This window comes from Rheinheimera sp. F8, from assembly GCF_001518915.1.
In genome coordinates this window covers 343,784-399,083 of record NZ_CP013656.1, presented here as the reverse complement: position 1 = coordinate 399,083, position 55,300 = coordinate 343,784, and the positions used below count along the sequence as shown (strand labels likewise).

The window sequence follows — 55,300 nt, the reverse complement described above, 5'->3', positions numbered from 1 at the left end:
CATATGAGCGCCAGGCCGTAGGCTATCAGCTCAGCGTCAGCGAGTTGTTTGACCAGCTGGAACAGCAGAAAGGATTAACGCAGCAGCTGGATGCTGCACAGCTGGCGTTGCCATCAGACTTGGCAGCTCAACTGGCACGTGGTGAAGTGATTGCGTTGTTACAGCAAGATCAGCTGTTTTACTACCGCAACAGCACAACACCAGGCCGGCTGTGGCAGTTAGGTCCGGTCATGCCCGAGTCGCACAGTCAGTTACCTGCGGTACTGATTCTTTTAGCTTTTTATTCGGTGCTGGTGTTGTTATTGGTGTTGTTGATTTGGCCTTTGTTTCGCGATCTGCAGCAGCTGCAGCAGAATGCTGTGGCCTTTAGCGCAAATCCGCAGACTCTGAATCTGTCTACCCGACCTGGCTCTGCGATTTTCCCACTGGCCAGCGCTTTTGTTCAGGCTGCCAATCAAACAGTTTCTCTGATTGAACTGCATAAGAATTTATCCCGGACCATTTCACACGAAGTCCGCACACCACTGAGCAGAATGCGTTTTGCCCTCGAGCTTGTCACACAAGCCTTGAGTCCTGAGGTTGGGGATGTGGCGGACAATGCGGCACCTTACCTTGCCAGATTAGCGTTAGATCTCGATGAAATCGAGCATCTTGCGACTAACTATCTGGCGTTTGCCAGGCTTGAACATCACCGGGGCAGCCAGATATTACATCAGCAATCTTTCAGCAGCTTTGCCGTAAAGATTGAGCAGCAATTCGCACTGTATCGCACCAAGTTTGAATTCGAGATCAGCGCGTCAGCCGGCGAAGCTTGTTTTGATGCTCCTGCATTAATTATTGCGGTGCAGAACCTGCTCATGAATGCACTGCGCTTCGCCCGAAAGCGTGTCAGTCTGCAGTTGGAACTGCAGGAAAACAGCTGGCGCATTCTGGTCGAAGATGATGGTCCCGGTTTTGCGGATCTCAGTAATGATGCCGGAACAGAGATATTTAACCGTAGAACAGATCCCGTAGTCAGTGCCAGCCAGAGTGCGGGATTTGGACTGGGGTTATATATAGTCCGGCAGGTGGCGCAGTGGCATCACGCGACATTGACGCTCGGTCAGTCTGAGCGATTAGGGGGGGCACGCGTACAGATCCAGCTGCCGCTCAGCCCGTTTAATCAAACTGGCGGGATCTGATAGCTGTCACAAATCACTTGCCAGGCCGCTTCCGCACTGTCGACAAAATGGATTAACTGCAGATCCTGCGGACTGATCAGGCCTTCTTCGACCAGCAAATCAAAGTTAATTAACTTACGCCAGAACTGCTCGTCAAACAGCACAACCGGCACTTTGCTGGCTTTGCCGGTCTGCAGCAGCGTCAGCGTTTCAAACAGTTCATCCAGTGTGCCAAAACCGCCCGGAAAGGCCACTAAGGCGCGGGCACGCTGCAGGAAATGCATTTTACGGATGGCAAAATAGTGAAACTGAAAACAAAATTCCGGCGTGATATAGGGGTTTGGTCGCTGCTCGTGTGGTAACACGATATTGAGGCCAATACTTTTGCCGCCAGCCTGGTAAGCGCCGCGATTGGCTGCTTCCATCACGCCGGGACCGCCGCCGCTGATAATCATCAGTGCAGATTTTGGAGACTGTTGACTATGCCGGGTTACCAGCTCAGCAAAACGTTGCGCCTCAACATAATAACGACTGGTGCGAACCTGACGTTTGGCGTGCTGTAGCGCCTGTTGTGCTGACGCATCATCGGGTGACAATTTCAGCTGTTGCTGGGCATGCGCCAGTTGCAGTGCGGCCTGTTCCGGTGATGAAAATCGCGCGCTGCCAAACACCACCACTGTAGCTTTGACCTTGTGTTGCTCCAGGATCAACTGAGGCTTCAGATACTCTAGCTGCAGCCGTACCGGCCTTAGTTCGTCTTCCATCAAAAATTCACTGTCCGCGAAGGCAAGCCGGTAAGACGGGTGGCCCTGCAGTTCCAACGCCTGTGCCAGCGCTTCACTGGCGGAGCTTAAGTGGCGGGCGTCCAGCGGATTATTTGCAGTCATGATTTTATCCTGTAAGTTGGCAGCAGCCATATTTAATTGCTGAGCATTGTTACCAGTCGAAAGTTTGATCTAGCCTAACATGCACTGCCAGTTTTTTACTTATGTTGGTTCTGCCAAAAATAAGGATGATGTCATGCCATTAGATGCCCGATTAACGTTTTTAGGTGCCGCCCGCCAGGTCACTGGATCCTGCTATTTACTGCAGTGGGCGGGGAAAAATGTCCTGCTGGATTGCGGCATGGTGCAGGGGGGTGATCAAGTCACTGACTTACATAAGTTTCGTTTTCAGTTCAGACCCAAAGACATCGATGCGGTGATTTTGTCGCATGCACACATTGATCATAGTGGTTTACTCACCTTGTTAGTGGCCCGTGGTTTTCACGGTAAGATTTTTTGTAGCGAAGGCACGGCCGGACTACTGCCTATTTTGTTAAAAGATGCGTTTCAGCTGTATATCAAAGATTTGGAATGGCAAAACAAACAACGTGCCCGGCAAGGCAAGCCGGAACAAGATCCGATCATGAGTTTAAAAGACGTGATCGCCGTGACTGAAAGTCTGGAACCTCTGCCTTATCAGCAGGATACTGATGTTCTGGCAGGCCTGACACTACGATTCCATGATGCCGGCCATATTCTGGGTTCGACTATTGTTGATCTCTGGATCAAAGGCCACAAAGCGATGCGCCACTTGGTGTTTTCCGGTGACCTCGGCAATCCCGCCACGGTGTTGATGCATGATCCGGCCCTGATCGACAGTGCGGACCTGGTGCTGATGGAAAGTACCTATGGCGATCGCGATCACCAATGTCTGGATAACACACTGGAAGAATTCGCGGCAGCGCTTGATGCCGCTTATAAAGGGGGGGGGAATGTGTTTATCCCGGCCTTTGCACTGGGACGGTCGCAGGAAATTCTGTATTACTTAGGCTTGTTACATCACCAGGGTCGGCTGAAACAGCGCATGGTGGTACTGGATAGCCCGATGGCGATCGAGATCACGCAGATTTACGATAAGCTAATCAAAGAGTTTGACCATAAAGACACTCAAGTCTTTGCCCGCTATGGCGCAAAAGATCTGAAATCCTTTTTACCGATTTTACACCTGACCAAAGATGTTGAAGAGTCGATGGCACTGAACCGGATCAATCAGGGCGCCATTATCATTGCTGGCAGCGGTATGTGTAATGGTGGACGTATCCTGCACCACTTCAAACACAATTTGTGGAAGAACGTCAATCATCTGATTTTTGTCGGCTTTCAGGCCAAAGGCACGCTTGGGCGCCGGCTGATTGATGGCGAAACCCGGGTCAAAATCCTCGGGCAGCCGATAGTCGTGCGGGCTGCTATCCATACCATCGGTGGTTTTTCAGCGCATGCAGGTCAAAGTCAGTTAGTGGCCTGGGCCAAACATATCGGTGGGCAACCGCAGTTTTATCTGGTGCATGGTGAACCGCAGGCGCAGGATGCATTGCAGGCGAAACTGGCAGAACAAGGCATTGAGGCTATCATCGCGGAACCCGGCCAGACCATATTGTTGTGACTTATTCCTGGTAGGCAGGGACTGTGTTCATGTCGCACAGGGTTGTTTGTTCAGCCCTTTTTTTCTCTATTTGTTGATTGACCCTGGTGATGAATTCCGGCGGGATCGCAGCGGAAAAAGCGATCCGCAGCTCGCCAGCGTCAACCGGCAAATGCAAAGCCTGATATTTTGCCTGTTCGGCGGCCGGCAAGCGCCGCAGGTAAAGTTCCGGGCTGATGAGCAAATCGGCACGCTTACCATCCAGCAGCGCAAACGAATGGTCTAGTCCGCGTGGGCTTTCGATAAACCATTTGCTGCAGTTTTTGTCGCTACGTAAACGTTCTACTTCGGTGCCGATATAAAGTCCGGACATAGCGACAATAGTTGCTTGTTGCATGATAGGGTCGCACCAGCTGCGGATTTGATCCCAACGTGGTTCATCCTTGCGGCGATACAATAAACTGCGGTTGACGGCAAAAGGTACACTGAACTGGTAATGCCTTTTCGGCGATTGCACCAGACCTGTAACCAGCTGGATTTCATTCTGGTGCAAAGCGACTTCTTTGCGCGCGACCACCGGATTTCCTTCCACAAAACTCAGCGGGCAGCCAAGCTCCTTAAACAGCTCTCGTTGCCAGTGATCCAGACAACCAAATTGTTTGCCGGTGCGTTCGAAAATATGAAAGGTTTTTAATTCGGCCGGGCATGCGGCGGTCACGGCAGCGGGCAGGAACAATGCAACAAGGAAAAGTCGTTTTGTCATATTGTTGTCCTGCCGGCTGTTTTATTTGATACCGGTATAGAGGCTGAGCCGAAGTACTGTCAAGTATTGACCACAGTTGGCGTCACATCTTCGCTGGGATAACAGCCCAGTACTTTGACAAAGCGGGTGATGCGGTTCAGTTCATCGAGCGCCCGTGTCATCGCGTAGTCATCCAGATTGGCGAAAACGTCGACATAAAACATCTCTTCCCAAGGATTGCCCGGAATAGGCCGCGATTCCAGTTTACCCATGCTGATGCCATGTTGTTTCAGTACTGTCAGCGCGTCGACCAAGGCGCCAGGCTGCTGGCCGGTATACATGATAAAAGTCGTTTTGGCCGGAATGGCTTTGGCCACATTGATCGGCTTACGCGCCACCACAATAAAACGGCTGACATTGTCTTTCTGATTGGCGAGGTCCCGGCCTAACACTTCAAGGCCATAGAGTTTGCCGCCTTCTTCGCCACCGATGGCGACCACGGACAGATCCTGTGCCTGGCGTACGCGGTTAAAGGCGTCGCTGGAGGCGTCGCAATATTCAATTTTAATATTGCTCAGTGTTTGCAGATACTGGCTGCACTGGGCTATGACCTGTGGATGGGCGCAGATCTGTTTGATTTTGCTCAAATCAGTACCCGGCAGACCCAGCAGACAGTGTTTGATTGGGTGGGTCAGCTCGCCGACAATCGACAAACGCGTGTGCTGCAGCAAATCAAAAACTTCGTTGATACTGCCGCTGGAAGTGTTTTCAATCGGTAATACGGCGTAGTCAGCATGGCCGGTTTCCACTGCCTGCACGATTTCGTTGAAACTGTCGCAGCCAATTTCAATCAGTTTTTCTGCGCGGCGGGTGAAGTATTTTTGCGTCGCCCAATAGCTGTATGAACCCTGGCGGCCAAGAAATGCGACGCGGCACACTGGTCCGTTTTCGCCATTAAGCTGGCCCTGAACTTTGGCTTGTTGCTGCAACACTGAATCTTCAATGATCACATGGTATAGCCGCGTGACGTATTGGGCATCGAGGCCTAAGTCTTTGCCTTTGCTAATCAGCGATAACAGCAGTTCTTCTTCGCGTTTTTGGTCGCGGATCGGTTTGTTTTGCGCCAGTTTGGCTTCAGCAACGCTTAAGGCCAGCGCGCGGCGTTTTGCCAGTAATCCCAGCAACTGCTGGTCGGTGTCACTGATGTCATGACGGATCTGATCAAGTTCGATTGGCATTTTTTCCTGTCCCCTGAAACGAAAAAACCTCCCGGTCTGGGAGGTTTTAAACTGGTTTGACACACGCGCAGCCAGTTACCTCCCGGATTGGGTGGTAAAGCTAAAAAAGAAGCGGGTGGTCAGAATTTTTTGCATAAGCGATACCTTATTCCGTCTGGATGGCTAAAGTCAACGCTGTGGCAGCAATTGCAGTGAATATTTTTCCGCCTGCGGTAAAAAGCCCAACGGTTTTTCGCCGAGCCAATAGGCGTGGTCAGCAGCGTAAAACTCGGACAAGGGGTGACCAGACTGGCCGGCCGGGATCACCAGAATACCGTCTGCTTCATGGCCGGGTGACACCACCATACGTTCACTCTGGCCATGCACTTTTAGCTGAACCCGCGGCATATGACGGTCGCCGGCCAGTGGATCAGCCGGCATATTCAGCCAGCGCCCCAAAAATGGCAGCGCTTTGGTCAGTGGATGCTGAATTTCGGCACTGTTGAGCACTCCCCAGCGCGCTTTGCTCAAATCGCCTTCGGTTTGCGCTTTTAACTGTGTGACTGAATCCAGCACCGCTTGTTGCAGCAATGCATCCCAACTTTGGAAGCTACCGGGCAACGTATCGTCACGCCGCGCCTGCAGCATGGCCCAGGCCGGTGTTTCCGGTACCATTTTTAAATCGCGTAAACGCAGTTGCTGCGCTTCCAGCTGACCGGCCAGCGGGGCAAACATCAGCTCCAGCGTTTTATCGCGAAAGGCGCGCAGCAGGCTGTAGCCGATAGCATCTTGGCTTGCCGCTTTACTGTCGGTTTCAATCCATTGGCGGTATTGCGTGAGTTGCTGCGCAGCAACAAATTCCGGGGTTAACACCTCAAGTAACAGTTGTTGCCAGCGTTTGAGAAATAAAGCTTCATGGTCGAGTTGAATCGCGTGCAGCGACTTTTCATCGTGCTGTGATAAGGCAAACAGCCGGTCGCGGATTTGTTTGCCGCGCGCGCCAAGGTCATAACCACCATCTCCCAACAACGCCAGAGCATCGCCGCCGACAGAGCGGGCATTGGCGGTCCAAAGCCGGCCGTCTTTTGGCGCATAGATTTGTGGGTAATCTTTGGCAGTTAAATAACCAGACCAGTAGTTTTTGCCTTCACTCCAATCCTGTGGAGTGTCCCAGTCCTGCAGTTGACGGGCCGGGATGGCGCCGATGATAGTCCAGCCAATCTGGCCTTTTGCATCCGCCACCAGCAGGTTTTGCGCCGGAACACCAATAGTCGGTGCCAGTGCCAGCGCGTCTGCACTGCTTTTCGCCTGTTCCAGCGCCAGCAAATTCAGGTTCAGACTTTCGCGGTCATAACCAACCCAACGCAGCGCAAATTTATCAAAAGGTGCCGGCATCACCGGGCCCCACTGGGTCTCTTTGACCAGCAGCACCACGTCGGCTTCGCCTTTGACCTTAATCACTTCGTTGTTGTAGCTGAATTCCTGCAAACCGGCCGGTGTCTGATATTTCTGGCCACTGTCATCCAGTTTTAACGCGATGACATCATGCCAATCGGCGGTACTGTTGGTAAAACCCCAGGCGATATGGCCATTACTGCCGGCGACCACTGCGGGTGTGCCGGGTAATGTGACGCCGGCAATGCTGTGTTTCGTGTCGCCATCAGTCCAGCTCATTTGCGCTTTGTACCAGGTGCCCGGTACGCGAATGCCTAAGTGCATGTCGTCGGCAAGAATAGCGCGGCCGTCTTTGCTGGCATTGGCTGCGACGGCAAAGTTATTGGAGCCGATGTCGCGGCTGTCGGTCAGACCACAGCCATGACAGGCCTGCGCCGGAATGGCTTTTAACAGAGCGGGTAACGGGCTTTGCGGCAGCGGCAGCGCTTTGGCTTCAGAGCCATCGATGGCGGCCTGCCATTCGCTGCTGTGTTGGGTCAGGAACTGGTACCATTCCAGTGGTACCGCGGCTTTTAGTGCGCCTTGAGCCAGTTCGTCTTTGCCCAATGCACCCTGTAAATCCAGGAACATACTGTAAATGACCAGCAGGGAGTCCGCCGGCTGCCAGGGGCGGGGTTGCTGCGTCAACAACAGATATTCAAAAGGAGGCATCCCCAGTTGCTGTAAGCCGGCATTTGCGCCAGCAGCGTAGCGTTCCAGCACATCACGCTGCAGTTTTGGCAAGTTTTGTAAAATGCTATCTGCGCGATCGCGAAACCGATGCATGCGTTGTTTTTTATCAAAATCGAGCGCGGCAGCGCCAAATAACTCTGCCAGTTCGCCGGCCGAGTTGCGCCGCAGTAAATCCATCTGGAAATAACGTTCTTGCGCGTGGGCAAAGCCGAGCGCAAACGCCGCATCGCCCCGGTTTTGCGCGCGGATACTTAAATAACCCTGTGCATCCCGGCCAGAAACGACCTGTTGCTCCACCGCTGCGGTCAGTTGCCCTTGATATAACGGCAGACTTTGATGCACCATCCAATAGCCTGGTGCGGCGGCAATCGCCAGCAACAGCACCAACACTGCTAACATATTTTTTATAATTTTCATGCAGATGCGCTCATTTTGACTTGAAGAACTCAGATTATCACAGAAGATCAGGTGTTATATGCAACAAATTCAAACCGGCCCTATGCAGGTTTTTGACCTGGCGGTCCGGCTCTTTCACTGGTTCCAGGTTCTGTTACTGGCCGGACTTTGGTACAGCGCCGAGCAGGAATGGTATGGCCTGCATCAGCTGCTGGCTTATACATTGGCGTCGTTACTGGGCGCCCGCTTGATTTGGGGCCTGCTCGGCAGTGAGACCGCCTGCTTTCGCCATTTTGTACCAGCGCCGCGTCAACTGCGGCAGTATCTGGCAGACAAAACGTCGGTGGCCGGACACAACCCGGTTTCTGCGCTGATGATCCTGGCCTTATTGCTGTTAGTCACGTTGCAGTTTGTCTCAGGCCTGATGACTACTGATGAAGTGATGACCGAAGGCCCGCTCTATAGCCTGGTGCCGGACTGGCTCAGCAGTCTGGCCGGTAGCTGGCACGAGCTTGGATTTAATTTGTTGCTGGGGTTGATCGCAATTCACGTGGTCGCGGCGTTGTGGCATCAACTCAGTGGAGACAAAGTGATTAGCGCGATGTGGCATGGCCGGAAGGAACTGCCGGTTGGCACCATTGCACCGCGTCTGCTGAACAGCCTGAAATACTTTCTGTTAGTGTTCATTCTGTTTTGCGGCCTGATGGGGTGGCAGGGCAGTGCAGTGTGGCCGCAGTTTTTGGCTGATCTGCAGACTATGCAAGCGATGTAACTCAAGCGATCTAACTTCCAACAAAAACGGAGCCCAGGCTCCGTTTTTTATGGACAGAAAGTAAGGTTCACCGGAAATGCAGCCGCAATTCCCGCTGAAGACCTTCCGACAGATTAATCGGCTTTATATTTGTCATGACAGGCTTTGCAGTTGCCACGGAAAGTAGCGAAGGCTGCTTTGATTTTGGCCTGATCGCCGCTTTGTGCTGCCGTTTGCAGTGCTTTTACGTCCAGCTGGAACTTGTCCGCTTTGGCGGTGAAGTCTTTAAAGTCGGCCCAAATTTCGGCTTTTGCGTCGCCACCACCGGTTTCAGTACCTGGCGTACTGAATGCAGGCCAAGGCAGTGGTGCTAACGCAGCCAATGCGTCAGCACGTTGCTGAACACGCTTGGCATCAAAAGGAACTTTACCTTGCAGCATTTCACCAATGTCACCGGTATTATGACGGATCATGGTAAATGCTGACTGGCGGTAATCCACCGCGTCTTTCGCGTCGGTAAATGCTGTGGCTGCATGAACTGCGCCTGAGGTCAGGGCAGTCAGGAATAAGCTGGTCAGGAGTTTTTTCATCGTTCGATTCTCATTTGTCGGATTTGCATGCAATAATGCTAATGGTTTTCAGCACTTGGGCACAATTGGTCTCACAGTGTTTTACCATCAGGCTATCGCAACGTCCAGTGATCGGACTTTCAACGAGCAGGCGTAACCCGTGAAGGAATCCATCTACAAGACGACTGGGCTCAATTCTCTCAGCATTAAATTTTCGGCCTTAGTATTTTTACTGACAGTGCTGGCCAGCACTGTGATTGCGTTTGCCATGCTGGCATTGCAACAAGACGTGCTAATCAGCCAGGAACATGCCGAGCTCGAGCAAACGACGACCCGCTATGCCAGGCAGCTGGACAACGAGTTCTGGCAAAAAGAAAAAAAAGCGATCAGCGCCAATCAGGTAGTGACGCGTTTTTTTCAGCAACAACAATTTGCGCCGGAGCATCAGGCTGAAGCATACGCCGATGGCAGTCTGCGCAGTAAAGATGACCTGTCAGCAGCATTTCAGCAGCAACAACAGTTTGCCAAACAGCCACACGGTTATTTCCGCCAGACCGGCCAGCTCTGGCAGCAACTGGCGCCAGTGTTACTGGAAGATTTCTTTAACTTCTATTTTATTTCCAAAGACGGTTTCATCCGCATTGCGCCAGCCGATTGGGCGCTGGAGATCCCGGCCGATCATGATTTTAAAAAGGATGTGTTTTTTAACATTGCCACACCAGCGATGAATCCGGCCCGGTTACCGCGTTGGACGCCGTTGTATTACGATTCGATCTGGCAGAAATGGATGACCAGTCTGGTGATCCCGGTGTACATCAATGATGAGTTTGTCGGGATCACCGGCACGGACCTGGTGCTGGACGATATTTTTGCCAATCTTGGCCAAATTGCGCAATGGGAACCGGGTCGTCAGGCCATGTTGTTTGATGGCAAAGGTAATTTATTACTCGATGCGCAAAATAGCCTGCAGCGCCAAATCGCCAAACCGCAGATGAATCAGCTGGCCGAAGGGGTCAAACCGCAACAGGCTGAATTACATCAGTTCATGCAACAAGTGCTGAAGCGGCCAACCGCGCAGGCACAGATCAGTCGCCAGGTCGAAAATTATGTCACCTCGACGGCCCGCATCGACCGGCTGGATTGGCATGTGATGCTGTATCACGCCAAAGCCGACGTGGTGAAAGGGCTGCAGGATTACCGGAACAAAGTGGTGTTGTTGTTCCTGTTGGTGGCCTTGATTGTGGCGCTGGCGCTGCAGTTTTTTATCTACAAATTTGTGCTCAAACGTCTGACTAATCTGGCCAACGCGGTGCAGCGCCTGTCGCACAGCGACGGTGTGCGCATTGAACTGGACGATCGCTCTGATGAAATCGGCTTGCTGAACCGGGCTTTTGCCCGGATGTCGGATGAAATCACACAGCTGATTGCCGGCCTCAATACGCGTATTCTGGAAAAAGAAGAAGCGGAGCGGGCGACGCGTAAACTGAGTAAAGCGGTGGCCTTCTCCAGCTCCGGCATTGTGCTGACCGACAGCAATTTGGTGGTGGAATACGTCAACCCATTCCTGCTGGAAATGATTGCTGCAGAGCCGGAGTCGGTACTGGGCAAGCCACTGCATCTGCTGTTTGCCCAAGAGATGCGCTTTGTCGGCGAAGATATTCTGCAAAGCCTGCAGGAGCGCCACCACTGGCGTGGTGACATGTTACTGCAGCAAGCCAACAAACAATTCTGGGCCAGTCTGGCCATTGCGCCGATCCGCGATGACAAAGGTGATGTCAGCAATTATGTCTGCGCGATGCAGGACATTTCGTTTATCAAAGAAAGTCAGCGCAAAATGGAGCAGCTGGCTTATTACGATGTGCTGACCGGCCTTGCCAACCGCAGTTATTTCCGCGATCAGCTCAGAAAAGCCATTGCGATGGCAGCGCGTGGCTATTACCACTTTGCGCTGTTGTATTTTGATTTGGACGAATTCAAACGCATCAACGATACGCTGGGTCATGATGCCGGCGATGAACTGCTGAAAGAAGTGGCGCGCCGGCTGATCAGCCGCTTACGTGAAGAAGATACGATAGCGCGGCTTGGTGGTGACGAATTTGCGGTGATTTTAAGTGGGATCTCGGATAAAAAATCGGCGGCATTGATCGCAGAAAACCTGCAACAGGCCTTTGCTCAGCCAGTGCGGCTGGCCGGCCACGATGTGGCGATCAGTGCCAGTATCGGCATCACGATCGCGCCGCAGGATGCTGATGAAGAAGAGATGTTGCTCAAACATGCCGATTTGGCGATGTATGAGGCCAAAGCGCGCGGCAAAAATACCTATCATTTCTTTAGTCAGGAGCTCAATGACGCCGCCAATGACCGGCTGCATATTGAAAACCAGCTGCGTGAAGCGATCCGCGAGCAGCAGTTCCTGTTGTATTACCAGCCAAAAATCGATATCCGTACTAATGAAGTCAAAGGCTATGAAACGCTGCTGCGCTGGTTGCGGCCGGACAATACCATGGTGCCGCCGCTGAAGTTTATTCCGGTGGCGGAATCAACCGGCCTGATCGTGCAAATCGGTGAGTGGATTTTGTGGGAAGCCTGCCGTTTTCTGGCACGCCAGCATGCGCGTGGCCAGCTCATTACGGTGTCGGTGAACCTGTCAGCCCGCCAGTTTACTGATCAGGACCTGCCGGGTCTGGTGGAGCGGGTGCTCAAACGCACAGGCGCGCTGGCCGAATATCTGATCCTGGAAATCACTGAAAGCATGTTAATGGGTGATACCGATGCGGCCATTACCCAGCTCAACGAGTTAAAACGACTCGGATTGGCTTTATCAATTGATGACTTTGGTACAGGCTATTCTTCGCTGAGTTACCTCAAACGCTTCCCGGTGGATGAACTGAAAATCGACCGCTCTTTTGTCAAAGATATCCCGGACGACAAAAACGACATGGATATCACCGCAGCGATCATCGCTATGGCACAAAAGATGGATTTACGGGTGGTAGCCGAAGGGGTGGAGACCATCGAACAGGTCGATTTTCTGCTGAATAACGCCTGTTATCTGGTGCAGGGTTATTACTTCAGTATGCCATTGGCCGAGCAGGAACTATCCCGGCTGAACTTCAGCGTTGTCAGTCAAAAAACTACACAAGATACAGAAAAAACAATAACTTAAATCAGGAACATCAGAATGAAGCCACTTCGTTTATCGCTGCTCAGTGCAGCGATTGTCTGTGCTGTTGCGCCAGCATGGGCCGATCCGACGCAGCCTTTGCAGGGCATTCGTGATAACAGCGCTCAATTACTCGCTTTTACCGGTGCGGTGGTGCATACCGAACCCGGTAAAACGCTGACTAACGCCACAGTGCTGGTGCAAAGCGGCAAAATCACCGCGGTCGGCACCGATTTAAAGATCCCCGCCGGATTCCAGCAAATTAATGTCGCTGGTTACCACTTGTACCCGGGGTTTATTGACCTTTACAGCCAATATGGCGTGGAAAAAGCGTCAGGCGAACGCAGTGGCGGCCGTGACGAAGGCCCGATGTATCAGAACGCACGCAAAGGCGGCAATGCAGTGAATGCGGCGATCCATGCCGAGCAGCGTTGGGCCGATACGTTCAGCCCGAACGCAGATGACGCCAAAGCATTGCAACAACAAGGTTTTACTGTGGTGCAATCGGCGCGGCAGGACGGTATTTTCCGCGGTCAGGCGGTGCTTGCTTCGACTGGCAAAGGGTTACCGGGCGAGCTGATTTTAAAAGCCGACGGTCAGCATTTTTTATCTTTTGATCCAGGCAGTTCAAAACAAAGTTATCCGTCATCATTAATGGGCAGCATCGCGCTGGTCCGCCAAACGCTGGCGGATGCGCAGTGGTATCAGCAGGCTTATGGCAAAGCGGACTGGCGTTTATTCCGTGAACCGGTGCCATTTAATGCCGCATTGGCGGCGCTGGGTCAGCTGAATCAAAGCGGTCTGGTATTTGAAATCAACAACGAACGCAATTTGTTGCGCGCTGACAGCTTATTAAAAGAATTTAATCTGCCAAAAGTCGCGCTGGTCGCATCCGGCTATGAATATGTGCGTGCGGCCGACGTGAAAAAGACTGGCCGCAACCTGATTGTGCCGGTGGCTTACCCGGCAGCGCCGAGTGTCGGCAAGCTCGATGATCAACTGGACGTCAGTCTGGCGGATTTACGCCATTGGGAACGCGCACCAACCAACCCGGCGGCTTTGGAAAAGGCCGGTGTGAACTTTGCACTGACCACTCACAAACTGGATGACAAAGCCAAATTCTGGCCGAACGTGCGTACCGCCATTAAATATGGTCTGAGCACAGAAAAAGCGCTGGCGGCTTTAACCACAGTGCCGGCAGAACTGATTGGCATGCCGGGTCAGCTTGGCCGGATCGCCAGCGGTTATCAGGCCGATCTGGTGGTCAGTAAAGGCGATTTATTTAAAGACGGTGAGATTGTCGCCACCTGGAACCGTGGTGTCGAGACGCAATTCAAACCGCTGCAGAACGCCGATGTTGCCGGTGATTACGCACTGAATATTGGCGGCAAAGCCTTAACCCTGAACTTAAGTGGTGCTTTGGGCAAAGTAGAAGGCAAAGTTGTTCCTGCAGCAAAATCAGCTGACAAAGATGCTGATAAAGAAGCCAAGTTGGAGAACCTCAGTGTCGACAAACAGCAGGTGCAGTTTGGTTTCAGCCTGAAAGATCTGGAAGCCGGCGACGGCGTGGCGCTGTTTAGCGGTGTGATGGCCGGCAATCTGCTGCAGGGTACGCTGCAACTGCCGGATGGCAGTCAGCAGGCGCTGACTTTAAGCCGTCAGGCGGCGGTTACCAAAACCGACGAGAAAAAAGCCGACGACAGCAGCTTGCTGTCGCAACTCAGCCTGCCGAATCAGGCGTATGGCCTGAGCAATGCGCCACAACGGCAAAACGTACATATCAAAAATGCCACCGTCTGGACGTCAGATAAAGCCGGTAAGCTGGAAAACACCGATGTGATCGTGCGCAATGGTGTCTTTACGGACATTGGTAAAAACTTAAAAACGCCATCAGGTTTTGTTGAAATTGATGCGACCGGTATGCATGTTACCGCCGGGATCATCGATGAGCACTCACATATTGCGATCGAATCCGGTGTCAACGAAGGCTCTGATGCAGTAACTTCTGAAGTGCATATCGGTGATGTGCTGAATCCAGATGATATCAATATCTATCGCGGTTTAGCCGGCGGTACCACCACAGCGCAACTGCTGCACGGTAGTGCCAACCCGATTGGTGGTCAGGCTCAGGTGATCCAGCTGCGCTGGGGTGTGTCGCCGGAAGCGCTGAAATTCAAAGCGGCGCCAGCCAGTATCAAATTTGCGCTGGGTGAAAACGTCAAACAATCGAACTGGGGTGATAATTACACCAGCCGCTATCCGCAAAGCCGCGTTGGTGTTGAAACGACCATTCGTGATGCGTTTCAGGCTGCGAAAGAATACAAAGCCGCCTGGGCTGCTTATGACGATTTATCCTCGTCTGAACAAAAACGTACAGTGCCGCCACGGGTCGATTATCGCCTGCAAACGCTGGTTGAGATCCTTGATAACAAACGTTTTGTCCACACCCACTCTTATGTCGCTTCAGAAATTCTGATGCTGATTAAGCTGGCGGATGAAACCGGTTTTAAAGTCACCACTTTTACGCACATTCTGGAAGGCTACAAAACAGCCAAAGAGATGGCGGCACACGGTGCCAGCGCCTCGACCTTTGCTGACTGGTGGGCTTACAAGATGGAAGTAAAAGATGCTATTCCAACCAATACGTGCCTGATGGCCGATCAGGGTGTAGTGGTGTCGGTGAATTCGGACAGCCCGGATTTACAACGCCGGCTGAATCAGGAAGCGGCGAAGTCAGTGAAATACTGTGGTATGTCGGAAGAGGAAGCGCTGAAGATGGTGACCATCAATCCGGCGATCCAGCTGAAAGTTGACCAGAAAGTCGGTTCTATTGCCGAAGGCAAACAAGCAGACTTTGTGCTGTGGTCGGATCATCCATTATCTGTGTATGCGAAGGCGATGCAAACCTGGATCGACGGCACCAAATATTATGACCGCAACGTTGATATGACGCTCAACGCCGGTATCGAACGCGAGAAGCAACAGCTGATCCAAAAAGTGCTCAAAGCGCCGGAAGACAGCAAAGCGGGCAGTGGTGGTGAGATGAAAAAACCAGAACCAATCTGGCACTGTGAAGACAATGGCGATTATCTGGACTTGGCTTTTGGCCGGGTTTCAGCAGCGCAACAACACGCTCATCAGCACAATCAGCAACACTAAACAAAGGAGCTTCAGATGACTTTTAAAATGAACAGCCTGTCGCTGCTTTGCGTAGCAGCTTTCGCGACACCGGCATTGGCGACCTCGATAGTTCCGGCAGCCAGCCAACAAGGTGCTGTGCTGCTGAACGATGCAACTTTACATACCGTCAGCAATGGCGTGCTGGAAAACACGGACCTGCTGATTGTGGACGGCAAAATCGCCGCCATTGGCAAAGACCTGTCCGCACCAGCCGGCGGCACTGTGGTCGAATTGCAGGGGAAACATGTTTACCCTGGTCTGATCGCACTCGCCAACCAGCTGGGTCTGGTGGAAATTGAAGCGGTCCGCGCGACCGACGATACCCGCGAAGTGACAGATACCAACCCGGATGTGCGGGCGCAGGTCGCCTATGATGCACAGTCAGATGTGATCCCAACTGTGCGTTCAAACGGTATCAGTTATAGCCTGGTGTTCCCGGCCGGCAGCCTGCTGATGGGCCAAAGCAGCCTGATGCAGCTGGATGCCTGGAACTGGCAGGATGCGACGGTAAAAGCCGGTGTTGCGCTGCATATCAATTGGCCAAACGCCAGTATATTAAGCTCTCCATGGAATCCGAAAAAACCGGAAGAATTGGCAAAACAAAACGCCGAAGACTTACAAAAGCTGTATGACACTATGGCGCAGGCAAAAGCTTATGTTGATGCGAAAAATGCTGGTGCTATCAAAGCGCTGGATTCACGTTGGGAAGCCATGGTGCCGGTGTTTAGCGGTGAAAGAGCAGTATTTGCCCATGCTGAAGATGCCCGGCAAATTCGTCAGGCCATTGCGCTCTCTGACAAATATCAGCTGAAACTGACCATTGTCGGTGGCCGCGACAGCTGGCGCGTGGCGGATGAGCTGGCGGCGCGTAAAGTGCCGGTGATCTTTGGCTCGCCATTTGGTATTCCGGAGCGCGATGACGAAGCGGTGGATACCGCTTACGCCACGCCAGCAAAGCTGGCTAAAGCCGGTGTGACTTTCGCTTTGGCCATTGGCAGCTACTGGGATAGCCGCAACCTGGCGTTTGGCGCCGGGCAGGCCGTGGCCTTTGGGCTTGATAAAGAACAGGCGCTGGCTGCGGTGACGTTAAATGCTGCGAAAATTGCCGGTGTGGCTGACAAGCTGGGTTCTTTGGAAGTCGGCAAAGCAGGTACAGTTGTGGTGTCAGAAGGCGACATTCTGGATTATCGCAGCAGCAAAATCAGCCAGATGTGGATTGATGGCCGTGCGGTTGATTTAAACAACAAACAAAAAGACCTGCATCAGAAATACCAGCAGCGTTATAGCCGGTAATTTTGTTCGGTGTTCTGTTGAGAAAAGCGGCTTCGGCCGCTTTTTTGTTTGCATCCAGAAACTCCGTTTTCTCCCGGCTCATCGCGGAGCTCCTCCCGGCCCTCACCGGAGGTTCGGGCGTTCGCCGGGCATGCAGCCAAATGTTGGCTGCATGAGATCCCCAGCTCACCGTTCGTCCGGCCAACGCCAGAGGCGTTGTCGGCCCTCACCGGAGGCTCGGGCGTTCGCCGGGCATGCAGCCAAACTGTTGGCTGCATGAGATCCCCAGCTCACCGTAAAAACGGGCCAAAGCCAAATTATTGGCTTTGGCTATCCCGTTTTTACCCCCCCGACCACTTGTGTTTGTAGCCGAGTTTGGTCAGTTCTTGTTGGATGACTTCGCGTTTATCGCCCTGGATTTCGATGATGCCGTCTTTGACGGCGCCGCCGCAGCCGCATTTCTTTTTCAGTAAGGCCGCGATTTCATTGAGTTTTTCTTCCGGTTCGGCGATACCGGCGATGGTGATCACGCCTTTGCCGTTGCGGCCTTTGGTTTCACGTTTTAAGCGTAAAAAGCCGTCAGCAAAAGCCTGGCCGGTCGATTTTTCGGTTTTGGGCGCGTCAATGCGGCCGCTGTCGGTGCTATAGACCAGACTATCGCCGGCTGGCGTTGCTGGTTTTGCCGTGGACTGGCCGCCCAATTGTTGCTGCCAATCGGCTAAAGAGATTTTTTTCGAACTCATCATTAGTTCCGTCTTGTGGTGCGCTGTTGTTCAGCCGGGAATCGTGGCAAGATAATGCAACACAAGGCGCACAGCAATGCTTCCGTTTTCATCTGTGGTTATTGCTGGCGTAAACGCTGAATTTCCCCGCACAGTCTTGGATTTTTCCCTTATTCTGGTAGACTGCGGCGGCACTTTTTAGAAATCTGGACGGCTATGTCTATTCAATCTTATCTCTCGCGGTGTGGCTTCAATGCAGATGCCTTTTCCGCTGATTTTTATCAGCAAGTGACCGATTTTCAGCAACAGTTGGCGGCATTAACGCCGGCCGCTGCCGTGCAATGGCAATTTCGGGTACCTGAGCTCGGCGAGGGGGGGAGTTGTTCTTTATTTGGCCAACTTGCGGATGAGCCTTATGATCTGAGGCCGATCCTGGGTGGGCAGACCGACGCGAATCAGCAATTACTGGCTAAAGTGACCGCCATAGTGCAGTTTTATCAGGCCAACAGCGCCAGCCACTGGTTTGGCGTGTATCAGCGCAGGAATAATCCGGCTGGCGAAACGGTGTTGGTGAAACTGGCTTATTTTGGCGCAGAAAGCCGGGCTGAGTTTCCGCTGACGGCTGAATTCGCCGCCATCAGCAATAACAGTACCGTTGGTTTGTCGGGGCAGGGCCGGATCATCAACGACGTCGCGGTTTATCTGGCGCAAGGCGGTGAGTACTACACTTGTGACCCGAAAGTGCAGGCGGAAGCTTGCCTGCCATTAGTCGGCGCTTCAGGCGAAGTGGTGGGTATCATCGATTCCGAAGCCTTTACCCAGAATTTATTTCATGGCAAAGAACTGGCGCTGCTGATTGCAGTGGCCCTGACCTTGCCCGCGCTTTTGGCCTGAGAACATCAGACCACAAGGGCAGAGTGCTGAGGTTATGCTTCAGCCAAAGAATTATTAACAGTATCAGCAACAGTAACAGGTGAGCACTTTATGTTTTCTCGTTTACAGCCGGTAGCGACAGATCCGATTTTGGGTTTAATGGCCGCTTACAAAGAAGATCCGAATCCACTGAAAGTTGACCTCGGTGTCGGTGTCTACAAAGACGAAGCGGGCCACACGGCTGTGCTGGAATGCGTAAAAAAAGCGGAGAAACTGCGGCTCGATCTCGAAGACAGCAAAACCTATATCGGCATGGCGGGTGATTTAAGCTTCAACGCTCATATCGAAAAACTGGCGTTTGGTCCGCATAAAGTGTTGCTGGAAGGCCGCACCACCACTGCACATACTCCAGGTGGTACCGGTGCGCTGCGGGTCGCTGCGGAATTTATCAAAAAAGCCAATCCGGATGCGACCATCTGGGTCACCAGCCCAACCTGGGCCAACCACATTTCGATGTTTCAGGCCGCTGGTCTGAAAGTGAAAGAATACGCATATTACGATTACGACACCAAAGGCCTGAAAGAAGACGCGATGTTTGCCGACCTTGCGACCGTGCCGGCCGGTGACGTGGTGCTGGTGCACGCCTGTTGCCATAACCCAAGTGGCATGGATCTGAATTTTGCGCAGTGGCAGAAGTTCACCGCGCTGGCTAAAGAGCGTGGTTTTACACCGTTAGTCGATATGGCGTATCAGGGCTTTGGTTTGGGCCTCGATGAAGATACTCAGGGTCTGCGTTATTTAGCCAACGAAGTGGAAGAGCTGATCCTGTGTACCTCCTGCTCGAAAAACTTTGGTTTATACCGCGAGCGGATCGGTGCTGTGTCTATTGTGGTCGACAGCAATAAAATGCTGGAAACCGCACGGACCAACCTGTTAGCTGTGGTGCGCAGTATTTATTCAATGCCACCGGCGCACGGCGCTATCATTGTCAGCCATATTCTCGACAGCGCTGAACTGACTGCGTTATGGCACCAGGAACTGGCCGTGATGCGCAACCGCATTAACGACTACCGTCAGCTGATCATCGACAAGCTGCAAGCGGAAGGCGTGCAGCAGGACTTCAGCTTCATCACCAAACAACACGGTATGTTCAGTTTCCTTGGCATCAACAAGGAACAAATTGAACGACTGCGCAAAGAATTCAGTATTTATATGGTCGGATCCAGCCGCGTCAGCATTGCCGGTCTGAACCACAGTAATATTGATTACTTTGCTAAAGCTGTTGCGACAGTACTGAAATAAGCTTTCCACAAGGCCAGCAAAGGCCACATGAGACTGCAACAAAGGCAACTTAACGGTTGCCTTTGTATTTTATGCTGTTTAAGGTAAAGCTAATTCAAACAGAGGAGTGCGCAGGTTGCGAGGTTTAGCAGTAAGGGCATGGAAGCAGATCAGGTCAACCTTGTTGCTCGGCGCGTGCTTGTGCGTGCAGGTAGTTGCTGCGCAGCCGCTGCGTGTGGTGCTGGAGATCTCGCCGCCACATCAGACCCTCGAAAATGGTAAAGTCGGCGGCCTGACCACTGCGGTGGTTGAACAGATGCTGCAGCAAGCCGGTCTGTCTGCCGCGTATGAGGTATATCCCTGGGCCCGGGCTTTTCGCATCGCGGCTACTACGCCAGATGTGCTGATTTACAATATGGCGCGCACGCCCGAGCGTGAAGCGCAGTTTGAGTGGATTGGCAAAGTTGCCAGTTATAAATTTGGTTTCTTAAAACTGAGCCGGCGGCACGACATCAAAGTGCATCAGCTCAGTGATATCGGCAAATATGTAATAGGTGCGCAACGTGATGACTTTTCTGCTGAGTGGCTCAGAGACGTGGCCAAACAGCCGCAGCAAAAGCTGGCACTGCAACCGGATGTGATCGAAACCTGGCGCTTACTGGTGAACGGTAAACTGGATTTGATGATTGACGACCCGCAGGCGATTGAAGATATGCTGACACAGCATCAACTCCGGCGCAGTGACGTTGAATTTGTATTTTTCCCGCCGGAACTGGAACAACACACCTGGATCGCGCTGAAAAAAGGATCTTCGCCGGAGTTAATTGAGCGTCTGCGACGGGCCTATCAGCAAGTACAAGAGGGTGTAGCACTGCAAAAAGCGATGCGTCGTATGGCACCAAAAGCCGTGTAGTAGCCAGGCTGTTTTCTAACAAAAATCCCTGCCAAAGCAGGGATTTTTTTGCGATAAATTCGGCAATGCCGCTTAAATCTTCTTGTACTTGATCCGGTGCGGCTCGGCAGCCTGGGCGCCATAAGTTGCTTTTAACCAGGTCTCGTAGTCGGAATAGTTGCCTTCGAAGAAATTCACTTTGCCTTCGTCACGGTAATCGAGGATGTGTGTGGCGATGCGGTCAAGGAACCAACGGTCGTGCGAGATCACCATGGCGCAGCCCGGGAAATCCAGGATGGCGTTTTCTAAGGCTCGCAGCGTTTCCACGTCTAAATCGTTGGTTGGTTCATCGAGCAGCAACATGTTGCCGCCGGCTTTAAGCAGGGCTGCTAAGTGCACACGGTTGCGCTCACCACCGGACAGTTCACCGATAAACTTCTGCTGGTCGTTGCCTTTGAAGTTAAAGCGGCCAACATAAGCCCGGCTTGGGATCGTGAAATTACCAATCTGCAGCATGTCCTGGCCGTTGGAAATTTCCTGCCAGACGGTATTTTTCGGATTCATACTGTCGCGGAACTGGTCAACGCTGGCCAGTTGCACCGTTTCACCGACTTCAATGGTGCCGGCATCCGGTTGTTCTGCGCCGCTGATCATGCGGAATAACGTCGATTTACCGGCACCGTTGGCGCCGATAATGCCGACGATGGCGCCTTTTGGTACGCTGAAACTTAAATCGTCAATCAGCACGCGGTCGCCATAGGATTTGCGCAGGTTTTTCACTTCCAGTACTTTGTCGCCTAAACGTGGTCCTGGCGGAATGAATAACTCGTTAGTTTCGTTGCGTTTCTGGAAGTCCTGGCTTTGCAGTTCTTCAAAACGTGCCATCCGCGCCTTGGATTTGGCATGGCGGCCTTTTGGATTGGTGCGGACCCATTCCAGTTCTTGTTTGATGGAACGCTGGCGGGCGTTTTCGGTTTTCTCTTCCAGCTGCAGACGGGCATCTTTTTGTTCCAGCCAGCTGGAGTAGTTGCCTTGCCATGGAATACCTTCGCCGCGGTCCAGTTCTAAGATCCAGCCGGCGACGTTGTCGAGGAAATAACGGTCGTGCGTGATGGCGACGACAGTACCGGTGTAGTCGTGCAGGAAGCGCTCCAGCCAGGCCACAGATTCAGCGTCTAAGTGGTTGGTGGGTTCGTCCAGCAGCAGCATGTCTGGTTTTTCCAGCAGCAGGCGGCAAATGGCGACACGGCGGCGTTCACCACCGGACAACACTTTGATTTCAGCATCCCACGGTGGCAGACGCAGCGCATCAGCGGCGCGTTCTAAAATATTGTCGAGGTTGTGGCCGTCTTTAGCCTGAATGATCGCTTCCAGTTCGCCTTGTTCACGGGCTAAGGCATCAAAGTCAGCATTTTCATCCGCATAAGCGGCGTACACCGCATCGAGCCGGCTGAAGGCGTTTTTCACGTCAGCGACGGCTTCTTCCACCACTTCACGCACAGTTTTGCTCATATCGAGCACCGGCTCCTGTGGCAGGTAACCAATGTTGATGCCGGCTAATGGTTTGGCTTCACCGTCAAATTCGGTGTCAACGCCGGCCATAATGCGCAGCAATGAGGATTTACCTGAGCCGTTTAAACCTAACACGCCGATTTTGGCGCCCGGGAAAAACGATAATGAAATATCTTTTAAAATCGTACGCTTAGGTGGAACCACCTTCGACATCCGATACATTGAATAAATGTACTGAGCCATGGTTGGAGCTGTCCCTTCAGGAAGAATGTTGCGAATTGTACGTCATTTTTTTCTCCGGCGGGAACCTTGCACGCCGACAAAATCAATCCATAGTGAAAAAAATCCGGTGCCAAGCGCCGTTGCTTCTGGGATAATCTTTTCAGCACTGCCGGACATTCCCGATCCGGTGACCCAACACAGGACTTCAATCATGGCTGAATATGCACACGATCCGGTATTTCAGGGCTTTATCGCCGAAGCGCGCTCAGAAGCACAAGTTTGGGTACTGACACATGGCGAAGATTTACTGGTGGTGGAATCAGTAGAGTTTGAAGACACCGACGTGATGCCGTTCTGGTCAAATGAAGCTGCTGCTCAGGCGCATTGCAGTGAAGAATGGGCTGAATATAAACCTGAAGCCATTCCGCTGGATATTTTCTGTGACGGCTGGTTAAAAGAAATGTACGACGACGGCGTATTGATTGGCACGAACTGGGACAGCGAATTAAATGGTCCTGAAGTAGAGCCACGCGAAATTCTCGAAGCGCTGTCACAGCTGCAATAATTGCCAGTTGTATTGCAAAAACCCGGTCCTGACCGGGTTTTTGTCGTTTCTGGCTATTGCCAGTTTATGCGTTGTGATCCAGCGCGTCGCTGTGGGGGCTGGTGCCGGCAAAAAAAGCCGACACTGCGGCCGGTAATTGTGGTGGCGTCATGCTCAGGTTTTTACTGAATTCTTGCTGTAATAACTTAAACACCGCCAGGCGCGCCTGATCTTTATCATTGGCATCTATCAGCTGCCAGGGCGCGTGTCGCGTCGAAGTACGGGTAAACATCTCGTCTCGGGCCAGCACATAATCTTCCCAGCGCGCGCGGTTGCGGATGTCTTCTGCGGTCAGTTTCCATTGTTTTGCCGGATCCTGATAGCGTTCGGTAAAACGTTTGAGTTGGGTTTCCGCGCTGATATCCAGCCAAATTTTCACCAGCACAAAACCTTCCTGCTGCAAAGTCTGTTCAAAGGCATTGATTTGATCATACGCGCGCTGCCAGACCTCAGGCGTTGCCAGCTGTTCTACGCGTTCGACTAACACCCGGCCATACCAGGACCGGTCAAACACCGCCCAATGGCCTTGTTGTGGTATCCGTTGCCAGAAACGCTGTAACCAGTGCTGAGTGCGTTCCGGTTCATTGGGCGCATTGGTCGGCCAGACATGCAACCAGCGCGGATCCAGGCACCAACCCAGCCGGCGGATGATGCCCCCTTTGCCGGCTGCATCCGGTCCTTCCAGCACCACCACAGCACCGCGTTGCTGGCGGCTCATCGCCTGTTGCAACAACACCAGCTGATGCTGCAGCTCAGCCAGTTGCTGTTCAGCATCCTGGCGCGAATTCTTTTTACCCGGCATCTGAATTTCCTTGTCACTAAGCCCAGCCTGCAGTGTGCCAGAGATCGGTTTTTTTTTCCGGATCAGTTTGATTGTCGCGCTATTGCAAATAAGAATGAATCTCAGTAACATTCAGCCAATTAAAAAACGGAGTGAAAGTTGTTGTCACGGTTTCTGCGCTGGTTACATATCTATGTCTCGATGACCGTGCTGGTAGTGTTTGTATTTTTTGCCCTGACCGGTATCACGCTGAATCATCCGGACTGGCAGCTTGACGCTGGCAAACAGAGTGACAGCCGACAACTGCAATTACCAGCCGCACTGACCGGCCTTGAATTCAGCGCGGATCAGCTGCAGCAAGCAGCACAGGCCAAACAAATCGCTGACTGGCTGCGGGCCGAGCATCAGGTGCAAGGGGCCGTGTTCGCGTTTAGTTATGACCCGGATGAGCAACTGCTCGAGCTCGACTTTAAACAACCCGCCGGTTTTGCTAATGCCCAAATTGCACTCGATAGCGGGGTCGTGGAGCTGACGGCGGAATTTGGTGGTTATCTGGCGCTGCTGAATGATTTGCACAAAGGCCGTTATGCCGGCACGGCGTGGAAATGGCTGATTGATCTGGTCGCCGTGGCTTGTCTGGTGTTTGCGCTGAGCGGTTTTTACTTGTTGTGGCGCCAGCCAGCGCGGCGCTGGCTGGGTGTGCAATGTGCGCTGACCGGCGCCGGCGTGATGTTGTTGGTTTATCTGGCGGCCCTGCATTAACAGGCTGTCTTCTTACAGAGGTTGGGGATTTGATGAAAAAAATCAGCGTGGCGCTGGTGTTGCTGTCCGGTCTGGTTTTGCCGGCGACAGCCAGTGATCTGGAGATCGCACTGCAACTGCCAAAGATCAGTGAAGGCCAATACCACCGGCCTTATGTTGCGGTGTGGGTGGAAGACAGTAGCGAAAATTCGGTACGTCTGATTGAGATCTGGCGGGAAAAACCAGATTGGATCAAAGATTTGCGCCGGTTCTGGCGAAAAACCGGCCGCGCGGACCAGCCGCTGGTAGACGCCCGCACCGGCGCTACTAAAGGCCCGGGCCAATATCGGCTGCGCTGGGATGGCAAAGATGACAAGGGCGCCGCAGTCCCCAACGGCGAATATCAGCTGGTGATTGAAGCGGCGCGTGAACATGGTGGCCGGCAGCTGGTAAAACAGAAATTCAACTGGGACGGTTCAGCCGTTGCCCTCAGCGTCGCTGCCGGTAACGAGATTGGTCAGGTACAGCTCAACCGCAAAGCGCCATAAGGCCTTATAGCAAAGGAAATTCACAATGAAAACAGTTCGTTTACTGACGTTGACTTCAATATTCGCGGCTTCGACAGCGCTGGCACATACGATGAATGTGTTGCCAAGCCACTATGTCCAGTCAAAAACCGGTGGTTTTGTCACTGTCGATCTGTTTGCCAGCAATATGACCTTTCAGGCTGATAAAGGTGTTGGCGTAGAAGGGTTTAAAGTGGTGTTACCGGATGGTTCCATCGCCAAACAAACGGCCGCCGTGCAGGGCAAACGCAAGTCGATCGCCGATGTTGAGCTGGCCGTTGCCGGCACCTACCGGCTGGAAATGGGCGGTCAGCCGCGTTATTTCACCAGCTATAAAGTGGGTGGTGAGCAAAAACGTCTGATGGGTGACAAACAAAAAGCGGCGAAAGAGCTGCCAAAAGATGCGACTGACGTGGTCACGACGCAGGGCCGTAATCGCGCCCTGGCGTTTGTCACTGTCAATGGCCCGACCGATACGGTGCTGAAAACCACTGGTCAGGGGCTGGAATTCAGCTTTGACCGGCATCCGGCGGATATCGTCGCCGGCGAAGCAGTCACTGCGACTTTAACGCTGAATGGCAAACCGGTTGCAGGCGTCAAAGCGGACTTGTCGTTTGACGGCGAGTTGTACCGTAACGATCCGGCGCGCCAGCATCTGGTGACGGATAAAGCGGGCCAGTTCAGTTTCACTCCGGCCAATGCCGGTCGGTACCTGCTGGAAGCGTCTGCCGAGGCGCCGCTGCAATCAGAGAAAGCGGATAAGATCCGGGAAGGTTTTACCCTGAGTTTCGAAGCCGCATTACCGTAACTAAGCCTTTGTTTGCGGGATAAAAAAAGAGGAGCAAGCTCCTCTTTTTAACCAGCGGTCTGACGACACAGGCCGCTGTTTCTGCCGGTTAACCGACCAGGTCGATTTCCAGCTCGTCTTCGTCGTCCAAATCCAACATCTGCCGTAAGCGTTTTTGCTCCATCAGATCATCGATCCGGCGTCTGGCTTCTGTTTTATGCTTGTTTTTAGCGTCTTTATTGCTGATCTTTGCCAGCTTGATGTCGGCGCCTGCATCGGCAGTGCCATAATCCCCTGCAATCATTTCGGCCATATTTTGTGACTTCCCTGGGTTATTCTTTTTTCGAGCCGCCCTCGTTTTAGTCCTATTTCAGAGACTGCTAAAGAGATATATTTTTATCGTAATAATAAATATTATAAATCGATGCGCTAAGTAGTTGCTCTTTATCGCAGTTCAGCTTGCGCTGGTCGGATCCTTTGTCAGATCGGCCGGATCGTTCGGTCGAAATTTGCACAATAACTGATCGCAGTAACGATCTTTTTTTGCAATTCAGCGTATCATCAGAAAAAAGGAGGGTTTATGCGTGCTTTAAAATTAGTGTCGTTGTGTTCGTTACTTGGTTTAGGTCTGGTCAGTGGTCAGGCGGCCGCGGCACAATGTGGTGATGTACTGAATCACTCGATGCAGCAACTGCGTAGCAAAGAAACCGTTGATTTATGTGAGTCTTATCAGGATAAAACCCTGTTGATCGTTAATACCGCCAGCAAATGTGGTTTTACGCCGCAATTCAAAGCGTTACAGGCACTTTCAGAGAAATATGCCAGCAAAGGTCTGGTGGTATTAGGCTTTCCGTCTGATGATTTTATGCAGGAACATAACGACGAAGCGAAAACGGCGGAAGTCTGTTATATCAACTACGGTGTGAAGTTCCCGATGTTCTCCACCAGCCCGGTGCGCGGTGACGATGCTAACCCGGTATTTAAAGCATTGATTGCCAAAACCGGTGAAAAGCCAAGCTGGAACTTTAACAAGTACCTGGTCAGCAAAGGCGAAACAACAGTCAAACACTTTGGCAGCAAAGTAAGCCCGGACGATCCGGCCTTTATCGCTGAAGTCGAAAAGATGCTGGCGCAGTAAACAGAGCCATAAATACAGAAAGTTAGTCGGGCGGAAGTTGCAAGTATCAGCTTCGACCCGACATCATGAATCTCCTACCGTTTTTGTTCGTAAATAACTCAAGAATTCTACTGGCTCGAGCTGACTGGTTGGATGCTACCAGTCCTTTGGCATTACTGTGGACTTACCGAAAGCAACTCAAATTTTGATAATTTTTTGATAAAACTCATTTGTTTCAAATATGTAATTTTCTTTCGTAAATTGTTGTGTTGGTATGGTTCTGGGCACAATTAGTGTTCTCATTAGCTTCACTACAAGGATCTTTATGAAAAGCAGGAATGTCTTATTAACATTCGGCATCATCGGTGTCGTATTCTCGTCTCAACCCTTTGCTGCAGGCTGGGTAAATAAAAATATTGCACAAGGCACCTCGCCGGGTGCTAACTACTATGCATCAATGCTCGTTGACCATGAGTTTGGTGATAAAAATTATCAGGCTTATTTGTGCAGAGAAAATGATCGGACCGACGGTTTAACAAATGTCGGTAAGGCGATAGTACGGAAAGGTCAACCGTTATCCACCGCAGTTTGTTACATTCCTTGGGATCGCAAAGAATACAAACGCACTGAGAATTTTGATTTATTCAATGCTGGTGGCTTCAAGTGGGTATGGCCAAATGACAACACGGGGCCATTGGGCGGATATCAAAGCTATTTTACAGGTGGATGGAACTATGACATCCATCTGGATTCATATGCATTTGGTCCGACGAGAATTGGTGATCCAATTTTTGCGTGTTTAGATGGCAGGACTGCAACTGTAGGAAAACTCATTTATACGCAGGTTGGTTCTGATTTAGTTGGAAGATGTTATGTGCCTATGGGTGGGCGCGAGCATGTAGTTCTATATCCCAATTATGCAAAGTTAGTGTCTGGTCCACCGAAGCCATAGTCGAGAGTGACTGAGAGCTTTGCTCCAATCAGTTAAATCAAGTTTGTCTTTCAACTGAAACAAGATGTTCAGCAGCGCAATAAAATAGCTGCTGGGCATCGCTTGTTGCCGGGCAAAAATTCAGCGCAATCATTTTCTGATAGATATAGCGCTTGTACAGCTGTGGCTAATTTGATTCAATTCGCTGAACATCTGGCTACATCACTCTATTTTAACCATGTCTGCAATTACTCAAATCTTCGCGAAGGGCCCCATACTGGTCATCATGCCACGTTTTCTCGGCGATTCTGTCACTGCCACCTCAGCGATCAGGATGCTTCGTGAGCTATATCCACAAGAACAGATTTTCCTGTTGGCCCGGCCGCCAGTGGCGGGATTGTTCGCTGATGAGGTCATAGCAGGTTGTCAGATTATTGTGGATAAACGATTTAGTAGTCAGCGTCAGTCTTTGTTTAAAGTTGCATTCAGTCTGCGGCCTTATCGTTTTGCCCAGGTCTATCATTTCCGTAATTCTTTTGCCGATGCGCTGCTTTGTAAATTGGCCGGAGTCAGGCACCAGGTCGGTTATGCCAAAAATGGACGCACGCCACTGTTGACTCATGCGGTGATGCTAGACCCGAATTATCATTACCAATACCGCTATTGCCATCTGGTGAACGTCGCGCACGGGCAACCATTCAGCCAAATGCCGACAGTACAGTTGCTTGCTGGCAAAACCCCGTTACCATCTCCGCAACTCCCTAAAGTTGCAGTGTATTTTGGTGGGCAATACAAGTTGGACCGGCACTATCCTTACGAGCTGGCGTGTCAGGCGTTACGCCAGCTCGCCGGTTTACATCAGTGCCATTTTGTGTTGTTGGGCGATCAACAGGAAGTCGCTGACAATGTGCGACTCGCTGATTACCTGCGTGCGGAGCAGATCGAGGTTAGCGATCTGACTAGTACAACTACAGTTGTGGAGTTGGTGCGTACCATCAATAGCTGCGATTTGCTACTTACAATTGATTCCGGACAATTGCATATGGCAGCCGCGCTGCAAACCCCTTACGTCGCCGTTGTGGGATTTGGTACCAGCCCCTGGAGTTGTGTCGAACCAAAAGTGTCTCACGGTATTCATCTGACGGTGAACAGCCTGACTTTGGACTTGGCGACACAAATCAGTGAGATCAGTCCACAACGGATCGCAAAAGCAGCTGATCAGTTGTTACAGCACCGGGGCTGATCTTCTGACTCCGCAGCGCAGCTCCTCTGCGCTGATTACACACGACTGGTAAGTTTCCGGCGCAATTACCGAATCGGGCCATCAGCTCGGCACCGTCTGCGTTGGCTTGTCAAAAGTAACTCACTGCTTTAGTATTCTTTAAAGTTATTAGTATAGAACCTTAAGAAATAAGGAGTGCCCATGAGCTGGGGAATGCCATTGTTGGCAGCTTTGCTGATCGGGCTGACGCTGGGGCTGTTTGGTTCCGGTGGTTCCATTCTGACGGTGCCTGTGCTGATTTTTTTACTGGATATGCCAGAAAAACTGGCGATCAGCACCGCGCTGGGCGTTGTCGCGCTGATTAGTCTAGGCGCGGTGCTGCCGTATTTGTGGCGACGTCAGGTCGCCGGGAAACTGCTGGCGCAGCTTGCTCTGCCCGGCATTATGGGCGCTGCAGCCGGTGGTTATGCCAGCCAGTGGTTGCCTGCATGGCTGCAGTTGATCGTGCTCGCGACACTGATGTTATTAGCCAGCCTGAATATGTGGCGCAGCCAACCTGTGCAGGTGCGGTTGCAACAGCATTGGCAGGTGATGCTGGCGGGGACTGCGCTTGGCCTGATCACAGGTTTAATTGGCGTCGGCGGCGGTTTTCTGCTGGTGCCATTGCTGTTGGCGATCAGTGATTTACCATCGCAGCGGGTGGTGGCAACCAGTCTGGCATTGGTATTTCTGCAAAGTTGCAGTGGGTTTGTCAGTATGTGGTGGAGCCAACCATTGCTTAGGCCGGATCTGTGGCTGGTCGCCAGTTTTGGTCTGATCGGCGTGGTGGGCAGCCTGTTTGGTCTGCTGGCGCTGCAGTATTTACCACAGCAGCTGTTCCGGCGCGGTTTTGCGTTATTTTTACCGCTGCTGGCGATGGCTTTATTGCTACAGCATTGGTTCTGAGCGCACTGTTCACGCACAGACAACTGTGATTTTAACGTGTATATTAGAAAAGTATAATTTAACGGAGGTGGCTATGACGGTTGAAAGAGCTTTATTAGTGTTTGCCGGGTCTATGGTGTTGTTGTCAGTGTTGCTGACTTACTACGTTCACCCGAATTTTGTCTGGCTGACGGTTTTTGTCGGCGCCAATATGGTGCAGAGTGCGTTTACCGGCTTTTGTCCCGCGGTGATGGTGATGAAAAAACTGGGCATGAAAACAGAAGCGCAACAAGCCTGCTCAGTGCAGTGAGTATCAGTGTGCGCTGACAAGCTTGTTTGTATCTAGTAACCGTCAGCTCCGGCTAAACCCCGGATCTGGCTGTGTTGCCTGGCTGGTGGCGGCTTCGCGAGCCAGTACGTCACAACGTTCGTTTTCCGGATGGCCGGCATGACCTTTGACCCAATGCCAGCGGATCTCGTGCGGTTGGCAGGCGGCATCCAATCTTTGCCATAAATCTTTGTTTTTGACCGGTTCTTTGGCAGCGGTGCGCCAGTTATTGCGCTTCCAGTTCACCAGCCATTGCGTGATGCCCTGGCGGACATACTGACTGTCGGTTGAGATATCAATAGAGCAGGGACGTTTCAGACTTTCCAGTGCAGCAATGGCTGCCATCAGTTCCATCCGGTTATTGGTGGTCTCAATAAAACCGCCGGATAATTCTTTGAGATGTTGCTGGTATTTCATCACCACACCATATCCACCAGGGCCCGGATTGCCGAGGCAGGAGCCATCGGTGTAGATTTCAACAGTTTTGTGCATCAAGGCTTCCCAGCGTTAAAAACGGCGTATACTCTAGCGCAAAAAGCGCTGAAAAACGATTCTTCATGGCAAAACGTCAGATCATCCTCGATACCGAAACCACAGGTATCAACCCGCAGGAAGGCCACCGCATCATTGAGATCGGTTGTGTTGAGATGTTCAACCGCAGGCTGACCGGCAATAACTTCCATGTGTATTTAAACCCCGACCGGTTTATTGAGCAGGAAGCGATTAATATCCACGGCATCACCAACGAATTTGTTGCCGACAAACAGCGTTTTCGCGACATCGCCCAGCAGTTCTTTGACTACGTACAGGGCGCAGAGCTGGTGATCCACAATGCCGCGTTTGACGTCGGCTTTATCAACCATGAATTTAAGTTGCTGGCTGCGCCTTTGCCGCCGGTCGACAGCGTCTGCGCGATCCTCGATACGCTGAAGCTGGCGCGCGATTTACATCCGGGCCAGAAAAACAACCTCGACGCTTTGTGCCGGCGCTACGACATTATCAACAGCCACCGGACTTTCCACGGCGCTTTATTGGACGCCGAGATCCTGGCGGATGTGTATCTGGCGATGACCGGTGGTCAGGTCAGCCTGAATCTGGCCAATAACAGTGGCAATGAACAAAACAATCAGCAGCAGGTTGGACTGGTGCGGCGCGGTGCGCTGAAAGTGGTCAGCGCATCAGGCGACGAACTGGCTGCTCATGAAAAACGGCTGGATTTAGTGCAGAAAAAAGGTGGGTCTTGCCTGTGGCGCAGTTAAAGTGGCTTTCTTCGTTGTTGCTCGGTGCTGTCTTACTGGCACCACAAACCCTGGCGCAAACCAGCAAAACAGAGGCAGCAACCACACCTGCGGCCGCAGCGCCGGCAGAAAAGCAGGTCATCACCGAGCTGAAAGATATCGCCGGCACCAATAGTATCCCGCTGCTGGGCAACCGTTTTCGGATTGATTTCGCAGTAGATGAAGTGACGCTGGTATTTTTCCGCAAAAAAGGCGCACCATCCGTGGTGTTGGTGCGGCCTGATGGCAGCAAGGTCTATGCGCGTACCGCCAAAGACAACGGCATGCAGTGGTTTGATGATAAAACTTATGATCTGATCAAAATGACCAAGCCGACGCCGGGGCCCTGGCAAGCCATCGGCGAGATCCTGCCGGAAAGCCGCATTATGGTGTTGACGGAAATTGGTCTGGATGTAGATGCGTTGCCTACAGACCTGATGGTCGGCGAGATTTTTAAAGTCACGGCCCGGCTCAGCAACGGCGGTAAGCCGGTCAATGTCAAAGATTTCCGCGATATTCTGCAGCTGGATGTGCTGTTATTCAGCACGCAAAAACCGGGTTATGACAATTCCAATGCCACAGTGCTGAACTTCACTTCGTTTGCCGATGATGGCAAAAATTATGACGAAAGACCGCGCGACGCTATTTTTACCGGCGAATTTAACCTGAAAATCCCGGCCGGAGAATGGCTGCCGAAGTATCTGGTAAAAACGCCGCTGTATACCCGGGAGCTGATGCAGGACCCGGTGCTGGTGATCCGCACGCCAATAAAAACCGAAGCAGTCGAAAGCCTGACGCCAGATGAACCGCATCAGGTGACTTATCAGGTCACTGAAGGCCCGATCAATGCAGATTCATTAATAGTGCAGGGCCGGCTGCGTTATCCAAACGGTGAAGTGCAGAGTTTTTCCCTGGGCGAACAACAAGGGGATAAACGCGTTTTGCGCGTGGCTAATGCTGGTGTCGGTACCTATCGCATTGAACAAATGTTATTTGGCAAAACCAAGACCGGCCGCGAATTTGTCATTAGTTTGCCGGAATACACTTTTGCTGCCATCGGGCCAAAGATTGCGGTACCCGAAGTGCCTGCTGCCGAAACGGCAAAGCCGGCAGACGCCGCAGCGCCGAATCCAGCCGGTACATCAATAGTCGCAGCAGAAGCCGAAACCCCGGCTGAACCGCCAGCCGAGTTTCCGCTCGGGCTGGTGATTGGCGTGAATTTGTTGATCCTGATTGGCGGTGGCGGCGCTATTTTGCTGACAATGAACGCTAATGCGCAAAGAACGGTCAGTATGCTGTTGGCTAAACTGAACCCGGCGGCATTACTGAAGCGGAAAAAAGCCGGGGCTGGCGAGATGACACTGCCGGGGATGGAACAAAGTTCCGCAGCAGATAGTCCTGCAGCGGTGAAAAAACCACCGAAAAACAAAGCCTCTGATGATATTTTGGACCTTTCGTTACCGGATGATTAAGCTTTAGCCAGATCCGGCAAAAAAGAAGTTGACGGGTCTGGGGCAGAACCGTATTATTCCCGCCGCAACGCAGCATCCCCAACTGATATGCTGTAATGCAAGGCTTGGAGCGGTAGTTCAGTCGGTTAGAATACCGGCCTGTCACGCCGGGGGTCGCGGGTTCGAGTCCCGTCCGCTCCGCCACTTTTCGATGCTTCTTCGGAGCGGTAGTTCAGTCGGTTAGAATACCGGCCTGTCACGCCGGGGGTCGCGGGTTCGAGTCCCGTCCGCTCCGCCACTTGCATCGAAAGCTTCTCTGTACGGAGCGGTAGTTCAGTCGGTTAGAATACCGGCCTGTCACGCCGGGGGTCGCGGGTTCGAGTCCCGTCCGCTCCGCCACTACAGAAGCAATTAGTCCTGAGCAGTAGCTCACTCCAGCGCGGAGCGGTAGTTCAGTCGGTTAGAATACCGGCCTGTCACGCCGGGGGTCGCGGGTTCGAGTCCCGTCCGCTCCGCCACTTTACTGAATTGAACGTCAGTAAAACAATAACCAGCCAAGTGCTGGTTTTTTTGTGCCTGCGATTTGGCAGTCACACGGTCAAATCCCGGCTGCGAAGCCACTCTACTGAGCTGAACATCAGTAAAACAATAACCAGCTAAGTGCTGGTTTTTTTGTGCCTGTGATTTGGCGGCCAGAAGATGGCAACGATTTTTGTCCCTGTGCGATGACTGGCCGGTTTCAACCGGTGCTTGACGTCACTTTGGCTGAATCCGGGTTAAGGTGCCGCTGCTTTTTGACCCGCCACACAGTGCCAATGATGCCTGGTGCTGCAACAGCGCTGGCTTATGCTGTTTTTTGCCGTCAGACGTATACTGGCACAGCCGTTGCTCGTTCTGGCTGGCGCCAATAATAACGCTGCTTACCGGGCAGGGATGTCACATGTCTTTGACACATCAGACCAATTCAGTCGTTACCAACCCCACTCCAAGCTGTAACCGTACTGCCGTCGCCGGTGCGCCACTGTCCAGCCTGTCGTTGCGCCAGTTGTGTCAGTTGCCACATGCGGTCGTGCAACCGCAGCAGCGCCTGGCGGTGATGCGGGCGGCGCGTGCAGCCCTCACTGATCCGGCGCTAGCCGGCGCCGATGCCGGCAAACTGGCGGCGCTGGCGTTTTACCTGTGTGACTGGCCGCTACTGCAGATGATGCTGGTTCAGGGGCTGTGGCAGCCTGCTGTGACCGAACAGCTGATGCCGGCGATTCAGTTGGGTCAGTTTGACCAGGCGCTAGGCACTGTCGGGCAGGCACTGGCCACAGGCGATACCGATGAGCAACTGCTGGAGCTGCAACCAGCGCTGCTGCAGATGCTGGGTCAGTTACCCTGTCCACCCGCGGCGTTGCGACATGACGCCGTCAGTCTGACGCCGCTGCAGTTCCATCATGTCGCTGATTTCATCTGGCAATATGCAGATCCGGCGATTGGCCGGCTTTGTAACCTGCCGGTCTTTCCATCGGCTGAACACTGGTTGACCTGGTTATACCTGTGTCAACAGGAGCCGACCCGCCATTTGTTTGCCGTGATGCATGCTGATTATGGTTTTATCGGTTCGGTAAGTCTGCAGGTCTTTGACGGTATTGGTTTTTTCTATTACTGGCTCGGTGCAGATTTTCAGGGGCAAGGCTTTGGTCCTATTGCGGTAAAGCTGCTGTTGCAGTTCGGCCGGCAGCACCTGGGTATGCAATGCTGTTACGCCAAAGTGTTCGATTACAATCTGGTTTCCAACAGAGCTATCAGCAAACTGGGATTTCAGCGCCTTACGTTGCGCGCATTGCCGCCATCGGAGGCCGAGGTATTTTATTATCTTGGCGCCACACAAAGCCGCGCCTGCCACCACCGCAGCCTCGGGCTTTTATTGCAGCAGATGAATTCCGGCATTGAGCTGGCAGCGTTGCCGCCACGGTAAACTGTGGCGGAGCGCGATTAACTATTCAGACCATTACTCTTGGTTTGCTGGTCGATGGAAAGTGTCAGGTCATTATAAGCGCTGGCACTGCTAATCTGGCGGCGGTTCGCTGTGGTGCGACGGGTGATTTCCGGCTCCCGCTGCTCCAGCTGGATCGACGCATCAATTTTCTGACCCAGTCCGCTCAGGTACTTATAACCGAGTAACGCGGCGACTACATAAGGGTTATAGAACAATTTCACCGGGGGCTTGATCACAAACAGGTTGATAGGAAAACGAAAGGTGATCGGCAGGTATGTGACATAGAGTCGGGAAGACCAACGCTGTGTTGCTAACTTTGTTCGGGTCCGCACCGTTTTTGGCAGGGTAAATGCCGCCATACCGATGATGCACCACCCCATGGTTTCAGCCAGCCGGTCAGTCAACACGTCGAAGTAGGCGCGGGCCAGCTGGCTGGATTTGTCCATGATTAACATTTTTGGCTGTAATACCGAATATTCGGATCTCAGTTTTTCATTCCATATATATTTTTGCATGCTGAGAGATTGTGTGAAATTCTCTTGCCAGATTGATGCGAGATTGGAACCGGTGCGAATAATATTGCTAAAGTCAATAGCATTGTAATAGCGTCTATATACAATGCCGCGTTCTTCAAAGTACAGTCGTGCCCGGGCGGGGTTGTTGATGATATGCATGAAATTGTATGGTGATATTGAATCTAGTGTTTTTCCGACGACTTTATCCATCGCAACGCCCAATCCAGTGCCGATATGATAAATTGCTGGCCTGCTAATTTTGGAAAAATTGTCCAAAATAAAATTATCGAGGTAGGCCTTCGGTCTGTACAGGAAAAACATCTTATCTATATCTTTGTATTTAAGCCAGTCGTAGGCTTTGTCATGATACAATAATATGTTGTTTAAAGTCTGTTCCCCATATGTTCTTCTTTGCTGAACAAACCACTGTTGATAATAGAGGCCTTGAGTTCTGCCGCGTTCAATATTTTCACGCAGCAGATCAGATATACTTTTGCTACCTTCGCTCATGTGTTTTCCCTCCAGGAGCTGACATTTTGACCTTTAGTAAAGCGTCCTCAGACTTACCCAAGCGTTGGGGTTATTTTGACTTTGGTCAGGCTGCGCCGCACCGGGATTTGCTGGTAATACTGGCCATCTTTGGTAAATACGCTGGTAACGGCGGTCATGCTCAGTGACTTGTAATCGGTCAGACATTTCTTTTCCGGATCAACTCCATATGATTCAACACCCTGTGTCAGGCAAGGGAATAAATATCCATAGACTTCAGTCCCGGAAAAATCGTATTTGCTATCGGGTTCTTTTTTCAGCAAAGACTTGGACAATTCGGCAGCCAGACTGCCCTGAGTGCCAATTTTCAGCAACAAAAAGGCGTTCTGTGACTCCAGACTTTGCTGAAACTGATCGCGCAGTTGTTCCATGCTGGCAAAGGTATACTGCTTTGCAGCCGCGCTGGCATTGCTGGTCAGATACAGCTTCAGTGTGGCCGGGTCATCAATTTGCAGACTGTTCAGATACTGTACTATCTCTGTGGTGTTCATCGACTGGTTAAAACCGTTATACAGCAACGGGACACCGGCATTGCCTAAGCCACAGATTAATAAGGTACATTCGCTGCCTTCCAGTTTCATTTGTGACGCTGACTCTGCCAGAAAGACTTCAGTGTCCTGACGGAGTTTGTTCAGGACCGCTAATGAAATGCTGTAATACATGTCACTGGTCAGCAGCTCTGTTTCAAGCTTGTCGACCGAACTGTCATCAATGGATAACCTGCCAATCAAAATATCCTGAAATATCAGCGCATCAGTCCGGCTTGAAAAAAATGGCTGGATCCATTCACTGGTTTTGGGTTTTTCTGCACTAATCACAGCCCGGGTAAAGTTTGCACCAAATGCATTGTCAAATAGTGTGGCCATGTCACTGAGCGGGCTGCAGATATATTTCTTCATGATGATCTCCAAATGATGAGTGGCATTGAATCGCCAGAGGTCGGTGGACAAATCAATGAATTCAATAAGCCTGCCAGAGTGTTGCAGCTATTAATTCCTGAATGAAAATAATGTTGAACCTCAATGGATTCAAATGTTTATTGTTTGTCAGATCTGCTGGTGGATATTGTTTACAACCATGAATACGGGTTGTTGTTAAAAATGATTGGTCAAAGATGGCCGGATCTGTCCATGGACAGAGATGAGTTGGATGATTTGGTCTGTTGATATTCTGCTGTCGAAATTAATTAGTGACAAATTCAAAAAAAATAAAGATGAATTCAAAAGCGCTACATGGCGCTGTGCTGCTAGCATCATTTTCATTTGGACATGGAGAGCCCCGAGTGAATGCTGCAAATGATTTGACCGCGATGTGTTCGGAGGTATTGCCCGGTGTCATCAGCCAGAATAAAGCGATGAAAACGCTGGCGGCCTATCTGGCGAAGATTGCGCTGAGTGATGCGGCTGTATTTCTGCATGGCGAAACCGGCACCGGCAAAGATTTGATCGCCCAGGCTATTCACCAGAAAAGTGGCCGCTTAGGGCGCATTGTCTGCGTGAACTGCGGCGCGATCCCGGAGAATCTGTTTGAATCGCTGTTTTTCGGCCACGAAAAAGGCGCGTTTACCGGGGCCGATAAAAAGCAACAAGGGTTTTTCTATCAGGCTAATTACGGCACTTTGTTCCTCGATGAAGTCGCTGAACTGCCGTTGGTCCACCAGGCTAAGTTATTGCGGGTGCTGGAAAGCCGCCAATTCAGCCGGATTGGCAGCAGTGAAACCGAGGCATTTACCGGGCGAATTATCAGCGCCTCGCACGTCAATCTGGCCGAGCAGGTGCAGCACCGGCTGTTCCGCGAAGATCTGTGGTATCGGATCAATCTGTTTGAAATCACCATACCGTCACTGCAACAACGCCGTGATGATATTCCGCTGCTGGCGCAATATTTTGCCCGCCTGACCAATCGGATCCGCTTTAGTAGTTGCGCCTTGAAATTACTGCAGTTTGCCGACTGGCCCGGCAATATCCGCCAGCTGAAGAACTGCGTTGACAAGCTGGCGGTGCTGGCGGACGGACCTGAGGTGACAGCAAAGAGTATTCAGCAACTGGCGATGTGTGCAGAACATGTCGACTGGGCGGATCGGGTGGCGCAGGAAATTATTGAAATGCCGGTCAGCAATAAACTGAAAACCATCCACGATGCGCTGATCGCCCAGGCGGTCGAGCGCAGCAATGGCAATAAAACCGAAGCGGCACGCCTGTTGGGAGTGCACCGCAAAGTCATCGAACGGCGGCTGGCCCAGATCCAGACCCGCGGTATCGCGGTGCATGAGGTCATGCTATGAGTCAGACTGAACCATCATTGACACCAGCAGACGCCGCCCGGCAACAGCTCCAGCAGCTGCAGGGGGAATCCAGCCAGTTGCTGGCGCAATTGATGCTGGCGCAACAACATAAACTGAGTCAGATGGTCAGGCAGTTGCAACATCAACCAGAGCCGGAGACCGTTGCGGCTGATGATGCACCCGCGGCGACACCAGGCAGTGCAGAAAATACCACGGAAGATCAAGCGACTTTGGCCGGCGTATTGCAATTGCAGCGCGACAATATGGGCAACCTGGACCTGTTGCTGCAGCGCATCCACGCGACGATGCAACGTGCGCTGGTAACAGCTGGTTCAGCGCAGGGAGGCAAACATGAAAACAAAACCGGTGCAGCTGTTTGAAGCGGTGAAAACTGCGGACGGCGCTTATGAATGTCAGCTGGTCAGTGCCGCTGCAACTGATGAACAGGCCGCACCTGCAGCGCAGGATGGTGCCGCCGATCCCGCGACGCAGCAAGTATTTTATCTTGATGCGAATTTGATGCAGGCCGTGTTGCCGGACTGGGCCGCGGAAGCGCAGGCGGTGTTCCTGCAAAGTCTGCACAGCAATGCAGCGGGTGGTCATACCGCATATTTTCAGCAGGTGCATGCCCGGTTTGAGCAGATGCGCCAGTCCTTGCAGCAGCAGTTAGATCAATTCAGCCGCTTTGGTTAATTTCGGTGGAGCCGTTAAATGAGTGTGTCAGTTGCCGCAATCGCTAAATCCACTGTGCAGTTTGAAGCTAATGAGCTGCAAGCCTTTCGTGCTTTTATTGATGTCAGTAAAGCATTAAAAGGCGCGGTGCAAACACAGCAGGATGAGGCCGCGGCCACGTTCAATGAGATGCAGGCTGCGCTGGATAGTCTGCAACAGCCGGTTCCAGCCAGCGGGCAGGCGCTGATCACAGTGCTGGAGTCAGACGCCGCCTATATCAGCGCGCTGCAGGCTGTGACCTTATTGCCAGCCGATGTGAACCAGCCACCGGTGGTATTGGCCTATATGCAGGCATTTTTACAGCAGGTGGAAAAGACGATGGCGCAGCAAGCAGATAACGCAGACAGCGCAGGAGGCGAAGGGTCATGAGTGAAAGCAGTAATGCCGCCGGTTCGGCGCAACAACTGATCCAGCCGTCGGTCAATCAGTCGATTGCGCTGGCGGTACAAAGTGCCGTCGATCTGATGCGGAATCTGAACACCATCGAGACCACGGTTATTGGTGTGGCATCGGCCAGCTGGCTGGCAAACCCGGAAATGACCGCATACAAAGATATTATCGAAAATGCGACCAAAACCATCACTTTTGCCGTCGACAACCTGGCCAAAGTCGGCACTGTCGGTGAAGGAGTGCTGACTGATTTAAAACCAGACTGACAGATCCGCGCGACCTGTGCAGCAAGCTGAGACTAAGGAGAATGTATGACAGAAATCAATCAGGCCATCGGGCAAAGTGTTGCACTGGTCAACGCGCTGACGCTGGGGATGGCGCCGGCGATGGCGCTGGGCAGCCAATATCAGCACCTGGCATATAACGTTGGTCTGGCCGCGCTGAATCAGCAATTTGCCCAGCAACAGGCCAACATCACGCATCAGGCCACGACAGTGGCCAGTGTATTACATAACTGGCGCTGAACCCGGATGCAGCCCGATAAACCAGCACAACCAAACATTGCTGTCGCGCTGCAGACCGTTGCCAGCGGACAGGACCTGCTGCAGCAGGCGCTGGCGCTGTTTGAACTGCAGCATATTCAGCCGGTGGCAATGGCATTCCCTGATGTGATCAGCGCCGGCGGCGTGGCACTGACGCTTCCTGATCCGGCCCGGTTGTTTGCCGAGCAGGAGCAGTTGTTTGCCGGCGTTGACAGCACTGAGTCTGAGTCTGACCCCGGGTCTGTGTCCGGCATGTCAGCTGAGCCGGCGCCGGCAGCCGATGCATCAGCTGATTCTGCCGAGTTACAGGCGATCCGCCAGATGTATGCCGCAGACTGATCCGATGTAACAGCGTTGGCTCCTGCCAAGATGAATGCGCTGATATGAGCTTACTGACGCCGCAAAGCCTGTTGCCTAAAGCCCGGCTGGAGCACGATTTGCAGCTGACGCTGAGCAACAGTGTGACGGGGCAGGTCGCGCTGTTGCAGCAACAACGGCCACGCATTTACCGCGATATGCAAAGCGACTGGTTGGTGCCATACCAGCTGCCACCATTAGCCGGTCCCGCGCAGACGACTGCTGAACCCGCTGTCCCGCCGACGACTTTACCCGCTGATTTACCCTGTTACTGGCAGCAACTGATCCTGCCTGATCGCTCCATTTGCGCTGAACTGGTGCTGATGCGCCATGATCACATTCTTTATCTCAGTTATCTGAATATCTTACCGCCGGATTTTGGTTTGTTCAGTCCACTGTGGCCGCGACAGGCGATGCATTATGCCGACAGCCTGATTGGCGAGACGCTGGGCAACATCGCCGCGTTTGCCCGCGCAGACGGTGACCTGGCTATCGTTTGTACCCTGATTAATCCGAATCTTGCTGCCATTTTTGTTCATCAGCAATTTGTGCAAATCCCCGGCGGTAACCGGATCGTTGGATTGCCGCTGCCGGCCCGGTATGTCCGGCCGTTGCGGAATTTGTAAACGCTGCGCTATTCCGGCACTGCGTCGTGTTCAGCAATCCCGCTGCCGGGCTGTGACTTTGGCCGATGCACGATAGACGGATCAGACCGCCGCAATCAGCAAAGTGGATGAAATGCGCCGCATCATGCTGGCCCCTGCGCTTAGCATTTGGCAAAAAATCATTGAAAAACAAATATAAAACAGTTAGTTACGATTTCTGTCTGCGATGTTTTTCACTGGCACAACCAATGCAATCTTCAGGCAGAGTCCCTGAACACGGATTCGCAAACAACGTACTAGCGGTTCATAAACCATGGAGAAAGATTATGTCGAGTGCACAACTTGTAAATGGCGCGGTCGTCGACTCTGTCACTATTACCAACACAAAAGTACTGGCTGAAGCCCCGGCAATGGCGATGGGCAGTTTGTATCAGACTATCGGCAATTCCGTTGCGATGGCGGCGGCCAATGCGGTCTATGCCCAGCAACAGGCGAATGTGGTGTATCAGGCTTCGACCACCCTTGGGGTGACCAAACTGTTCTCACAAAACTCGTAACCACCCGTTGGTTCTACGCTCGTTCATTGGGAGATTAGCTCATGTCACAACCATGCAAAGTAAACGGAGCCATCGTTGATGCGGTCGCCGGCTCCAATGCGTCTGTCGGTGCTGTTGCACCGGCAATGGCAATGGGAAGTCTATATCAGACGATTGGTAACTCTGTGGCAATGGCAGCGGCAAACGCCGTTTATGCCCAGCAACAGGGCTGGGTCACCTTTCAGTCTGCCGGGACCTTAGGGATCACTAAATTGTTCAGCCAGAACAAGTGATTTACAACGATTAATCCATTCGTAAGTAGGCAGATGCCACTTCAGGAGAATTCATTATGTCAAATGCTCCAGCTCAGCCAACAGTCGTCAACGGCGCTGTGGTCGATTCAATTGTCACTACCAATACCAAAGTGTTAGCCGAAGCGCCGGCGATGGCGATGGGCAGTTTGTACCAGACCATTGGCAATTCGGTAGCGATGGCCGCAGCTAATGCGGTGTACGCGCAGCAGCAGGCTAACGTTGGCTATCAGGCCGCCAGCACTTTGGGTGTGACCAAACTGTTTGCAGATAACAAATAACCGGTTTTTATCAGTGTAAAAGGAGAACACGATGAGTAGCACATCTCAACCAACCGCAGTCAATGGCGCCATTATTGATGCAGTCACTATTGCCAATACCAAAGTGCTGGCCGAAGCACCGGCGATGGCGATGGGCAGCTTGTATCAAACTATTGGTAACTCAGTGGCGATGGCGGCTGCTAACGCAGTGTATGCGCAGCAACAAGCCAATGTGGCCTATCAGGCTGCGACCACGCTGGGTGTCACTAAGCTGTTTGCGCAGAACAAATAATCAAAGCCGCACTCTTTGAAAAGCGCCCGGGCCGGGCGTTTTTCAGGAGGCATTTGCCCTGACCCGCGCACGTTGAGGCGTCGTGACTGTGGCGATGATCATCAGACAGGGAACTATTATGTCCGACACCAATTACATCAAAAGCTCAATGGCCATCAATGACGAAGTGCAAAGTCAGAGCAATGAAACGCTGCAGACGTTGTCACTGGGAGCGCTGGTTAATGCGACCTCGTTGAGCATGCTGAACAACACATCAAACCAATACGCATCACAGACGCTGGCTAATTCCGCGATGGTGCAGGTCTGTAACAAAATTCTGAGTTCATAAACCGGGCCGGTCTATGTATTCATTGATCATTTCAGGAGTCTGCTATGCCCCCGACACCACAGGCTGCCGAGATCTTCAGCTGTCTCAAAGCCTCATTTAATCAGACGGATAACAATGTTCAGGCGCAATGGTCGATTGATTTCAACCGGCAACAAAACTGCTTATTGCTGTCGGTGCAGCTGGGGCCGGCGGACGCGCAGCCGGCTGGCAGTTGTCTGCAAAGCATTATTGATATCGACGGTCTGAACACGCTCAGTGAATTTCTGGCGCAGGTCAAAATGCAGATGGGAAATGCGGGCTGCGCTTAAGCCAGTCCGACGCCGCTGCCACTAACCAATGAGAACCGCATATGACTGATCAAAAACAGCAAACGCCGCCAAGTTCGAAGCTGGGTCTGACGGCGGAAGAGGCCGCCGGCGCATCTATTGCCCAATCTATCGCGCTGGCGGCACAAAACGAAGTAGATGCATACCGTAATCAAAACACCGTGAACATGGTTGCCATGGGAGTGGCGTATGCCAAGTGGCTGCAGAATCCAATGCTGGGTCAGCAATATAGTGAGGTGGTGAAATCGGCACGGCTGAATCTGGATCAGGCGGAGTCGCAGGCGGTGAAAGCCTATGCCAGCAGAGCTGATGCAGCGCCACCACCACCGCCTGGTGGTGCAGCCCCAATGTCCAGCCGCAGTTCGTCAGCGGCGACGGGAACTAATCCGCCTTCAGGTTCGAATCCGCTGGCCGGTAAGGTGTTTAGCTATTTTTTGTCGCCGCCGGCCAAGCCGGACGGCTCGTAACCATTCCTTACTGTCGCCGGAACTTCGCCAGAGGTTACCGGCGACGTGGTTTGATCCTGTTTTTCCTGCTCATTTTAGTGATTGCTCTGCTGACATTGCGGGCTGGCTAATCATTGGCACTGTTTTGCAGCGAGTCCAGCAGATGTTGCATCACACTGCTTTTTGCCGCAGCCCGTTGTTGCTGTAGTGCCGCCTCTGACTGCAGTGCTGTAGATATCGCCGCCAAATCAATGGCTTGCCGGGTTGCTGTCACAGCGTCCTGCGGCGACATCTGTTTTAACCAGCTGGCGGGTTGCCAATACCAGCCAAAGCGGTCAAACACCGCAACCTGTTCATCAGCTGACATCTGTGATGCCTGTTACAGCTGCAGTGCGGGCAAACTGCAGTGGCCCGGTGCTATGCCTTCGCCTGTCGACTCTGGCGCTGCGCTGGCACCAGCTGTCTGCTGAACAATAGAGTCAGCTTTTGGGTCAATCGTTGGGTTAGCCACCGGCAACTGAAGCTGCGGGAAGCGCTGCAGCAATTGCTGATATAACTGCTGATGCCAGTCGAACAGCGTTTTGAGGTTGTTGATTTGTTGTGTGCGCGCCTGGAATTCCTGCTGATAATCAAACCAGTGCTCGGCATCCGCCGGTTGCGGACAGCTATACATTAAATCGATCAGAGCATTTTGCGTGTCCAGATATAAGTGACAAACCTGCTCCGCCTGCAGCAGACCGGTCTGCTCCGGCATTAACTGCCAGCGCTCATTGAACACAAACAATTGCTGCATCTGTGTGGCAAACGCCGACAGTCTGGTCGGGCTGAGGGGTCTTTGCTGGTAAGTGTTGTCTGCCGCAAAGGTCAGGCATTGCTGCAGCAGCGAATTCAGCTGCAGAAAATCAGGGGTGTCGGTTGAGATCATGTCCATTTTTATCGCTCCCTTAGTCATATCGGTTGTAATTCTGCGCGCTATCCGATGCACTGCACTTTGTGGGGCCGGCTGAGCCAGTGTCTGTCTCGGCATGGCCGTGCTTTGCGGCACAGTTTGCGTCGGCTCGGCGCCATTGTTGCTGCGGCGCTTGGTCACAGTAACTATTCAGCTCGCGGTAAAACAAACAGACCTGGCTGAACAATTGCTGACATGCCGCCTGGTGCGCCGGATCTCCATCCAAAGTAGCCAGTGTCTGCAAAATCGGCCCAAACTCAGCAATTAAGCCTTGGACCAACGGCGTGGACACGGCATGGCCATGGCTCTGACAACACAATAAGCTGGCCTGCTTCAGCCAGTGCAGCAGCTGTTCGGCACTGTCGGCTGTGGCATTGCACTGTCTGAGTAGTCGGACGAAAAGGATCGGATCTGTTTGCATAAAACCTCCGCGGGCGGGCGCACGACACTGCGCGCTAAAAGTCAGAGCAGAAGCCAGATACGTGCCAATCAGCTTGCGCGGCAGACGTGGACCGCAGGACTGCCGATCAGCGGGCGCGTAGCAAGCGAACTCAGGGTGGTCCTGTCGGTAGAGCAACAGACTACCGCGTTGCAATACGGTGCGATCCGGCCAGTTGTTCCAACGTCGCGGCGTGTTCTGACCATTGCAGCTATCACTTCTGCTCATCAAGCAGCTCCTGACGGATTTGTTTCGGGCTTTGTTTAAACAGATTTTTAAAGGAGGTGGAAAAATTGGCTTGTAACGGATACCCCATCCGGGCGGAGATCTCCTGAATACTTAAGTTGGTATCAAGCAATAACTGACGGGCTTTTTGCATGCGCTGCAGCCGTAACCAGGCCGATACGCCCATATTCAGTTCCGTTTTAAACGCTTTGGACAGACTGTTGCGGTTGGTATTCATCGCCTTACTGATCGAGCTCAGGGTCAGCGGTTGTTCCAGATGCTGCTGAATATAACGGCAGGTTTTTTCGACCAATGCTTTGGGTTTGCGGTAAAGCGCTGGCAGATTGTCGGATTGAACGCTGTGCAGCAGGCTGTGGCTGGTTTTCTGTTGTTGTGGTGAAAATGCGGTCAATGTTTTTTGCCAGACTTGCATCAGTTGCTCAACCGGTGCCTGTTCCAACGGACCCGTTAAGCGAAATGTGTGACTGTGCAGATGAATGATGGCCGCCGTCTGGGCGCTGGCCGTCAGCACTTGTTGCACCAGCATAAAGCGGCTTTCATCCTCGGTAATAAAAACTGTCATTTTTTTTGGGATTGTGTAATTCAATAAAATCGATGCTGTCGGTGCAAACACATTGATATTCTGTAGTCAGTGAATGCCACCACGGCATCTTTGTTGGTGGATTGTTTGAAATGAAAACCAGAATTAAAGCGTCGTTGTACATAGGAGCCTCTGTTGATGAATTTATTGGTTCACAATCAAAAATAAGATATAAATTTGTCACATATTTGTATTTGTCGGTTTTTCGGAACTAACCGGCCTTTTGCAACAAATATGTTTCATTGCAAGGAACGTTAAACAAAAAAGTATTAAGTTTTCCGCAGTTTTGCCGTGCAATTGTTGGCAACTCGAATCGAGTGTCGCTTTATATCTTTGTGATGAAAATTTGATATATTTTCTAAGCTGCTAAAAACAAAGGCCGCAATAAAGCGGCCTGTTGCTAATTCCTGCCTTCAGCGACGATGTCACTGCAGGACAGTGTCTGTTACAACTCGCTGTGCGGACCAAAGACTTCATAGTGGATTTGGGCTGCAGACACGCCGATTTGTAGCAACTGATTTTTCGCAAACTGCATAAACGCGGCCGGACCACACAGATAAAACTGACCTTGTTGGCGCGGCAGCTGATCTTTCAGTGCGACGAGGTCCATCAATCCCGCGCTGACCAGACCTGTTGATAAATCGTCCGTCGTCACTTGCTGATACCAATAATGCCGCTGCAGATTGTCCTGCAGCTGGGCAAGGCTATGCAGCCGGCTGACGAACGAATGCTGAGTACGGTTTTCACAGGCGTGCAAGAACCAGACTGGCGTGTTGTGGCCGCTGGTCACCAACGTTTCCAGCATTGCCAGCATTGGGGTCAGGCCAACACCTGCCGAGATCAGCACCGTCGGTGCAGGCTCTGGTTGCAGATAAAAATCGCCGGCCGGTGGCAACAACTCCAGCACGTCACCGACCTGAACCTCGTCATGCAGATAATTCGATACCAGACCTGGTTGTGGCAAAGTCTCGTGTTTGACGCTGATACGGTAAGTCTGGCCATTGGCCCGGTCGGACAGCGAATACTGGCGGATCTCGATGTTGGTCGCCAGTGGCGGCTTTACTTTGACGCCGAGATACTGGCCAGGCAGATAATCCAGCACTGGCTGTCCGTCCACAGGCGCGAAGACAAAGCTGCAGACCAGCTCAGATTCCATGGTTTTAGCGATAACTTTAAAAGGTTTTGGCCCATACCAGCCTCCGGTGGCGCTGCGTTTTTCGGTATAGAGTTGCTGTTCACGGCCACTCAGAATGCCTGCCAGCAAGGCATAAGCCGCGGTCCAGGCGTCCGCTACTTCAGCGGTAAAAGCATCAGGCGCCAGTTCTTTCAGCGTGGCGATCAAGTGATGGCCGACAATGTCGTAGTGCTGCGGTTGAATAAACAGGCTGGTATGTTTATTAGCCACCCGTTCCACCACCTCGCGTAACGCCGCCAGATCATCGATATGCCTGGCATATGATGCTACAGCACTGAACAGCGCGAACTGCTGGCGGCCACTGCGTTGGTTACTCATGTTAAAAATATCCAGCAGCTCCGGATGGGCATTGAACATCCGATTGTAAAAATACTCAGTCACGGCGACGCCGGCGCTTTCCAATAATGGCACTGTGCTTTTAACCAGACGGATCTGTACTTCAGTTAACATAACTACCTCTTCATAGCAGGGGGATCTCAGCCCGGCCGGCCATCCAGCCGGGGTGAAGTCAGGATGGGCCAATAGACCCGGGTGAAAATGGCAAAGGCGCCTAACCACAAGCCGGCACTGCTGTACCAGCTCAGTTGTGGTTGTGGCAAAAGTCCGGCACCAGCGCGCAGCAACCCACTGATTAGCACTGCTGCAAAAGCCAGTGCCAGCAAACGGCTGACTTGTAACGGTCTGCCGGTATGGCCCAGTGCGACCCGCGCCATCATCGCCAGCATCATGCCGGCCATGGCACTGATGCCAACCAGATGCAGTGCATCTTTAAATAGGGTCGGGTGCGGCAGCGTTGCCGGTGTGGACAATAGGGCGATGGCCATCAGCGCCAGGCCACAGGCCAGCGCCAGATTGGCAACATGCAAAGACCACAATAACGGCTGCGTCAACAGCTTTGGCGTAAACCAGTAACCAAGGCGTAGTAAATGCAGCATGGCGACCAGCAGCATCAGCCAGCCAGGATTCAGCCAAGACCACCAGATACTGCTGATAAACCCAAGCGCGCCGGCCACTGCACTGACCAAGAGCAACAGATCGAGCCGTGGCGTCTGCGGTTGTGGCGTATTGGTTGCTCTGGCGGTGAAAAACGGGATCACACGACCGCCTAACACGCCCATCAGCACAGCAAACAGCAGGATCATGCTGTGACCGAGATGCAGCGCCTGCAGGTAGTGGCCTGCGGCACTTTGTTGTAAAAACAGCAGGTTGAGCAGGGCCATGCCAGTTAACATCAGCAAAAACTGATAGTTGCGGCGGCTGCGGGCGCGCCAGAGCTGGCGGCTAAGCGCGCCAATACTCAGCAGCCACCAGCTGCTTTGCACCAGCATGAGCAGCAGCAGGCTGTGTCCGGCGCTGGCAAGGGGATCGGTGAAGGCCAGTACTCTGGCACTCAGCCACAGCAGACTCCAGACCAATAACCAGCGGCGATTCAGCGCTGGGACTTGCGTCCAGTTTTGCGCTGCAGTGAGTAAAAAGCCGATGGCAACTAAAGCACCAAAGCCAAACAGCATTTCGTGGACATGCCACAAAGTGCCACTCAGGGCGGCGGCGCCGCGGATAACGCCGCTGAGCTGGGCCAGCCAGATGCTGATGGCAACTACAGCCCAGATCCCCGCCAGTAAAAAAGCCGGTCGAAATGGCATCGCCAGTAAAGGCAACTGTGGTGCGGTTGGTTGCAGGTTGTCAGGGCGCAGCATCTCAACACACTTCCCGTGCCAGGCCGTATAAGGCGATACAACGGCAGACGTAGCAGATTTTAATCAGGGTGGCACTGGCGATCAGCAGCACATGACCGACGACAAGTTGCGGTAGGGAAAATAACTGTTCAAACGGATAACAAATCAGCACTGTCGCAATAAACAGGCAGACCGACAGTAGCAGGCCCCAATTGGCGGCGCGCAATAACGACAGGTAGACCGGCTGATGGGCTAAGCTTGATTCCAGCAACATAAACACCTCAGAACTGATTGATATTGTCTGAGTTATTACAGTTAATGTGCCAACATTTATTTGTGATATAAATCAATGGTTTGTGCTATATTGCTGTATGATTGTTGTCATTATGACTCTTATTTTCAGTTGTCATATAGACTCTTTGGTGTCATTTTGTCTTGACATAAAACATGAGCTCACTGATGAACTCCGACAATCATCTGTTATTAGAAGTGGCATTAGATCTGGCCAACAGTATTAACACTGAAGATCGTTTTGACCGGCTGCTGAGTAGTATCCGCAAAGCGATCCGCTGTGATGCAGTGGCGTTGCTGCGGCTGCAACAGCAGGTTTTGATCCCGCTGGCGATCCAGGGACTGGCCGCCGATACGCTGGGCCGGCGCTTTTTGCTCAGTGAACATCCGCGGCTGGCTGCGCTGTGCCGGGCCGAGGGCGTGTATCGTTTTCCGGCGGATTGTCCGCTGCCTGATCCTTATGATGGTTTATTGCTGGCGCATAGCGGCGAGTTGCCAGTGCATTCCTGTATGGGGCTGCCGCTGTATTCCGATGGCCAGTTGATGGGCTTAGTCACCATCGACAGCATGCAGCCCGGTGCTTTTCAAAGCATCAGTGACCGCACGCTGGCCCTGATCGCCGCGTTATCGGCCGCCACATTAAAAACAGCATTAGAGCTGGCTAAACTATCAATGCATGCGCATCAGGCGCGGCAACTGGTGGAAGAGCTGACGCAAGAAGCGTTGCTCAAAGATGGCGGCGAACTGATTGGCCACAGTGGCGCCATGCAGGCGCTGCAGCAGGATATCAACCTGGTTGCCGGCTCGGATTACACCGTATTAATTCTGGGCGAAAGTGGCGTCGGTAAAGAACTGGTGGCGCGCACGGTGCACAAAAAGTCGGCCAGACACCGTGGACCGCTGGTGCATCTGAACTGCGCGGCCTTACCGGAAACGCTGGCGGATGCAGAGTTATTTGGTCATGCCCGTGGTGCTTTTACCGGTGCAGAGCGCGAAAGACCCGGCAAGTTTTTACTGGCAGATGGCGGCACCATTTTCCTCGATGAAATTGGCGAGTTGCCGCTGAGTATTCAAAGCAAGTTGTTGCGGGTGCTGCAAAGCGGCGAGATCCAGCCGGTTGGCAAGGATCAGGTACAGCAGGTCAACGTGCGGATCATCGCCGCCACCAACCGCGATCTGCAACAGGAAGTGCAACAAGGCCGTTTTCGCGCTGATTTGTATCACCGGCTGTCGGTGTATCCGTTGACGGTGCCACCGCTGCGCCAGCGCCCGGACGATATCCTGTTATTGGCTGGTTATTTTATCGAACAGACCCGGCGTAAGCTGGGCTTACGCCAGCTGAAACTGGCACCTGCCGCGGCGCAGGCACTGCAGGCTGCGGCCTGGCCCGGCAATGTGCGCGAACTGGAGCATGTAGTCAGCCGTGCGGCATTAAAAGCCTCAGGACGGGAAGGGCGTCATGGCATCCTGACGATGCTGGCGGAGGATTTGGCGCTGACATCGGCTGCAATGCCAGTTATTTCAGCTTCGGATGAGATTGTTGCATCGCAGCCGTTGACCGATTTAAAAACGGCGACTGAAGCATTTCAGCGCCAGTTGATCCAACAGATGCTGGCGCAGACCAACTGTAACTGGGCCGAAGCAGCACGCCGCCTGCAACTGGATCGGGCCAATTTGATGCGGCTGGCGAAACGGCTTGGGATCAGCACAGGGCGGGTTATTCAGACTAACAAATCCGGCTGAGCGAAAATGACAAATTCCTTGTCCGAAGTCAGATTATCCGCCGGAAAACTTTGCTATGTTTAGCAATAGGTTATATATCATTAGTTTTGTCAGTTCAGCATCAGGATCGTAGCCGCGCGGAGGGCTCATGAGCAGTTTATTAACCAGTATCGATTCAAAGACCAATATGGTCGGGAAAAACCGGCTTGAGCTGTTGTTATTCCGGCTGAATTCCGCGCAGTTATTTGGCATTAACGTGTTTAAAGTCCGTGAAGTACTGACTTGTCCTGAGCTGTCGGCCTTGCCTGGCGCGCACTCCCATGTCCGTGGCATCGCCCATTTACGCGGCGAGCCGGTGACAGTGATTGACCTGAGTCAGGCGACCGGCGGCCAGCCGGTGTCAGATCTGGCGAATGCTTATATTTTGGTGACCGAATATAACCGTAATACCCAGGGTTTTTTGGTGGCCGGTGTGGACCGGATCGTCAGCAGCAGCTGGGAGCAAATCCATCCGGCGCCGCAAGGCGCGGGCAAAGCGCATTATGTGACAGCCGTGACCGAAGTAGATAAAAAGCTCGTGCAAATTCTTGATGTTGAGAAAGTTTTTAACGAGATTTCACCAGCCGACGAGACGGTCAGTGAAGCGGTCAAAGAAAAATCCAAAGACGTTGATTTTAAAAATCTGGTGGTGCTGGTGGCCGACGATTCGGCGGTGGCGCGTAATCAGGTGAAACGGGCATTATCGGCGATTGGGGTTGAGATCCAGACCGTCAACGATGGCCGCTCGGCACTGAACTGGCTGAAAAACCTCGCTGATGAGATTGGCGGTGATATTTCGCACAAAATGCCGCTGCTGATTTCGGATATTGAAATGCCGGAAATGGATGGTTACACCCTCACTGCGGAAGTGAAAGCTGATGAGCGGCTGCGCAATATTCACATCGTGTTGCATTCGTCGTTAAGCGGCGTATTTAACCAGGCGATGATTGAAAAAGTTGGCGCCGATCAGTTTATCGCCAAGTTCCACCCGGATGAGCTGGTGTCGGCAGTACAAAAATGGATGTCAAACCGGGCGCCAGAGGCTTAGTCAATCAGCCTACGTTGAAAAAACAAAACAGCGCCGGTGAGCGCTGTTTTGTTTCGTGGCCTGGGTTCAGATAAACAACGAGTCGCGTTGTACCTGCACTGGCAGGCTGCCGTCGCTATAGCGCCAGATGCCTTTACACATCACGGCACGTACTGCCAGCGTGGTTTTGTCCAGCAACACTAAGTCGGCATCTTTGCCTGCAGTCAACTCACCTTTTTGTGGCAATTTCAGCACCCGGGCTGGGTTCGTGGTGGCAACGCTAAGCGCCACCGGCAATGGCACACCAAGCCTGATGGCTGCCACCACTTCTTCCAATAAACTCGCCACCCGACCGATGCCCAGACCAATAAATTGATGTTTATCGTCAAACAACGGCAATGATGCATTGGCATCGGACGAAAAAGTGATCCGGCTGCAATCCAGCCCCTGTTGCCAGGCCTGAAACAACGCCTTGGCGCACTGCACTTCACCGGCTGCCAGTTCCTGCACTGTGGTGCTGGTGGTGAAATCGATCCAGCCGCCGGCGTTTAAAAAGGCAAAACCTTGTTCCAGCAGTTGCTGGTTACGATTCATATGGGTCGGATAAAACTGCGTCAGCGGAATATCACTGCTGGCCGCGACGTCCAGCAACAACGCCACACCGGCTGGTGCAGGCCCGACATGTACACTGACGATACCGGCTTTGCCGGACAACATACCGCCAACGCGGGCTTCAGCGGCCAGTTTTTTCAGTTCGTCCGGCGTCGGTTGTGAACTGCGGTGATCGGCAATGGCCACTTCACCAACACCGATAAACTTGTCAATCAGCAGCAAATCCTCGCTGATGCTCGGAAACAAGGTGCGCACCGGGATCTGATAAGAACCGGTATGGCAATAACAGCTCAGACCTTCTTCGGTCAGTGCATGGGCTTTGGCCAGCAGGTTAGTCAGCGTGCGGGTAATGCTGTCAGTGCCTAGCACGCCGACCAGGGTGGTGACACCACTTTTGAATGCATCGTCCGCATTTAACTCTGGTGTACGGGTGCGAAAGCCGCCTTCGCCGCCACCGCCAATGATATGGGCCAGCGAATCGACCAGGCCAGGCACCAGATAACAGCCACTGGCATCCAGTTGCTGTACTGCTGCGCCGTGAATATCAATGCTGGCAGCGATATTCGCGATACGCCCGCCACTGACCAGCACTGCTGGTGTGCCCAAGGCTTGTGGACTGAAAACTTCTGCATGTTGGATCAGGGTGATCATAGGATCCCTCAGTTAAAAACCAATCCAGACGGCTACCGCCATGGCGCTGATACTCATCAGTGTCAGCAATAACCATAACGACCACATCGCTTTGAGCCAGCGGCTGAATTCAACGCCGGCAATGGCCAGCGTCCCCATCAGCGCAGGGGAGGTCGGATAAAATAAATGCGCCAGGCCATCACCGAGTTGAAAGGCCAGCACCGCCGTCTGGCGCGAAACGCCGACTAAATCCGATAACGGTGCCATCAGTGGCATCGTCAGCGCGGCCTGGCCTGATCCCGAGGTGACCAGAAAATTAAATGCACTCTGAAATATCAGCATGCCTTGCGCCGCAACCATCGAGCTGTGGCCGTCAATAGTGCTGGCGGCGTGCTGCAAAATGGTGTTGATGACTGAAGGTTTGGCCGGATCTGTGCCGCCAAGCAGCAACAAAATACCTTGGGCGATACCAACCACCATGGCGGCCGGTAACAGCTGGGCGGCGCCGGTTTTAAAGGCGTCGACATAGTCATTGCTGCGGCCTTGCTGTGGCAAAAACAGCCGGGCTAATACAGCGGAAACACAACCAATCACCAGAAACTGGCTGGCAATCTCGCGCAGGTAATATCCTTGGGTCACCACGCCCCAGACCAGCCAGACCATGCCGGCGGCAAAACACAGCACAATCAGCAGATGCGGCCAGGCGAACTTCTGCTCCAGCGCAAAAGGTTGTACCTGTGCTGTGCCTTGCTGGTGTTTCCGCAGCCGCTCAGCGCGGCTCATCATCCAGATGATATAAATCAGCGTGAACACCAGCCACATCACCATCCGGAAGCCGGCGCCGGACAGTGGCGGTAAACCGGCAATACTCTGGGCAATGGCCACTGAAAACGGGTTCATCCAGGAGGTGGCAAACCCCACCTGAGTGGCGCCGTAGGTCAGCAACACCCCCGTGATAGCGTCGTACCCCAGTAAGCGGACCAGCGGCACCAAAAACACGGCAAAGGCCATGGCTTCTTCACCCATGCCAAATACGGCGCCGCCTAACGAGAAAAACAGCGCCATCACCGGCAGTAATAACCGGGCTTTGTGTTGTAGCCGGTTGATCAGCCATTTCAGCATTTCGTCGATAGCGCCGGTTCTGAGCACAATGCCAAAACTGCCGCCGACCAGCAGGATAAATACCACGACGCCGATGGCGGAGCCGGAGCGGCTGCCAGAGGTCATGCCGTCAAAAAAGGCGCTGAAAAAGCCGGTTTGCTCGCCGGCAGTGAACAGCGGGGCTAACGAGGCTTCGCCCACCGCCTGATAACTGCCGGCCTGCAGCAGATGACGGCCGGTTTCGGCATCCAGCCGGGTTGCAAATTGGCCCGGCGCGAGCAGGGCGGTGAGTAATAACGCCAGCAGCAACACGCCAGCGACGATGAGCAGCGTATCGGGCATCTGCCAGCCGCGGCTTGGGCTGGCAGGTGCTGATGAGGAGGAAGATGGTTGCATCGGGTTATCCTTTGGTTGCAGTCAACTGCAGACTAAGCGGCTGCGCGACATAATGCCAGCGGCCGTCACTGCGTTGACAGGCCGCGACTTGCCCCTCATGACCAAGTTGCCAACGTACGGAAAACCCTGGCTGCACCAGCGGCGCATAGGTATCTGCGTCGACCTGAGCGGCCGGCAGGCGCGGCGGCGTGCCACAAGTTAACTGGCCCTGATACTGCACTGCGTTGTTTTGTCCCGCGCTGCCTGGTCCCTCGCTGTGAGATGTTTTGCTGCCCGGCAGCCAATGCAGCGTATCACCCGGTAACAAGCGGCTGACACGCAGGCCCGCTAAGTGTGCGGACCCTGTATTCAGGGCTAAATCCCCCCTTGCGGCTGTGCGGTCAATGATCCAGACCGCGCCACTGCCACGGACTTCCAGCATGGCTTCCTGACCATTGCCGTCCTGATCCCGGGCAAAACGGGCGCGCAGCACTGTGGCTTCATCAACGCCAAAACCTGCCGGCGCTTTGGCGTCTTGCACCAGGCGCAATAAACGGCCTTCGCGGTTGCGTTCGCGAAAATGCGTGTCGGCAATCCCCAGGCTGAATAGCTGCAAACCGCCTTGTGGCCGGTAGGTCAGCTGTTCGTCTGCCAGCACTTTGCCGCAGCTTTGGGTCAATCGGCACAAGGGTGCGTCGATATCATGTGCCAGCGCGCCATATTGCAGCGCATGGCTACTGCGACCAC

The 55,300-nt window shown here is 52.8% G+C and carries 60 protein-coding genes and 4 tRNA genes (2 of these 64 cut by a window edge); 42 read left to right on the top strand and 22 right to left on the bottom strand.

The window, feature by feature from the left end; genetic code table 11:
• On the top strand, positions 1–1,181 hold the 3' portion of the coding sequence (locus ATY27_RS01910; protein WP_208932481.1) for an ATP-binding protein. Its footprint begins 85 nt before the window's first position; 1,181 of the gene's 1,266 nt are visible here — the last part of the coding sequence; its start codon lies off the left edge, out of view; it ends in the stop codon at positions 1,179–1,181.
• Here the strand turns inward: ATY27_RS01910 and ATY27_RS01905 are convergent.
• A complete protein-coding gene (locus tag ATY27_RS01905) occupies positions 1,163–2,047 on the bottom strand; it encodes a TIGR00730 family Rossman fold protein (protein ID WP_208932480.1) in 885 nt (294 codons plus the stop codon). The genes ATY27_RS01910 and ATY27_RS01905 overlap by 19 nt on opposite strands.
• Positions 2,048–2,180: 133 nt before the next feature.
• Here ATY27_RS01905 and ATY27_RS01900 point away from each other — a divergent pair, with 133 nt between their 5' ends.
• A complete protein-coding gene (locus tag ATY27_RS01900; protein ID WP_208932479.1) occupies positions 2,181–3,587 on the top strand; it encodes an MBL fold metallo-hydrolase in 1,407 nt (468 codons plus the stop codon).
• A gap of 1 nt (position 3,588) precedes the next feature.
• On the opposite strand, the gene ATY27_RS01895 is transcribed toward ATY27_RS01900, so the two are convergent.
• From ATY27_RS01895 to ATY27_RS01885, 3 genes are all read right to left on the bottom strand, one after another.
• A complete protein-coding gene (locus ATY27_RS01895; protein WP_208932478.1) occupies positions 3,589–4,329 on the bottom strand; it encodes a hypothetical protein in 741 nt (246 codons plus the stop codon).
• Between the two features lie 59 nt (positions 4,330–4,388).
• Positions 4,389–5,546, bottom strand: a complete 1,158-nt coding sequence (locus ATY27_RS01890; protein ID WP_208932477.1) for a chorismate mutase — start codon at positions 5,544–5,546, stop codon at positions 4,389–4,391.
• A gap of 168 nt (positions 5,547–5,714) precedes the next feature.
• Positions 5,715–8,069, bottom strand: a complete 2,355-nt coding sequence (locus ATY27_RS01885) for a penicillin acylase family protein (protein ID WP_208932476.1) — start codon at positions 8,067–8,069, stop codon at positions 5,715–5,717.
• Between the two features lie 58 nt (positions 8,070–8,127).
• Between ATY27_RS01885 and ATY27_RS01880 the strand changes: the two genes are divergently transcribed.
• Positions 8,128–8,820: a cytochrome b/b6 domain-containing protein gene (locus tag ATY27_RS01880; protein WP_244151391.1), complete on the top strand. Its 693-nt coding sequence runs from the start codon at positions 8,128–8,130 to the stop codon at positions 8,818–8,820.
• A gap of 113 nt (positions 8,821–8,933) precedes the next feature.
• On the opposite strand, the gene ATY27_RS01875 is transcribed toward ATY27_RS01880, so the two are convergent.
• On the bottom strand, positions 8,934–9,389 hold the full coding sequence (locus ATY27_RS01875; RefSeq protein ID WP_208932475.1) for a cytochrome c: 456 nt from the start codon (positions 9,387–9,389) through the stop codon (positions 8,934–8,936).
• Positions 9,390–9,528: 139 nt separating this feature from the next.
• On the opposite strand from ATY27_RS01875, the gene ATY27_RS01870 reads away from it, so the two are divergent.
• The 3 genes from ATY27_RS01870 to ATY27_RS01860 are packed head-to-tail and all read left to right on the top strand — an operon-like array spanning position 9,529 to position 17,004.
• A complete protein-coding gene (locus tag ATY27_RS01870) occupies positions 9,529–12,534 on the top strand; it encodes an EAL domain-containing protein (protein ID WP_208932474.1) in 3,006 nt (1,001 codons plus the stop codon).
• A gap of 15 nt (positions 12,535–12,549) precedes the next feature.
• Positions 12,550–15,690: an amidohydrolase family protein gene (locus tag ATY27_RS01865; protein WP_208932473.1), complete on the top strand. Its 3,141-nt coding sequence runs from the start codon at positions 12,550–12,552 to the stop codon at positions 15,688–15,690.
• Positions 15,691–15,705: 15 nt separating this feature from the next.
• Complete coding sequence (locus ATY27_RS01860) at positions 15,706–17,004, top strand: amidohydrolase family protein (protein WP_244151390.1); 1,299 nt, start codon at positions 15,706–15,708, stop codon at positions 17,002–17,004.
• Between the two features lie 320 nt (positions 17,005–17,324).
• Here the strand turns inward: ATY27_RS01860 and ATY27_RS01855 are convergent, their stop codons facing one another.
• Positions 17,325–17,729 carry a translation initiation factor gene (locus ATY27_RS01855; RefSeq protein ID WP_347876416.1) on the bottom strand — a complete coding sequence of 135 codons (405 nt, stop codon included), beginning with the start codon at positions 17,727–17,729 and terminating at the stop codon, positions 17,325–17,327.
• 192 nt (positions 17,730–17,921) lie between these two features.
• Between ATY27_RS01855 and ATY27_RS01850 the strand changes: the two genes are divergently transcribed.
• From ATY27_RS01850 to ATY27_RS01840, 3 genes are all read left to right on the top strand, one after another.
• Positions 17,922–18,599, top strand: coding sequence for a histidine kinase (locus ATY27_RS01850; RefSeq protein WP_208932472.1), 678 nt, complete (start codon positions 17,922–17,924; stop codon positions 18,597–18,599).
• 90 nt (positions 18,600–18,689) lie between these two features.
• A complete protein-coding gene (locus ATY27_RS01845) occupies positions 18,690–19,880 on the top strand; it encodes an amino acid aminotransferase (protein ID WP_208932471.1) in 1,191 nt (396 codons plus the stop codon).
• Positions 19,881–20,064: 184 nt separating this feature from the next.
• Positions 20,065–20,772, top strand: coding sequence for a transporter substrate-binding domain-containing protein (locus ATY27_RS01840; RefSeq protein WP_208932470.1), 708 nt, complete (start codon positions 20,065–20,067; stop codon positions 20,770–20,772).
• 72 nt (positions 20,773–20,844) lie between these two features.
• On the opposite strand, the gene ettA is transcribed toward ATY27_RS01840, so the two are convergent.
• On the bottom strand, positions 20,845–22,506 hold the full coding sequence (gene ettA, locus ATY27_RS01835; RefSeq protein WP_208932469.1) for an energy-dependent translational throttle protein EttA: 1,662 nt from the start codon (positions 22,504–22,506) through the stop codon (positions 20,845–20,847).
• 190 nt (positions 22,507–22,696) lie between these two features.
• Between ettA and ATY27_RS01830 the strand changes: the two genes are divergently transcribed.
• On the top strand, positions 22,697–23,050 hold the full coding sequence (locus ATY27_RS01830; protein ID WP_208932468.1) for a DUF2750 domain-containing protein: 354 nt from the start codon (positions 22,697–22,699) through the stop codon (positions 23,048–23,050).
• A gap of 64 nt (positions 23,051–23,114) precedes the next feature.
• Here the strand turns inward: ATY27_RS01830 and ATY27_RS01825 are convergent, their stop codons facing one another.
• The gene (locus ATY27_RS01825; RefSeq protein ID WP_208932467.1) at positions 23,115–23,891 is read right to left on the bottom strand and encodes a hypothetical protein; all 777 of its coding nucleotides are present in this window, start codon (positions 23,889–23,891) and stop codon (positions 23,115–23,117) included.
• Between the two features lie 138 nt (positions 23,892–24,029).
• Between ATY27_RS01825 and ATY27_RS01820 the strand changes: the two genes are divergently transcribed.
• From ATY27_RS01820 to ATY27_RS01810, 3 genes are read left to right on the top strand one after another with little or no spacing between them, the layout of a single operon-like run.
• Complete coding sequence (locus ATY27_RS01820; RefSeq protein WP_244151389.1) at positions 24,030–24,632, top strand: PepSY-associated TM helix domain-containing protein; 603 nt, start codon at positions 24,030–24,032, stop codon at positions 24,630–24,632.
• A gap of 32 nt (positions 24,633–24,664) precedes the next feature.
• Entirely contained in the window at positions 24,665–25,159 is a 495-nt protein-coding gene (locus ATY27_RS01815) for a DUF2271 domain-containing protein (RefSeq protein ID WP_208932466.1), read from the top strand.
• Between the two features lie 25 nt (positions 25,160–25,184).
• Positions 25,185–25,985, top strand: a complete 801-nt coding sequence (locus tag ATY27_RS01810; RefSeq protein WP_208932465.1) for a DUF4198 domain-containing protein — start codon at positions 25,185–25,187, stop codon at positions 25,983–25,985.
• 88 nt (positions 25,986–26,073) lie between these two features.
• Here ATY27_RS01810 and ATY27_RS01805 read toward each other — a convergent pair whose 3' ends face one another.
• Positions 26,074–26,277 (bottom strand): hypothetical protein, encoded by a 204-nt coding sequence (locus tag ATY27_RS01805; protein WP_208932464.1) that lies wholly within the window; start codon positions 26,275–26,277, stop codon positions 26,074–26,076.
• 267 nt (positions 26,278–26,544) lie between these two features.
• On the opposite strand from ATY27_RS01805, the gene ATY27_RS01800 reads away from it, so the two are divergent.
• The 5 genes from ATY27_RS01800 (at position 26,545) to ATY27_RS01780 (ending at position 30,468) form a co-directional block, all read left to right on the top strand.
• Positions 26,545–27,102, top strand: coding sequence for a glutathione peroxidase (locus tag ATY27_RS01800; protein WP_208932463.1), 558 nt, complete (start codon positions 26,545–26,547; stop codon positions 27,100–27,102).
• Between the two features lie 304 nt (positions 27,103–27,406).
• Positions 27,407–28,033 carry a hypothetical protein gene (locus tag ATY27_RS01795; protein ID WP_208932462.1) on the top strand — a complete coding sequence of 209 codons (627 nt, stop codon included), beginning with the start codon at positions 27,407–27,409 and terminating at the stop codon, positions 28,031–28,033.
• A 265-nt stretch (positions 28,034–28,298) separates the two neighbouring features.
• Positions 28,299–29,255: a glycosyltransferase family 9 protein gene (locus ATY27_RS01790; RefSeq protein ID WP_208932461.1), complete on the top strand. Its 957-nt coding sequence runs from the start codon at positions 28,299–28,301 to the stop codon at positions 29,253–29,255.
• Between the two features lie 180 nt (positions 29,256–29,435).
• Positions 29,436–30,179 (top strand): sulfite exporter TauE/SafE family protein, encoded by a 744-nt coding sequence (locus ATY27_RS01785; RefSeq protein ID WP_208932460.1) that lies wholly within the window; start codon positions 29,436–29,438, stop codon positions 30,177–30,179.
• Positions 30,180–30,252: 73 nt separating this feature from the next.
• Positions 30,253–30,468 carry a DUF2892 domain-containing protein gene (locus ATY27_RS01780; RefSeq protein ID WP_208932459.1) on the top strand — a complete coding sequence of 72 codons (216 nt, stop codon included), beginning with the start codon at positions 30,253–30,255 and terminating at the stop codon, positions 30,466–30,468.
• A gap of 42 nt (positions 30,469–30,510) precedes the next feature.
• On the opposite strand, the gene rnhA is transcribed toward ATY27_RS01780, so the two are convergent.
• Positions 30,511–30,978 carry a ribonuclease HI gene (rnhA, locus tag ATY27_RS01775; RefSeq protein ID WP_208932458.1) on the bottom strand — a complete coding sequence of 156 codons (468 nt, stop codon included), beginning with the start codon at positions 30,976–30,978 and terminating at the stop codon, positions 30,511–30,513.
• A gap of 65 nt (positions 30,979–31,043) precedes the next feature.
• Between rnhA and dnaQ the strand changes: the two genes are divergently transcribed.
• The 7 genes from dnaQ (at position 31,044) to ATY27_RS01740 (ending at position 35,177) form a co-directional block, all read left to right on the top strand.
• Entirely contained in the window at positions 31,044–31,745 is a 702-nt protein-coding gene (gene dnaQ / locus ATY27_RS01770; protein WP_208932457.1) for a DNA polymerase III subunit epsilon, read from the top strand.
• Positions 31,733–33,235: a TIGR03503 family protein gene (locus tag ATY27_RS01765; RefSeq protein WP_208932456.1), complete on the top strand. Its 1,503-nt coding sequence runs from the start codon at positions 31,733–31,735 to the stop codon at positions 33,233–33,235. The genes dnaQ and ATY27_RS01765 overlap by 13 nt, the downstream gene beginning before the upstream one ends.
• A 106-nt stretch (positions 33,236–33,341) precedes the next feature.
• Positions 33,342–33,418, top strand: a tRNA-Asp gene (locus tag ATY27_RS01760).
• 17 nt (positions 33,419–33,435) lie between these two features.
• A tRNA-Asp gene (locus ATY27_RS01755) sits at positions 33,436–33,512 on the top strand.
• Between the two features lie 24 nt (positions 33,513–33,536).
• Positions 33,537–33,613 (top strand) — tRNA-Asp (locus tag ATY27_RS01750).
• Positions 33,614–33,655: 42 nt separating this feature from the next.
• A tRNA-Asp gene (locus ATY27_RS01745) sits at positions 33,656–33,732 on the top strand.
• A gap of 422 nt (positions 33,733–34,154) precedes the next feature.
• A complete protein-coding gene (locus tag ATY27_RS01740; protein ID WP_208932455.1) occupies positions 34,155–35,177 on the top strand; it encodes a GNAT family N-acetyltransferase in 1,023 nt (340 codons plus the stop codon).
• Between the two features lie 17 nt (positions 35,178–35,194).
• Here the strand turns inward: ATY27_RS01740 and ATY27_RS01735 are convergent, their stop codons facing one another.
• Together ATY27_RS01735 and ATY27_RS01730 are read right to left on the bottom strand one after the other, a co-directional pair.
• Complete coding sequence (locus ATY27_RS01735) at positions 35,195–36,223, bottom strand: hypothetical protein (protein ID WP_208932454.1); 1,029 nt, start codon at positions 36,221–36,223, stop codon at positions 35,195–35,197.
• A 53-nt stretch (positions 36,224–36,276) separates the two neighbouring features.
• Positions 36,277–37,161, bottom strand: coding sequence for a hypothetical protein (locus ATY27_RS01730; RefSeq protein ID WP_208932453.1), 885 nt, complete (start codon positions 37,159–37,161; stop codon positions 36,277–36,279).
• 383 nt (positions 37,162–37,544) lie between these two features.
• On the opposite strand from ATY27_RS01730, the gene ATY27_RS01725 reads away from it, so the two are divergent.
• From ATY27_RS01725 to ATY27_RS01655, 15 genes are all read left to right on the top strand, one after another.
• The gene (locus ATY27_RS01725) at positions 37,545–38,546 is read left to right on the top strand and encodes a sigma-54 dependent transcriptional regulator (protein WP_208932452.1); all 1,002 of its coding nucleotides are present in this window, start codon (positions 37,545–37,547) and stop codon (positions 38,544–38,546) included.
• Positions 38,543–38,926, top strand: a complete 384-nt coding sequence (locus tag ATY27_RS01720) for a hypothetical protein (RefSeq protein WP_208932451.1) — start codon at positions 38,543–38,545, stop codon at positions 38,924–38,926. The genes ATY27_RS01725 and ATY27_RS01720 overlap by 4 nt, the downstream gene beginning before the upstream one ends.
• Positions 38,898–39,239 (top strand): hypothetical protein, encoded by a 342-nt coding sequence (locus ATY27_RS01715; RefSeq protein ID WP_208932450.1) that lies wholly within the window; start codon positions 38,898–38,900, stop codon positions 39,237–39,239. The genes ATY27_RS01720 and ATY27_RS01715 overlap by 29 nt, the downstream gene beginning before the upstream one ends.
• A gap of 18 nt (positions 39,240–39,257) precedes the next feature.
• Complete coding sequence (locus tag ATY27_RS01710; protein ID WP_208932449.1) at positions 39,258–39,647, top strand: hypothetical protein; 390 nt, start codon at positions 39,258–39,260, stop codon at positions 39,645–39,647.
• Positions 39,644–39,934, top strand: a complete 291-nt coding sequence (locus ATY27_RS01705; protein ID WP_208932448.1) for a hypothetical protein — start codon at positions 39,644–39,646, stop codon at positions 39,932–39,934. Before ATY27_RS01710 ends, ATY27_RS01705 begins: the two co-directional genes overlap by 4 nt.
• Before the next feature lie 45 nt (positions 39,935–39,979).
• A complete protein-coding gene (locus tag ATY27_RS01700; RefSeq protein ID WP_208932447.1) occupies positions 39,980–40,192 on the top strand; it encodes a RebB family R body protein in 213 nt (70 codons plus the stop codon).
• A gap of 6 nt (positions 40,193–40,198) precedes the next feature.
• A complete protein-coding gene (locus ATY27_RS01695) occupies positions 40,199–40,549 on the top strand; it encodes a hypothetical protein (protein ID WP_208932446.1) in 351 nt (116 codons plus the stop codon).
• A gap of 44 nt (positions 40,550–40,593) precedes the next feature.
• Complete coding sequence (locus tag ATY27_RS01690; RefSeq protein ID WP_208932445.1) at positions 40,594–41,193, top strand: hypothetical protein; 600 nt, start codon at positions 40,594–40,596, stop codon at positions 41,191–41,193.
• 305 nt (positions 41,194–41,498) lie between these two features.
• Complete coding sequence (locus tag ATY27_RS01685) at positions 41,499–41,729, top strand: RebB family R body protein (protein ID WP_208932444.1); 231 nt, start codon at positions 41,499–41,501, stop codon at positions 41,727–41,729.
• A gap of 41 nt (positions 41,730–41,770) precedes the next feature.
• On the top strand, positions 41,771–42,001 hold the full coding sequence (locus tag ATY27_RS01680) for a RebB family R body protein (protein WP_208932443.1): 231 nt from the start codon (positions 41,771–41,773) through the stop codon (positions 41,999–42,001).
• Between the two features lie 56 nt (positions 42,002–42,057).
• Positions 42,058–42,300: a RebB family R body protein gene (locus ATY27_RS01675; RefSeq protein ID WP_127700394.1), complete on the top strand. Its 243-nt coding sequence runs from the start codon at positions 42,058–42,060 to the stop codon at positions 42,298–42,300.
• Between the two features lie 31 nt (positions 42,301–42,331).
• Positions 42,332–42,571: a RebB family R body protein gene (locus tag ATY27_RS01670; RefSeq protein ID WP_068062437.1), complete on the top strand. Its 240-nt coding sequence runs from the start codon at positions 42,332–42,334 to the stop codon at positions 42,569–42,571.
• A 118-nt stretch (positions 42,572–42,689) separates the two neighbouring features.
• The gene (locus ATY27_RS01665) at positions 42,690–42,899 is read left to right on the top strand and encodes a hypothetical protein (protein ID WP_208932442.1); all 210 of its coding nucleotides are present in this window, start codon (positions 42,690–42,692) and stop codon (positions 42,897–42,899) included.
• 44 nt (positions 42,900–42,943) lie between these two features.
• Positions 42,944–43,207: a hypothetical protein gene (locus ATY27_RS01660; protein ID WP_208932441.1), complete on the top strand. Its 264-nt coding sequence runs from the start codon at positions 42,944–42,946 to the stop codon at positions 43,205–43,207.
• Between the two features lie 41 nt (positions 43,208–43,248).
• Complete coding sequence (locus tag ATY27_RS01655; protein ID WP_208932440.1) at positions 43,249–43,692, top strand: hypothetical protein; 444 nt, start codon at positions 43,249–43,251, stop codon at positions 43,690–43,692.
• Between the two features lie 106 nt (positions 43,693–43,798).
• Here ATY27_RS01655 and ATY27_RS01650 read toward each other — a convergent pair whose 3' ends face one another.
• The 7 genes from ATY27_RS01650 to ATY27_RS01620 form a co-directional block, all read right to left on the bottom strand.
• The gene (locus ATY27_RS01650) at positions 43,799–44,038 is read right to left on the bottom strand and encodes a hypothetical protein (protein WP_208932439.1); all 240 of its coding nucleotides are present in this window, start codon (positions 44,036–44,038) and stop codon (positions 43,799–43,801) included.
• Between the two features lie 12 nt (positions 44,039–44,050).
• Positions 44,051–44,602 carry a hypothetical protein gene (locus tag ATY27_RS01645; protein ID WP_208932438.1) on the bottom strand — a complete coding sequence of 184 codons (552 nt, stop codon included), beginning with the start codon at positions 44,600–44,602 and terminating at the stop codon, positions 44,051–44,053.
• Between the two features lie 13 nt (positions 44,603–44,615).
• Positions 44,616–45,287, bottom strand: a complete 672-nt coding sequence (locus ATY27_RS01640; protein WP_208932436.1) for a hypothetical protein — start codon at positions 45,285–45,287, stop codon at positions 44,616–44,618.
• Positions 45,274–45,867 carry an AraC family transcriptional regulator gene (locus ATY27_RS01635; RefSeq protein ID WP_208932434.1) on the bottom strand — a complete coding sequence of 198 codons (594 nt, stop codon included), beginning with the start codon at positions 45,865–45,867 and terminating at the stop codon, positions 45,274–45,276. Before ATY27_RS01635 ends, ATY27_RS01640 begins: the two co-directional genes overlap by 14 nt.
• Positions 45,868–46,330: 463 nt before the next feature.
• Positions 46,331–47,530: an NO-inducible flavohemoprotein gene (gene hmpA, locus ATY27_RS01630; protein ID WP_208932432.1), complete on the bottom strand. Its 1,200-nt coding sequence runs from the start codon at positions 47,528–47,530 to the stop codon at positions 46,331–46,333.
• Between the two features lie 26 nt (positions 47,531–47,556).
• The gene (locus ATY27_RS01625; RefSeq protein WP_208932430.1) at positions 47,557–48,777 is read right to left on the bottom strand and encodes an NnrS family protein; all 1,221 of its coding nucleotides are present in this window, start codon (positions 48,775–48,777) and stop codon (positions 47,557–47,559) included.
• A gap of 1 nt (position 48,778) precedes the next feature.
• Positions 48,779–49,030 (bottom strand): hypothetical protein, encoded by a 252-nt coding sequence (locus ATY27_RS01620; RefSeq protein ID WP_208932428.1) that lies wholly within the window; start codon positions 49,028–49,030, stop codon positions 48,779–48,781.
• A 185-nt stretch (positions 49,031–49,215) separates the two neighbouring features.
• Between ATY27_RS01620 and norR the strand changes: the two genes are divergently transcribed.
• Both norR and ATY27_RS01610 read left to right on the top strand, forming a co-directional pair.
• Positions 49,216–50,790, top strand: a complete 1,575-nt coding sequence (gene norR / locus ATY27_RS01615; RefSeq protein ID WP_208932426.1) for a nitric oxide reductase transcriptional regulator NorR — start codon at positions 49,216–49,218, stop codon at positions 50,788–50,790.
• A 127-nt stretch (positions 50,791–50,917) separates the two neighbouring features.
• Entirely contained in the window at positions 50,918–51,856 is a 939-nt protein-coding gene (locus ATY27_RS01610) for a chemotaxis protein CheV (protein ID WP_208932424.1), read from the top strand.
• Positions 51,857–51,922: 66 nt separating this feature from the next.
• Here ATY27_RS01610 and iadA read toward each other — a convergent pair whose 3' ends face one another.
• The 3 genes in view from iadA to ATY27_RS01595 are tightly spaced (at most 12 nt apart) and all read right to left on the bottom strand, a layout consistent with a single transcriptional unit that may run on beyond the window.
• Positions 51,923–53,098 (bottom strand): beta-aspartyl-peptidase, encoded by a 1,176-nt coding sequence (gene iadA / locus ATY27_RS01605; RefSeq protein WP_208932423.1) that lies wholly within the window; start codon positions 53,096–53,098, stop codon positions 51,923–51,925.
• A gap of 12 nt (positions 53,099–53,110) precedes the next feature.
• Positions 53,111–54,574 (bottom strand): putative basic amino acid antiporter YfcC, encoded by a 1,464-nt coding sequence (yfcC, locus tag ATY27_RS01600; RefSeq protein WP_244151388.1) that lies wholly within the window; start codon positions 54,572–54,574, stop codon positions 53,111–53,113.
• Positions 54,575–54,578: 4 nt separating this feature from the next.
• Positions 54,579–55,300 carry the end of a cyanophycinase gene (locus tag ATY27_RS01595; RefSeq protein WP_208932421.1) on the bottom strand. It continues 1,063 nt past the right edge of the window, so 722 of the gene's 1,785 nt are visible here — the last part of the coding sequence; its start codon lies off the right edge, out of view — the gene reads right to left on this strand; its stop codon occupies positions 54,579–54,581.

Excerpts from the sequence above, each read along its gene's own strand:
- ATY27_RS01905 (WP_208932480.1), bottom strand. The coding sequence starts at position 2,047 with ATGACTGCAAATAATCCGCTGGACGCCCGCCACTTAAGCTCCGCCAGT.
- ATY27_RS01900 (WP_208932479.1), top strand. The coding sequence starts at position 2,181 with ATGCCATTAGATGCCCGATTAACGTTTTTAGGTGCCGCCCGCCAGGTC.
- ATY27_RS01895 (WP_208932478.1), bottom strand. The coding sequence starts at position 4,329 with ATGACAAAACGACTTTTCCTTGTTGCATTGTTCCTGCCCGCTGCCGTG.
- ATY27_RS01890 (WP_208932477.1), bottom strand. The coding sequence starts at position 5,546 with ATGCCAATCGAACTTGATCAGATCCGTCATGACATCAGTGACACCGAC.
- ATY27_RS01885 (WP_208932476.1), bottom strand. The coding sequence starts at position 8,069 with ATGAAAATTATAAAAAATATGTTAGCAGTGTTGGTGCTGTTGCTGGCG.
- ATY27_RS01880 (WP_244151391.1), top strand. The coding sequence starts at position 8,128 with ATGCAACAAATTCAAACCGGCCCTATGCAGGTTTTTGACCTGGCGGTC.
- ATY27_RS01875 (WP_208932475.1), bottom strand. The coding sequence starts at position 9,389 with ATGAAAAAACTCCTGACCAGCTTATTCCTGACTGCCCTGACCTCAGGC.
- ATY27_RS01865 (WP_208932473.1), top strand. The coding sequence starts at position 12,550 with ATGAAGCCACTTCGTTTATCGCTGCTCAGTGCAGCGATTGTCTGTGCT.
- ATY27_RS01860 (WP_244151390.1), top strand. The coding sequence starts at position 15,706 with ATGACTTTTAAAATGAACAGCCTGTCGCTGCTTTGCGTAGCAGCTTTC.
- ATY27_RS01855 (WP_347876416.1), bottom strand. The coding sequence starts at position 17,729 with ATGATGAGTTCGAAAAAAATCTCTTTAGCCGATTGGCAGCAACAATTG.
- ATY27_RS01850 (WP_208932472.1), top strand. The coding sequence starts at position 17,922 with ATGTCTATTCAATCTTATCTCTCGCGGTGTGGCTTCAATGCAGATGCC.
- ATY27_RS01845 (WP_208932471.1), top strand. The coding sequence starts at position 18,690 with ATGTTTTCTCGTTTACAGCCGGTAGCGACAGATCCGATTTTGGGTTTA.
- ettA (WP_208932469.1), bottom strand. The coding sequence starts at position 22,506 with ATGGCTCAGTACATTTATTCAATGTATCGGATGTCGAAGGTGGTTCCA.
- ATY27_RS01830 (WP_208932468.1), top strand. The coding sequence starts at position 22,697 with ATGGCTGAATATGCACACGATCCGGTATTTCAGGGCTTTATCGCCGAA.
- ATY27_RS01825 (WP_208932467.1), bottom strand. The coding sequence starts at position 23,891 with ATGCCGGGTAAAAAGAATTCGCGCCAGGATGCTGAACAGCAACTGGCT.
- ATY27_RS01815 (WP_208932466.1), top strand. The coding sequence starts at position 24,665 with ATGAAAAAAATCAGCGTGGCGCTGGTGTTGCTGTCCGGTCTGGTTTTG.
- ATY27_RS01810 (WP_208932465.1), top strand. The coding sequence starts at position 25,185 with ATGAAAACAGTTCGTTTACTGACGTTGACTTCAATATTCGCGGCTTCG.
- ATY27_RS01805 (WP_208932464.1), bottom strand. The coding sequence starts at position 26,277 with ATGGCCGAAATGATTGCAGGGGATTATGGCACTGCCGATGCAGGCGCC.
- ATY27_RS01800 (WP_208932463.1), top strand. The coding sequence starts at position 26,545 with ATGCGTGCTTTAAAATTAGTGTCGTTGTGTTCGTTACTTGGTTTAGGT.
- ATY27_RS01795 (WP_208932462.1), top strand. The coding sequence starts at position 27,407 with ATGAAAAGCAGGAATGTCTTATTAACATTCGGCATCATCGGTGTCGTA.
- ATY27_RS01790 (WP_208932461.1), top strand. The coding sequence starts at position 28,299 with ATGCCACGTTTTCTCGGCGATTCTGTCACTGCCACCTCAGCGATCAGG.
- ATY27_RS01785 (WP_208932460.1), top strand. The coding sequence starts at position 29,436 with ATGAGCTGGGGAATGCCATTGTTGGCAGCTTTGCTGATCGGGCTGACG.
- ATY27_RS01780 (WP_208932459.1), top strand. The coding sequence starts at position 30,253 with ATGACGGTTGAAAGAGCTTTATTAGTGTTTGCCGGGTCTATGGTGTTG.
- rnhA (WP_208932458.1), bottom strand. The coding sequence starts at position 30,978 with ATGCACAAAACTGTTGAAATCTACACCGATGGCTCCTGCCTCGGCAAT.
- dnaQ (WP_208932457.1), top strand. The coding sequence starts at position 31,044 with ATGGCAAAACGTCAGATCATCCTCGATACCGAAACCACAGGTATCAAC.
- ATY27_RS01740 (WP_208932455.1), top strand. The coding sequence starts at position 34,155 with ATGTCTTTGACACATCAGACCAATTCAGTCGTTACCAACCCCACTCCA.
- ATY27_RS01735 (WP_208932454.1), bottom strand. The coding sequence starts at position 36,223 with ATGAGCGAAGGTAGCAAAAGTATATCTGATCTGCTGCGTGAAAATATT.
- ATY27_RS01730 (WP_208932453.1), bottom strand. The coding sequence starts at position 37,161 with ATGAAGAAATATATCTGCAGCCCGCTCAGTGACATGGCCACACTATTT.
- ATY27_RS01720 (WP_208932451.1), top strand. The coding sequence starts at position 38,543 with ATGAGTCAGACTGAACCATCATTGACACCAGCAGACGCCGCCCGGCAA.
- ATY27_RS01715 (WP_208932450.1), top strand. The coding sequence starts at position 38,898 with ATGAAAACAAAACCGGTGCAGCTGTTTGAAGCGGTGAAAACTGCGGAC.
- ATY27_RS01710 (WP_208932449.1), top strand. The coding sequence starts at position 39,258 with ATGAGTGTGTCAGTTGCCGCAATCGCTAAATCCACTGTGCAGTTTGAA.
- ATY27_RS01705 (WP_208932448.1), top strand. The coding sequence starts at position 39,644 with ATGAGTGAAAGCAGTAATGCCGCCGGTTCGGCGCAACAACTGATCCAG.
- ATY27_RS01700 (WP_208932447.1), top strand. The coding sequence starts at position 39,980 with ATGACAGAAATCAATCAGGCCATCGGGCAAAGTGTTGCACTGGTCAAC.
- ATY27_RS01695 (WP_208932446.1), top strand. The coding sequence starts at position 40,199 with ATGCAGCCCGATAAACCAGCACAACCAAACATTGCTGTCGCGCTGCAG.
- ATY27_RS01690 (WP_208932445.1), top strand. The coding sequence starts at position 40,594 with ATGAGCTTACTGACGCCGCAAAGCCTGTTGCCTAAAGCCCGGCTGGAG.
- ATY27_RS01685 (WP_208932444.1), top strand. The coding sequence starts at position 41,499 with ATGTCGAGTGCACAACTTGTAAATGGCGCGGTCGTCGACTCTGTCACT.
- ATY27_RS01680 (WP_208932443.1), top strand. The coding sequence starts at position 41,771 with ATGTCACAACCATGCAAAGTAAACGGAGCCATCGTTGATGCGGTCGCC.
- ATY27_RS01675 (WP_127700394.1), top strand. The coding sequence starts at position 42,058 with ATGTCAAATGCTCCAGCTCAGCCAACAGTCGTCAACGGCGCTGTGGTC.
- ATY27_RS01670 (WP_068062437.1), top strand. The coding sequence starts at position 42,332 with ATGAGTAGCACATCTCAACCAACCGCAGTCAATGGCGCCATTATTGAT.
- ATY27_RS01665 (WP_208932442.1), top strand. The coding sequence starts at position 42,690 with ATGTCCGACACCAATTACATCAAAAGCTCAATGGCCATCAATGACGAA.
- ATY27_RS01660 (WP_208932441.1), top strand. The coding sequence starts at position 42,944 with ATGCCCCCGACACCACAGGCTGCCGAGATCTTCAGCTGTCTCAAAGCC.
- ATY27_RS01655 (WP_208932440.1), top strand. The coding sequence starts at position 43,249 with ATGACTGATCAAAAACAGCAAACGCCGCCAAGTTCGAAGCTGGGTCTG.
- ATY27_RS01650 (WP_208932439.1), bottom strand. The coding sequence starts at position 44,038 with ATGTCAGCTGATGAACAGGTTGCGGTGTTTGACCGCTTTGGCTGGTAT.
- ATY27_RS01645 (WP_208932438.1), bottom strand. The coding sequence starts at position 44,602 with ATGGACATGATCTCAACCGACACCCCTGATTTTCTGCAGCTGAATTCG.
- ATY27_RS01640 (WP_208932436.1), bottom strand. The coding sequence starts at position 45,287 with ATGAGCAGAAGTGATAGCTGCAATGGTCAGAACACGCCGCGACGTTGG.
- ATY27_RS01635 (WP_208932434.1), bottom strand. The coding sequence starts at position 45,867 with ATGACAGTTTTTATTACCGAGGATGAAAGCCGCTTTATGCTGGTGCAA.
- hmpA (WP_208932432.1), bottom strand. The coding sequence starts at position 47,530 with ATGTTAACTGAAGTACAGATCCGTCTGGTTAAAAGCACAGTGCCATTA.
- ATY27_RS01625 (WP_208932430.1), bottom strand. The coding sequence starts at position 48,777 with ATGCTGCGCCCTGACAACCTGCAACCAACCGCACCACAGTTGCCTTTA.
- ATY27_RS01620 (WP_208932428.1), bottom strand. The coding sequence starts at position 49,030 with ATGTTGCTGGAATCAAGCTTAGCCCATCAGCCGGTCTACCTGTCGTTA.
- norR (WP_208932426.1), top strand. The coding sequence starts at position 49,216 with ATGAACTCCGACAATCATCTGTTATTAGAAGTGGCATTAGATCTGGCC.
- ATY27_RS01610 (WP_208932424.1), top strand. The coding sequence starts at position 50,918 with ATGAGCAGTTTATTAACCAGTATCGATTCAAAGACCAATATGGTCGGG.
- iadA (WP_208932423.1), bottom strand. The coding sequence starts at position 53,098 with ATGATCACCCTGATCCAACATGCAGAAGTTTTCAGTCCACAAGCCTTG.
- yfcC (WP_244151388.1), bottom strand. The coding sequence starts at position 54,574 with ATGCAACCATCTTCCTCCTCATCAGCACCTGCCAGCCCAAGCCGCGGC.